The 56,164-nt window shown below is 71.5% G+C and carries 55 protein-coding genes (2 of these 55 only partly in view); 26 read left to right on the top strand and 29 right to left on the bottom strand.

Features of this window, described 5'->3' with window-relative positions; genetic code table 11:
• The 4 genes from AB0M02_RS14935 to AB0M02_RS14920 form a co-directional block, all read right to left on the bottom strand.
• A protein-coding gene (locus tag AB0M02_RS14935) for a class I adenylate-forming enzyme family protein (RefSeq protein WP_364226508.1) crosses the window boundary here: on the bottom strand, positions 1-625 show its 5' end (the start). The gene continues 809 nt to the left of window position 1, outside the view; the window shows 625 of its 1,434 coding nt (coding positions 1-625); its start codon is at positions 623-625; its stop codon lies beyond the left edge, outside the window.
• Complete coding sequence (locus AB0M02_RS14930; protein WP_364226506.1) at positions 622-1,356, bottom strand: glycosyltransferase; 735 nt, start codon at positions 1,354-1,356, stop codon at positions 622-624. Before AB0M02_RS14930 ends, AB0M02_RS14935 begins: the two co-directional genes overlap by 4 nt.
• Positions 1,353-2,348, bottom strand: coding sequence for a 3-oxoacyl-[acyl-carrier-protein] synthase III C-terminal domain-containing protein (locus AB0M02_RS14925; protein ID WP_364226503.1), 996 nt, complete (start codon positions 2,346-2,348; stop codon positions 1,353-1,355). Before AB0M02_RS14925 ends, AB0M02_RS14930 begins: the two co-directional genes overlap by 4 nt.
• 120 nt (positions 2,349-2,468) lie before the next feature.
• Positions 2,469-3,314, bottom strand: coding sequence for an alpha/beta hydrolase (locus AB0M02_RS14920; protein ID WP_364226501.1), 846 nt, complete (start codon positions 3,312-3,314; stop codon positions 2,469-2,471).
• A gap of 54 nt (positions 3,315-3,368) precedes the next feature.
• Here AB0M02_RS14920 and AB0M02_RS14915 point away from each other — a divergent pair, with 54 nt between their 5' ends.
• Positions 3,369-4,034 (top strand): TetR/AcrR family transcriptional regulator, encoded by a 666-nt coding sequence (locus AB0M02_RS14915; RefSeq protein ID WP_364226498.1) that lies wholly within the window; start codon positions 3,369-3,371, stop codon positions 4,032-4,034.
• A 6-nt stretch (positions 4,035-4,040) separates the two neighbouring features.
• Positions 4,041-5,996 (top strand): PAS domain S-box protein, encoded by a 1,956-nt coding sequence (locus tag AB0M02_RS14910; RefSeq protein ID WP_364226495.1) that lies wholly within the window; start codon positions 4,041-4,043, stop codon positions 5,994-5,996.
• Between the two features lie 21 nt (positions 5,997-6,017).
• On the opposite strand, the gene AB0M02_RS14905 is transcribed toward AB0M02_RS14910, so the two are convergent.
• Genes AB0M02_RS14905 through AB0M02_RS14890 form a run of 4 tightly spaced genes read right to left on the bottom strand, consistent with a single transcriptional unit; the run spans position 6,018 to position 9,689 of the window.
• Positions 6,018-6,776 carry an ABC transporter ATP-binding protein gene (locus AB0M02_RS14905; protein WP_364226492.1) on the bottom strand — a complete coding sequence of 253 codons (759 nt, stop codon included), beginning with the start codon at positions 6,774-6,776 and terminating at the stop codon, positions 6,018-6,020.
• Positions 6,777-6,792: 16 nt separating this feature from the next.
• Complete coding sequence (locus AB0M02_RS14900; protein WP_364226489.1) at positions 6,793-7,899, bottom strand: hypothetical protein; 1,107 nt, start codon at positions 7,897-7,899, stop codon at positions 6,793-6,795.
• The gene (locus AB0M02_RS14895) at positions 7,883-8,458 is read right to left on the bottom strand and encodes a class F sortase (protein WP_364226486.1); all 576 of its coding nucleotides are present in this window, start codon (positions 8,456-8,458) and stop codon (positions 7,883-7,885) included. Before AB0M02_RS14895 ends, AB0M02_RS14900 begins: the two co-directional genes overlap by 17 nt.
• A 10-nt stretch (positions 8,459-8,468) precedes the next feature.
• Positions 8,469-9,689 (bottom strand): hypothetical protein, encoded by a 1,221-nt coding sequence (locus AB0M02_RS14890; RefSeq protein ID WP_364226483.1) that lies wholly within the window; start codon positions 9,687-9,689, stop codon positions 8,469-8,471.
• 189 nt (positions 9,690-9,878) lie between these two features.
• Between AB0M02_RS14890 and AB0M02_RS14885 the strand changes: the two genes are divergently transcribed.
• A complete protein-coding gene (locus AB0M02_RS14885) occupies positions 9,879-11,354 on the top strand; it encodes a serine/threonine-protein kinase (RefSeq protein WP_364226480.1) in 1,476 nt (491 codons plus the stop codon).
• A gap of 664 nt (positions 11,355-12,018) precedes the next feature.
• Entirely contained in the window at positions 12,019-12,333 is a 315-nt protein-coding gene (locus tag AB0M02_RS14880; protein WP_364226477.1) for a hypothetical protein, read from the top strand.
• Between the two features lie 139 nt (positions 12,334-12,472).
• On the opposite strand, the gene mdlC is transcribed toward AB0M02_RS14880, so the two are convergent.
• The 10 genes from mdlC to AB0M02_RS14830 form a co-directional block, all read right to left on the bottom strand.
• Positions 12,473-14,056 (bottom strand): benzoylformate decarboxylase, encoded by a 1,584-nt coding sequence (gene mdlC / locus AB0M02_RS14875; protein ID WP_364226474.1) that lies wholly within the window; start codon positions 14,054-14,056, stop codon positions 12,473-12,475.
• On the bottom strand, positions 14,053-14,784 hold the full coding sequence (locus AB0M02_RS14870) for an ABC transporter permease (protein ID WP_364226471.1): 732 nt from the start codon (positions 14,782-14,784) through the stop codon (positions 14,053-14,055). Before AB0M02_RS14870 ends, mdlC begins: the two co-directional genes overlap by 4 nt.
• The gene (locus AB0M02_RS14865; RefSeq protein ID WP_364226468.1) at positions 14,781-15,545 is read right to left on the bottom strand and encodes an ABC transporter permease subunit; all 765 of its coding nucleotides are present in this window, start codon (positions 15,543-15,545) and stop codon (positions 14,781-14,783) included. The genes AB0M02_RS14870 and AB0M02_RS14865 overlap by 4 nt, the downstream gene beginning before the upstream one ends.
• Positions 15,545-16,498, bottom strand: coding sequence for an ABC transporter substrate-binding protein (locus AB0M02_RS14860; protein ID WP_364226465.1), 954 nt, complete (start codon positions 16,496-16,498; stop codon positions 15,545-15,547). The genes AB0M02_RS14865 and AB0M02_RS14860 overlap by 1 nt, the downstream gene beginning before the upstream one ends.
• A 28-nt stretch (positions 16,499-16,526) precedes the next feature.
• Positions 16,527-18,455, bottom strand: a complete 1,929-nt coding sequence (locus AB0M02_RS14855; RefSeq protein ID WP_364226462.1) for a hypothetical protein — start codon at positions 18,453-18,455, stop codon at positions 16,527-16,529.
• A 63-nt stretch (positions 18,456-18,518) separates the two neighbouring features.
• Positions 18,519-20,027 carry a hypothetical protein gene (locus AB0M02_RS14850; protein WP_364226460.1) on the bottom strand — a complete coding sequence of 503 codons (1,509 nt, stop codon included), beginning with the start codon at positions 20,025-20,027 and terminating at the stop codon, positions 18,519-18,521.
• Positions 20,017-21,396: a glycosyltransferase gene (locus AB0M02_RS14845; RefSeq protein WP_364226457.1), complete on the bottom strand. Its 1,380-nt coding sequence runs from the start codon at positions 21,394-21,396 to the stop codon at positions 20,017-20,019. Before AB0M02_RS14845 ends, AB0M02_RS14850 begins: the two co-directional genes overlap by 11 nt.
• Positions 21,393-23,411, bottom strand: a complete 2,019-nt coding sequence (locus AB0M02_RS14840) for a glycosyltransferase family 2 protein (RefSeq protein ID WP_364226454.1) — start codon at positions 23,409-23,411, stop codon at positions 21,393-21,395. The genes AB0M02_RS14845 and AB0M02_RS14840 overlap by 4 nt, the downstream gene beginning before the upstream one ends.
• Positions 23,408-26,848, bottom strand: coding sequence for a PA14 domain-containing protein (locus AB0M02_RS14835; RefSeq protein ID WP_364226451.1), 3,441 nt, complete (start codon positions 26,846-26,848; stop codon positions 23,408-23,410). The genes AB0M02_RS14840 and AB0M02_RS14835 overlap by 4 nt, the downstream gene beginning before the upstream one ends.
• A 154-nt stretch (positions 26,849-27,002) precedes the next feature.
• On the bottom strand, positions 27,003-28,556 hold the full coding sequence (locus tag AB0M02_RS14830) for a CocE/NonD family hydrolase (protein WP_364226448.1): 1,554 nt from the start codon (positions 28,554-28,556) through the stop codon (positions 27,003-27,005).
• 143 nt (positions 28,557-28,699) lie between these two features.
• On the opposite strand from AB0M02_RS14830, the gene AB0M02_RS14825 reads away from it, so the two are divergent.
• The 3 genes from AB0M02_RS14825 to AB0M02_RS14815 all read left to right on the top strand — a co-directional run bounded on the left by AB0M02_RS14825 (position 28,700) and on the right by AB0M02_RS14815 (position 32,349).
• Positions 28,700-29,263 carry a helix-turn-helix domain-containing protein gene (locus AB0M02_RS14825; RefSeq protein WP_364226445.1) on the top strand — a complete coding sequence of 188 codons (564 nt, stop codon included), beginning with the start codon at positions 28,700-28,702 and terminating at the stop codon, positions 29,261-29,263.
• Positions 29,264-29,354: 91 nt separating this feature from the next.
• A complete protein-coding gene (locus tag AB0M02_RS14820; RefSeq protein ID WP_364226442.1) occupies positions 29,355-32,165 on the top strand; it encodes a PAS domain S-box protein in 2,811 nt (936 codons plus the stop codon).
• A 52-nt stretch (positions 32,166-32,217) separates the two neighbouring features.
• Positions 32,218-32,349 carry a hypothetical protein gene (locus AB0M02_RS14815; RefSeq protein ID WP_364226439.1) on the top strand — a complete coding sequence of 44 codons (132 nt, stop codon included), beginning with the start codon at positions 32,218-32,220 and terminating at the stop codon, positions 32,347-32,349.
• Between the two features lie 20 nt (positions 32,350-32,369).
• On the opposite strand, the gene AB0M02_RS14810 is transcribed toward AB0M02_RS14815, so the two are convergent.
• Complete coding sequence (locus tag AB0M02_RS14810; RefSeq protein ID WP_364226437.1) at positions 32,370-32,957, bottom strand: TetR/AcrR family transcriptional regulator; 588 nt, start codon at positions 32,955-32,957, stop codon at positions 32,370-32,372.
• An 89-nt stretch (positions 32,958-33,046) separates the two neighbouring features.
• Between AB0M02_RS14810 and AB0M02_RS14805 the strand changes: the two genes are divergently transcribed.
• Genes AB0M02_RS14805 through AB0M02_RS14795 form a run of 3 tightly spaced genes read left to right on the top strand, consistent with a single transcriptional unit; the run spans position 33,047 to position 34,379 of the window.
• The gene (locus AB0M02_RS14805) at positions 33,047-33,424 is read left to right on the top strand and encodes a DUF4267 domain-containing protein (protein ID WP_364226434.1); all 378 of its coding nucleotides are present in this window, start codon (positions 33,047-33,049) and stop codon (positions 33,422-33,424) included.
• Positions 33,425-33,439: 15 nt separating this feature from the next.
• Complete coding sequence (locus AB0M02_RS14800; protein WP_364226431.1) at positions 33,440-33,907, top strand: SAM-dependent methyltransferase; 468 nt, start codon at positions 33,440-33,442, stop codon at positions 33,905-33,907.
• Between the two features lie 16 nt (positions 33,908-33,923).
• Positions 33,924-34,379, top strand: coding sequence for an OsmC family protein (locus AB0M02_RS14795; protein WP_364226428.1), 456 nt, complete (start codon positions 33,924-33,926; stop codon positions 34,377-34,379).
• A 17-nt stretch (positions 34,380-34,396) separates the two neighbouring features.
• Here the strand turns inward: AB0M02_RS14795 and AB0M02_RS14790 are convergent, their stop codons facing one another.
• Positions 34,397-34,771, bottom strand: a complete 375-nt coding sequence (locus AB0M02_RS14790; RefSeq protein ID WP_364226425.1) for a VOC family protein — start codon at positions 34,769-34,771, stop codon at positions 34,397-34,399.
• A 78-nt stretch (positions 34,772-34,849) separates the two neighbouring features.
• On the opposite strand from AB0M02_RS14790, the gene AB0M02_RS14785 reads away from it, so the two are divergent.
• Both AB0M02_RS14785 and AB0M02_RS14780 read left to right on the top strand, forming a co-directional pair.
• On the top strand, positions 34,850-35,389 hold the full coding sequence (locus AB0M02_RS14785; RefSeq protein ID WP_364226423.1) for a hypothetical protein: 540 nt from the start codon (positions 34,850-34,852) through the stop codon (positions 35,387-35,389).
• Positions 35,386-35,709 carry a TraR/DksA C4-type zinc finger protein gene (locus AB0M02_RS14780; protein WP_364226420.1) on the top strand — a complete coding sequence of 108 codons (324 nt, stop codon included), beginning with the start codon at positions 35,386-35,388 and terminating at the stop codon, positions 35,707-35,709. The genes AB0M02_RS14785 and AB0M02_RS14780 overlap by 4 nt, the downstream gene beginning before the upstream one ends.
• Here the strand turns inward: AB0M02_RS14780 and AB0M02_RS14775 are convergent.
• A complete protein-coding gene (locus AB0M02_RS14775) occupies positions 35,706-36,722 on the bottom strand; it encodes a DUF2278 family protein (RefSeq protein WP_364226417.1) in 1,017 nt (338 codons plus the stop codon). The two genes, AB0M02_RS14780 and AB0M02_RS14775, sit on opposite strands and share 4 nt — an antisense overlap.
• 36 nt (positions 36,723-36,758) lie before the next feature.
• The gene (locus AB0M02_RS14770) at positions 36,759-37,304 is read right to left on the bottom strand and encodes a helix-turn-helix domain-containing protein (protein ID WP_364226414.1); all 546 of its coding nucleotides are present in this window, start codon (positions 37,302-37,304) and stop codon (positions 36,759-36,761) included.
• Between the two features lie 78 nt (positions 37,305-37,382).
• Here AB0M02_RS14770 and AB0M02_RS14765 point away from each other — a divergent pair, with 78 nt between their 5' ends.
• The 3 genes from AB0M02_RS14765 (at position 37,383) to AB0M02_RS14755 (ending at position 41,644) form a co-directional block, all read left to right on the top strand.
• The gene (locus AB0M02_RS14765) at positions 37,383-38,981 is read left to right on the top strand and encodes an FAD-binding protein (protein WP_364226411.1); all 1,599 of its coding nucleotides are present in this window, start codon (positions 37,383-37,385) and stop codon (positions 38,979-38,981) included.
• A gap of 70 nt (positions 38,982-39,051) precedes the next feature.
• Entirely contained in the window at positions 39,052-40,347 is a 1,296-nt protein-coding gene (locus AB0M02_RS14760; RefSeq protein ID WP_364226408.1) for a hemolysin family protein, read from the top strand.
• 58 nt (positions 40,348-40,405) lie between these two features.
• Positions 40,406-41,644: an SLC13 family permease gene (locus AB0M02_RS14755; protein ID WP_364226405.1), complete on the top strand. Its 1,239-nt coding sequence runs from the start codon at positions 40,406-40,408 to the stop codon at positions 41,642-41,644.
• 89 nt (positions 41,645-41,733) lie between these two features.
• Here AB0M02_RS14755 and AB0M02_RS14750 read toward each other — a convergent pair whose 3' ends face one another.
• Both AB0M02_RS14750 and AB0M02_RS14745 read right to left on the bottom strand, forming a co-directional pair.
• Positions 41,734-42,279 (bottom strand): GNAT family N-acetyltransferase, encoded by a 546-nt coding sequence (locus tag AB0M02_RS14750; RefSeq protein WP_364226403.1) that lies wholly within the window; start codon positions 42,277-42,279, stop codon positions 41,734-41,736.
• Positions 42,280-42,338: 59 nt separating this feature from the next.
• Positions 42,339-42,728 carry a VOC family protein gene (locus AB0M02_RS14745; RefSeq protein ID WP_364226400.1) on the bottom strand — a complete coding sequence of 130 codons (390 nt, stop codon included), beginning with the start codon at positions 42,726-42,728 and terminating at the stop codon, positions 42,339-42,341.
• Positions 42,729-42,818: 90 nt separating this feature from the next.
• Between AB0M02_RS14745 and AB0M02_RS14740 the strand changes: the two genes are divergently transcribed.
• Positions 42,819-43,223: a YciI family protein gene (locus AB0M02_RS14740; RefSeq protein ID WP_364226397.1), complete on the top strand. Its 405-nt coding sequence runs from the start codon at positions 42,819-42,821 to the stop codon at positions 43,221-43,223.
• A complete protein-coding gene (locus tag AB0M02_RS14735; RefSeq protein ID WP_364226394.1) occupies positions 43,223-44,431 on the top strand; it encodes a sigma-70 family RNA polymerase sigma factor in 1,209 nt (402 codons plus the stop codon). Before AB0M02_RS14740 ends, AB0M02_RS14735 begins: the two co-directional genes overlap by 1 nt.
• Here AB0M02_RS14735 and AB0M02_RS14730 read toward each other — a convergent pair.
• Positions 44,396-44,989, bottom strand: coding sequence for an XRE family transcriptional regulator (locus AB0M02_RS14730; RefSeq protein WP_364226391.1), 594 nt, complete (start codon positions 44,987-44,989; stop codon positions 44,396-44,398). The two genes, AB0M02_RS14735 and AB0M02_RS14730, sit on opposite strands and share 36 nt — an antisense overlap.
• A gap of 87 nt (positions 44,990-45,076) precedes the next feature.
• Between AB0M02_RS14730 and AB0M02_RS14725 the strand changes: the two genes are divergently transcribed.
• A complete protein-coding gene (locus AB0M02_RS14725) occupies positions 45,077-45,568 on the top strand; it encodes a DinB family protein (protein ID WP_364226389.1) in 492 nt (163 codons plus the stop codon).
• 10 nt (positions 45,569-45,578) lie between these two features.
• Here the strand turns inward: AB0M02_RS14725 and AB0M02_RS14720 are convergent, their stop codons facing one another.
• The gene (locus tag AB0M02_RS14720) at positions 45,579-45,761 is read right to left on the bottom strand and encodes a hypothetical protein (protein WP_364226387.1); all 183 of its coding nucleotides are present in this window, start codon (positions 45,759-45,761) and stop codon (positions 45,579-45,581) included.
• 52 nt (positions 45,762-45,813) lie between these two features.
• Complete coding sequence (locus tag AB0M02_RS14715; RefSeq protein WP_364226385.1) at positions 45,814-46,377, bottom strand: helix-turn-helix domain-containing protein; 564 nt, start codon at positions 46,375-46,377, stop codon at positions 45,814-45,816.
• Positions 46,378-46,456: 79 nt separating this feature from the next.
• Between AB0M02_RS14715 and AB0M02_RS14710 the strand changes: the two genes are divergently transcribed.
• The 7 genes from AB0M02_RS14710 to AB0M02_RS14680 all read left to right on the top strand — a co-directional run bounded on the left by AB0M02_RS14710 (position 46,457) and on the right by AB0M02_RS14680 (position 54,314).
• Complete coding sequence (locus tag AB0M02_RS14710; protein WP_364226382.1) at positions 46,457-47,347, top strand: SDR family oxidoreductase; 891 nt, start codon at positions 46,457-46,459, stop codon at positions 47,345-47,347.
• Positions 47,348-47,402: 55 nt separating this feature from the next.
• Positions 47,403-48,143, top strand: a complete 741-nt coding sequence (locus AB0M02_RS14705; RefSeq protein WP_364226380.1) for a hypothetical protein — start codon at positions 47,403-47,405, stop codon at positions 48,141-48,143.
• Between the two features lie 9 nt (positions 48,144-48,152).
• Positions 48,153-50,567, top strand: coding sequence for a DUF4118 domain-containing protein (locus AB0M02_RS14700; RefSeq protein WP_364226377.1), 2,415 nt, complete (start codon positions 48,153-48,155; stop codon positions 50,565-50,567).
• Positions 50,564-51,232: a response regulator gene (locus AB0M02_RS14695; protein ID WP_364226375.1), complete on the top strand. Its 669-nt coding sequence runs from the start codon at positions 50,564-50,566 to the stop codon at positions 51,230-51,232. The genes AB0M02_RS14700 and AB0M02_RS14695 overlap by 4 nt, the downstream gene beginning before the upstream one ends.
• 61 nt (positions 51,233-51,293) lie before the next feature.
• Positions 51,294-52,829, top strand: a complete 1,536-nt coding sequence (locus tag AB0M02_RS14690) for a methyl-accepting chemotaxis protein (RefSeq protein ID WP_364226372.1) — start codon at positions 51,294-51,296, stop codon at positions 52,827-52,829.
• 76 nt (positions 52,830-52,905) lie between these two features.
• The gene (locus AB0M02_RS14685) at positions 52,906-54,021 is read left to right on the top strand and encodes a sialidase family protein (protein WP_364226369.1); all 1,116 of its coding nucleotides are present in this window, start codon (positions 52,906-52,908) and stop codon (positions 54,019-54,021) included.
• Positions 54,018-54,314 carry a hypothetical protein gene (locus tag AB0M02_RS14680; protein ID WP_364226367.1) on the top strand — a complete coding sequence of 99 codons (297 nt, stop codon included), beginning with the start codon at positions 54,018-54,020 and terminating at the stop codon, positions 54,312-54,314. Before AB0M02_RS14685 ends, AB0M02_RS14680 begins: the two co-directional genes overlap by 4 nt.
• Positions 54,315-54,353: 39 nt before the next feature.
• Here the strand turns inward: AB0M02_RS14680 and AB0M02_RS14675 are convergent, their stop codons facing one another.
• Positions 54,354-54,947, bottom strand: coding sequence for a hypothetical protein (locus tag AB0M02_RS14675; protein ID WP_364226364.1), 594 nt, complete (start codon positions 54,945-54,947; stop codon positions 54,354-54,356).
• Positions 54,948-55,117: 170 nt separating this feature from the next.
• Between AB0M02_RS14675 and AB0M02_RS14670 the strand changes: the two genes are divergently transcribed.
• Positions 55,118-55,660 carry a TetR family transcriptional regulator gene (locus tag AB0M02_RS14670; RefSeq protein ID WP_364226362.1) on the top strand — a complete coding sequence of 181 codons (543 nt, stop codon included), beginning with the start codon at positions 55,118-55,120 and terminating at the stop codon, positions 55,658-55,660.
• On the opposite strand, the gene AB0M02_RS14665 is transcribed toward AB0M02_RS14670, so the two are convergent.
• Positions 55,649-56,164, bottom strand: partial view of an SDR family NAD(P)-dependent oxidoreductase gene (locus AB0M02_RS14665; RefSeq protein ID WP_364226359.1) — the 3' portion only. It continues 471 nt past the right edge of the window; only the last 516 of its 987 coding nucleotides appear in the window; its start codon lies off the right edge, out of view; its stop codon occupies positions 55,649-55,651. The genes AB0M02_RS14670 and AB0M02_RS14665 overlap by 12 nt on opposite strands.

The raw sequence follows: 56,164 nt of genomic DNA, 5'->3' as shown, positions 1-56,164 counted from the left end.
CAAAGAACGTCCCGCCCAGCACCGGGACATCGGGGCGTGGCTTGACCAGTTCGGATACAGACTTGAGCCCGGCCGCGAGCCCCGATCGGGTGTGCACCACCGCGCGCGGGCTGCTGGTGGTCCCGGACGTGAAGATGATGACAGCGTCACCGTCGCCGTCGTACTCCGGGGCGCTGCCGCCGGCGAGAGGCAGCGACGGCGCGTTACCGGGCAGGCGGCGACCGACGGTCACGGTCGGTGCCAGGGAGGCCAGCGCGGGCAGTGCCAGCCCGATCCGCCGGGCCAGCGGTGCCGCCCATCCCGCGACCGCCTGGGCGGCCGCGTCGGCCACGATCAGATTCGGACGGGCCAGGGCGAGACGCGCGGTGAGGACGTCCGGTCCGGCAGAGGGGTCCAAGACCGCGACACGAACCCCGATCCTGTACGCGGAAAGCACCACCGCCAGAGCCCGTGCCCCCGGCCGCACCGCGAGCCCGAGCGTGTCCCCGGCCCGGAGCCCGCGCGCGTGGAGCGCAGCCGAATACCGGTCGCGCAGCTCGGCCAGCTCGCCCCGGGTGATCCGGGCCCGGCCGCGGAACAGCGCGACGGCCGGGTCACCGGTGCGCAGGGGAACCAGCACGCTCACCTCGGATCCGGGCTGAGCACGCCGCTGCCCTTGTCGAGGTACCACCTGGCCGTGCCGACGACCCCGTACGCCCGGATCCGCCGCGTCGAGTTCTCCACCACCATGTCCCGGCTGCGCGCGATCGACGCCGTCGTCCGCCGCACCCGGTTCAGGAACAGCCGATCCGTCGGGGACGGCCGTCGCGGCATCCCGCCGCAAGCCTCGTACAGCCCGGCCGTGATCGCCATGTTGTTGCCCGCGTGCATCCGGTAGGGCGCGAGGAAGTCCCCGCTCCGGTGCGCCGGCCGCAACCGCCCGAACAGCGCCGCGAGCCCGACGAGCCCCGCGAAGAACGCCCGCCCGGCCGGCCCGTGCTCGTCACGCCGTGCGGTGATCCGCCCGCACACCATCTCCGCGCCGCCGTCGAGCGCCGCCCGCGCCGCCGCCACCCATCCGGGCCGGGGCAGGCAGTCCGCGTCCGTCCGCGCGATGAACCGCGCCCCCGAAGCGATGGCGTACCGGAACCCGGTGTCCACCGCGCACCCGACACCCTTCTCCGGCTCGCTGAGCACCTCGACCGGGAACGGCGCCCGGGAGGCGAACTCCCGCACCACCGCGACCGTGGCGTCCGCCGAACCGTTGTCGACCACGAGCAGCGTGAAGTCGGTGTCCGTCTGCGTCGCCAGCGCGCCGAGGGTGGCACCGATCCGGTCCGCCTCGTCGAACGCCGGAACCACCACCCACAGCCTCACGAGCACTCCCACACCAGCGTCATGATGCTGACACCGCCGCCGAGTCCCAGGAACAGCACGCGGTCCCCGGTCGTCAGGCCCGGCCGGATCCGCGCGAGCTGCACACCGAGGGTCGCGCTCGCCATGTTGCCGTGCCCGGTGACGGTCACGTCGAGCCGGTCCTTGGGCACCCCGGTCACCTCCACGAACCGGTCGAGATACGGCAGAGTCACCTGGTGCACCAGGATGCGGGCGTAGTCGTCGTACTCGAGACCGGTCCGGCTCCGCACCCGGTCCAGGATGCCCGCGCCGACCTTCTCGAACACGCCGCGCAGCCGGTGGCCGTCACCGGCGAAGTAGGTGTGCTCGTCGCCGCGCGGATGCCGGGAACCGCCGCCCGCGATGCCGCCGACCGTCCAGTGCTCGGAGTGCGTCTCGGTGTCGACGTCGAGGATGCCGCCGTGCTCGACCGGCTCGACCACCACCGCCGCGCCCGCGTCGCCGAACGTGTACCCGGCGAACGAGCGGCGCGCCTCGGTCAGGTCCGCGACGCCGGGCCGCATCACGCGCGACGGGGTCTCGCCGGTGACCACCAGCGCCCGGTGTGCCCGCCCGGCCAGGATCATCGAGCGGGCCAGGTCGATGCCGTTGACGAAGCTGTTGCAGGCGTTGGTGACGTCCAGCGCGTGTGCCCGGCTGCCGAGGGCGTCCTGCAGGATGTGCGCGGTGGCCGGTTCCACCATGTCGCGGCTGGCCGACGCGAACAGCAGCAGGTCGACGTCGAGCGGGTCGAGGCCGGCGTCGTCGAGGGCGTTGCGGGCCGCGTGCAGGCCGAGTGTGGACGCGTACTCGCCGGGTGCGGCTATCCGGCGCCGTTCGATGCCGGTGAGCCGGGCCAGCAGGCCGCGCGGCAGGCGTACCGCGCCGCCGCGGGAGACGCTGTCCTGCAACTCGGCCGTGGTCACCTCGCGTTCTGGAAGATGAGCGCCTACTCCGGTGATCCCGACCCGCATCTGCTGCGCAAACCTCCCGGCTAAATGATCAAGCCCATCCATTGTCCCCTGCCCTGGAGCGGCAGAGGCACCGGCCTATCGGCCGATGGAGGGCGGATCCGAGAGATCGCCGCCGGGGTTTCAGAGCTCCGAGGTCACCGGCGCGGTGAAGAAGTCGGCGAGCGCGTCGACCAGGTTCCGCGGTGCGCGGTTGAGTGCGTCGTGACCCGCGCGCGGGACGACCATCGTGCGCGCGTGCGGCATCACCGCGGCCAGGGCCTCGTCGGTCGGCGGGTAGTAGGGCGGCCCGGCCGCGCCGCAGGCCAGCAGGACCTCGCACTCGACGCCGGCCCACTGCTCCGGCGGGCCGTCGTGGTGGTGGATCAGCGTGGTCTCGTCGAGCGTGGTGGGCAGCAACTCGCCCATGGTGCGGCCGATCGGCGTCCGGAGGAACAGCCGGCAGACGGCGATCTGCAGGCCGAGTGGCAGGCGGCTCGCGCCCGAGTGGGTGTTGATGCCGGCGCTGGTGAGAGCCATGGCGCGGGGCAGGTCGCCGGAATGTGCCGCCTCCTTGGCGGCGGGCAGCCAGGCGGCCGGGGTCAGGCCGTTGACCTGGACAGCAGCGTCGTAGAGGGCGAGCCGGCCGATCGGCAGGCGGCGCGCGGCGGCGCGCAGGGCGATGAAGCCGCCGCCGCTGTGCCCGATCACGTTGCGGGCGCCGGTGTGTGCCAGCAGCGCGGCGAGGTCGTCGATGTCCTGCTCGCCGTCGTAGGGCTCGGCGCGGGCGGCGGCGTCGGCGCGGCCGCGGCGGTTGTAGAGATGCACGGTGAACCGGTCGGCCAGCCGGGTGGCCAGCCGCCTGTACATCTCGATGGTCACGCCGCCGCCGTGCACGACGAGAATCCCCGGCCCGGCGCCGAGGGAGTGGAGCACGATCTCGGCGCCGTCGGCCGCCGGAACCCGTTGGATCGTCCAGTTCTGTTCCACGCCATCCCCCAACCTCGAAAACTGCGAACGCCGTTTGCAGTTTAGAGTGTAGCGGTGACGTCCACTCCTTGGTCCCGGCCGGCCCGGGGGGCACGCGGCCCGGCGCCCTCGCACTCCCGGGACGAGATCGTGGACGCGGCGATCGCGATGGCGGACGCCGGCGGCATCGGCGCGGTCTCGATGCGCGCGGTCGCCACCGCGCTCGGGACCGGGGCCGGATCGCTCTACCGCTATCTGTCCTCCCGCGACGACCTGCTCGATCTGATGGCCGACCGTGCGGCGGGGGAGCTCCGGCCGTACCCGGATGCCTCCGGCGACTGGCTGGACGGGATGTTGCGGGTCGCCCGCCGTCAGCTGGAGCTGTACCGCAGGCACCCGTGGCTGGTGGACGTCCTGGCCCGCCCGGCCGCGCTCGGCCCGCAGAGCCTGGGCTGGTTCGACCACTGCCTGGGCGTGCTGCGGCCGGTGCCGGCCGCCACCGCCGCCAAGTTCGAGGCGATCGCCATGATGATCGGTGTGGTGTCGCTGTTCGCGCGCAGCGAGTCCGCCGGACCGCCGGCCGGCTTCGACGGCATCGACATGACCGCGTTCCCCAACCTGATCGCCGCCCTCACCACGCCACCGGCGCGGGCGCCGGGACGTCGCGATCTCTTCGACGTGACGGTCAGCAGCGTGCTGCGCGGCGTCCTGGCTCAGAACGGCGGGACGGCGACCGATTAGACGACCGTGCCGGAACAGCTCTTCCTGGTCGGCAACCTGGGCACCATGGTCACGTACGGCGCGATCACGGTCGCCGTCGCGGTGCCGGTCGCGCGCGCCGGTCAGCTGCGCAGCAACAAGCTCGCGGTGGCCACCGCCCTGATCTTCCTGACCGCGGCGGCGGTCCACGGCGTGCACGCGTTCCTGACCGTACGGAATCTGGGCCAGGCCGAGCGCTCCGTGCCGATGTTCTGGGTCTGGGTGCTGGCCTGGTGCAACGTCGCGTGCTTCCTCAGCGGCATCTACTACTGGACGCTGCGCCGCCGGAACGGGCGGGTGGCGGTGGACGGCGCGATCTACACGGATCCGCATGCCCAGCGTAAGTTCGCCGAGGCGGACGCCCGGGTCGACGAGGCCCGCGCGACCCTGGAGGCCGTCGTCGAGCACACCGACGACGCGATCGTCGGCGTCACCCTGGACGGCCGGATCACCGCGTGGAACGGCGGCGCCGAGCGGCTCTTCGGCTGGCCCGCCGCCGAGATCATCGGGGAGTCGGTCGCGATCCTGGCCGACCCGGCCGGCAAGGCCGAGCAGCAGGACGTGATCGCCCGCATCCGGGACGGTGAGCGCAGCGTGTACTACGAGTCGCGCCGATACGCCAAGGACGGCACCCCGATCGAGGCGGCACTCTCGGTCGCGCCGATCCGGGACCGCTCGGGTGAGGTCACCGGCCTGTCGGTCACGGCGCGGGACATCACCGCGGCGCGGGAGGCGGCCGAGCGGCAGCGGGCCATCGAGGAGCGTACGAACCAGGCACTGCGACTGGAGAGCCTGGGCAAACTGGCCGGCGGCGTGGCGCACGACTTCAACAACATCCTGGCGATCATCGTGAACTACACCGACTTCGCCCTGGAGGAGGCGTCCGCGAACGAGGCGCTGGCGACGGACCTCAGGCACGTGCGCAGCGCCGCCGACCGGGCCATCAACCTGACCAGGCAGCTGCTCACGTTCACCCGTGGCGACACCATCCAGCCGCAGGACGTCGACCTGAACGCGGCGATCGCCGAGGTGCACGCGATGCTCGGGCGGACCATCGGCGAGCACATCAACCTGATGATGGTGCCGTCGAAGGAGCCGGTCGTGGTGCACGCCGACCCCGGCCAGATCCAGCAGGTGCTGCTCAACCTGGCGATCAACGCCCGGGACGCGATGCCGGACGGCGGAACCCTGGTGCTGGAGGCGAACGCGGCGGCCCTGGACGGCGACGAGCTCGACATGCAGCCGCCACTGCCGGCCGGACGGTACGCCAGGCTGCTGGTCAGCGACACCGGTGAGGGCATGTCCGCCGAGGTGGCGTCGCGGATCTTCGAGCCCTTCTACACCACCAAGCCGCGCGGCAAGGGGACCGGACTGGGGCTCTCCACCGTGTACGGCATCGTCACCGAGGCCTGCGGCAGCCTCAACGTGTACTCCGAACTCGGCGTCGGCACCACGTTCCGGATCTACCTGCCGATGGTGGCCGTGCCCGGCCGGTGCTCGGGCGCCACGCTGCGGCAGGAGCCCCCGTCCGGTGACGGGCGCACGATCCTGGTGGTCGAGGACGAGCCCGCGCTGGCCCGGGTGGTGACCCGGATCCTGGCCCGAGCCGGGTACCACGTGCTGACCGCGACCGGCGGCGCCGAGGCGCTGGCGCTGTTCCGCCAGCACGGCTGCGACGCCCTGCTCACCGACGTGATCATGCCGGAGATGTCCGGGCGGCGACTGGCCGAACTGATCCACGAGAGCCGTCCGGAGCTGCCGGTGCTGTACATGTCCGGCTACAGCAACGGGCTGCTCGGCACAACGCACGTGCTGGACGGCGACATCGCGTTCATCGAGAAGCCGTTCACCGCACACGACCTGCTGCACAAGGTCGCGGAGGTGGCCTCCGGAGGATGCCTCGTGGATCCGGCGGGCCTGCGCCGCACCGCGCGCGGCGGCTGACGACGGCTTCGAATTGCCGGCTCACCCGGCCGGGCGGCCCCGGACCAGGCGGCCCACCTCGGAGCGCAGCGTCACGAACTCCCGGGACTCGCGGGTCGTGATCTGGTCCCGTGGGGAGGGCAGCGACACCGGCAGGTCGGCGCGAACCCCGCCCGGACTGCCGCCGAGGACGACGACACGGTCACCCACGTAGACGCTCTCGTCGATGTCGTGGGTGACCAGCAGGATCGTCATGCCGTAGCCGCCGCGCAGCTCCAGGAGCAGGTCCTCCAGCTCCTCGCGGGTCTGCGCGTCGACCGAGCCGAAGGGTTCGTCCATGAGGAGGAGGCGGGGACGGTACGCCAGAGCGCGCGCGATGGACACCCGCTGCTGCATGCCTCCGGAGAGCTGCCACGGGTGACGGCGGGCGAACGACGTCAGGCCGACCGACTCGAGTGCCTCCAGAGCGGCGGCGCGTCGCAACGGGCGGGACAGGCCGCGGCGGCGCAGCGGGAGGGCGACGTTGTCACGGATCGTCAGCCACGGGTAGAGGGATCGGCTGTAGTCCTGGAAGACCACGGCCAGTCCGTCCGGTACGCCGTCGATCGGGCGGCCGTCGATCTGGATCTCGCCCTCGGAGGGGTGCTGCAGGCCGGCTATGCAGCGCAGGAGCGTGGACTTGCCGCAGCCGGACGGGCCGACGATGCTCACGAGCTCGCCCTCGTCGACGTGCAGGCTGATCTCGCGGACCGCGGAGTATCCGTCCGGGTAGGTGTGCGAGAGCGCCTTGACGTCCAGCATCCATCGATCGTATTCGCTATTCGGCGGGGTGCACCGGTGCCCGGCCGACGGCGGGCGGCGACATCGGGTTGGCCGAGCGCGGCCCGGCCCGGAAGTCACCCACCGCGGGCGGAGGCCCCAGCGGCACATCGTCGACGGCGGACGAGACCGGAGCCTCGGGCGACCCGAGGGGCCCGGACAACGGCGGCGACGGCCGCGACGCCCGCCGAGCGCGCACGAAGATCACCAGCCCGCCGAGGAGCAGGATCAGCGCCCCGGCAATGGTGATCAGCCACCCCCAGGCGAGGCCGGGCGAGCCGGTGGGCGACTCGACGACCGCCTCCCCGGTGAACGCGAGTTCCTCGGTCTCCACCCGGACCTCGACCGGCGCGGGCAGATCCGGCGGGGTCGGGAAGCGTACGAGATGACGCCCACTCAACGTCGTCTCCACCTGATCGAGCGCGGGCACCACCACCGGATCCCCGGCCGGCGCGAAGAAGCCTCCGGTGCCGCCCGCCGCCGCCGTCCAGTAGCGCGCCGCCGCCGCGGACCCCACGACGACCAGCAGCGTGCCGCGAGCCCGGTAGTCCGCGGCGAGACGCGACGCGCCGGGTCCACCCGCGTCCGCCGCCGTCGTGTAGAGCAGCACGACCCGCCGCCCCGCCGCCACCTCCGGGAACTGCCCCGATGCCAGCTCGAGGGCCGTGGCCGTGTCCCGCTCACCGCCGGCGCGGACGGTGTTGAGGGCGCGGACGACGCCGTACGCCCCTCGCTGCGGTGGGGTGACCGCCGCCGCCGGGGCCCGGTCGGCGATCACCACGGACCTGGTCCCCGACGGCACGCTGAGGATGAACCGGGCCGCCGCGCTGAGCCAGGCCGGCAGTGTCTCCCCACCGGCGGCGGAGGCGTCCACGACGAGGGTGACCGCGAGCCCGTCGGCGACAACCGGCTCCAGGCGCGCGGCCCGGCGGGAACCGTCGCTGGTCACGGTCACCGCGGCCGGCCCGACCGCCGGCCCGTCCCCGAGATCGACCACCAGCGTGGTCTCGGCACCGGCCACCATCGCCGCCGCCACCGGGAGCGGCACCGGCGCCGGCACGGCGAGCAGCAGGCAGGCGGCGACAACGCTAGACCGGTACGGCATACGCGATGACATTGTCGCGATAGCTCCCTCTGCTCCGGTCGAATCCGCCGCCGCACGTCACGAGCCGCAGCGCCGGGTCGAGTGTCGGCGCGTACACCACGTCCGTCGGGAACTCGTCCTTCGGCACCCGGGCGATCCGCTCGATCCGGAACGTCACGGTGCTGCCGTCGGCGCGGTCCACGTGCACCGCCGTCCCGGCCCGCGCTCCCGCGAGACCGGCGAACACTCCCGGCCCCGACTTCGAGTCCACGTGCCCGAGGATCACGGCGGGCCCGGCCTGCCCCGGGCGTGGCCCGCCGGCGAACCATCCCGCTGTATCCGGACTTTTCGGGACTGCCACCGCGCCGTCGGACTGGAGTCCCAGCCGATCCAGGCGGCTCGACACCTTGAGATCAGGTATCCGCAGCCGCACCGGGACGGCCACCTCGTCATAGGAGCTCTCCGACCGGAACCGGTCGGCCAGAAGCGGTGCCGACGGTTCAAAAAACGAGCCAGGAGGAGCGGGCGGCGCGGAGAACCCGAGGAGCGCGATCAGCGCACCGGCGAACACCCAGCGCACGAGACGCACCTCAGGACCCGCCGGCCGCGAGTCCGCCGTACCCCGTCTGCGCCCCTCCTCGCGGAAGCCGCGCCGCCACGGTCTCGCCGAACGCGTCCGCGAGCTCCCGTGCCAGGTCGAACTCGTGCTCATAGGTCTGGTACGCCACGTCGTGCGCCGTCGAGTAGTCGCGGGCCGCGTAAGCGTCCGCGTGCCGCAACAGGTTGTCGTCGTGCTCGGCGAACGCCGCCGTCAGCTCCGCGGCCGTCATCCGCGCACCGGTGGCCCGGCTGAGGAACGCCGCCATGTCCTGTTCGTAGTCCCTCAGCTCCGCCCGCGTCCGCTGCCGCTTCGCGTCGTCACCGGCGGCCGTCGCCGCGCTGTACGCCACCAGCAGCTCCACATGGTGGCCCCACAGCTTCTGGAAGCGCCGCGCCATCGTCGTACCGAACATGCTGTCCATCGCGGACGTCAGGTCCCGGGTGTTCGCGTTGATCATGCGGGCGGCGGCGTCGAAGTCGGGCGTGTTGGCGACCGCGGCCCGGGTCACGTCGCCGACCAGCACCACGTGCTCGGCGAGCAGCTTGCCCAGTTGCGAGCGCAGCCGCCAGACCGGTTCGCGCAGCGTGGCCCGGTCGCCGGACGACAGGAACGCACCGGCGAGGACCAGTCCGAGGTCGTACATGTGCTGGTACGCCTCCCGGTTGATCCGGTCGGCGGCCAGGTAGTCCCGCGCCGCGAACGCGTCGGCCTGCTCGGTGAGGTGCTCGACGTGCATGGCGAGCGCGTGATGGGCGTCGGAGGTCGCGAGCCGCCCGTGCGAGGAGCCGGCGAGGAAGGCGCTGAGCTCACCCTCGTACTCGATCAGCTCCTCGTGCGCGTGCTCCCGGGCGGCGTCGTCGCGGGCGGCGAGGGCACTCGCGTACGCCACCAGCTCGACGACGTGCTCGGCCCACATCGGGCTGAACGTGCTGACCATGTCCTCACCGAAGAGCTGCACCATGAGCTCGGTCATGGCGTCGGTGTTCTTGCCGAGAGCGGCCTCGGCGGCCTGCACGAAGTCGTCGTCACCACGGATGCGGCTGCGCATCACGTCGGCGGCCAGGACGGAGTGCTGCCCAAACAGAGCTTGTAGCCGTACCGCCAAATCAGCGGGATCAGAGGGAGCCGCCGCTCGGAGGGTGACCACGACGGGCCGCGCGTCCACCGGTGGTGGCAAGGCCACCGCCGTCAGGAGGAGAGCACCCGTCACAAGAAGAGCACAGAGGACCCGCATATCGCCTCATCGCCCAGCGTCCATCAGGGTCGAACGGTCCCCGACGAGATTACGCCGACCGTCCGAAGGGTGGGAGCCCCGCGCGCGACCGGAAGCCGACAGTTACCGTTTGCTTGCTTCCAGTAATGTCTGTGGGGCTGCTGGCCGGACATTCGAGGTGACGGCATGACGCCACCCGGCGAGATCATTTCCGGGCGTTATCGGATCATCCGCCCGCTCGCCACCGGCGGCATGAGCCGGATCTGGCTCGCCGCCGACGAGTCCTCCACTGTGCCCGGCGCGCCGCCCGTCGTGATCAAACAGTGCACGGTTCCCGAGGGACTCGCGTCCGCGCAGCGCGACCTCGTGCGGGAGTGGGCGCTGCCGGAGGCGCAGGCCGCGGCCCGGGTGCGCCACCCCAATCTGATCCGCACGCTGGAGGTTCTGCCGGACGAGGACGGCCCGTGGATCGTGATGGAGTTCCTCCCGTCGCGGTCGCTGCAGGAGATCGTCGAGGTGTCCGGCGCCCTGCCGGCGCACCAGGTCGCCACGATCGGCCTGGCGATCCTGGCCGCTCTCGGTGCCGCGCGGCGGGCCGGCCTGCTGCACCTCGACGTCAAGCCGGGCAACGTGCTGATCACCGGCGACGGCCGCGTCGTGCTGACCGATTTCGGTCCCGCGGTGACACCGGCCGCCGTCGACGCGCTCACCCGGGCGGGGGTCGTGCTGGGCTCGCCGAAGTACATCGCACCGGAGCGCCTCTTCGACCGTCTCTCCGCCGAGCAGGCCGATCTCTGGTCGCTCGGTGCCACGCTGTATCACGCGGTGGAGGGGCGCCCGCCGTACCTGCGCGAGTCCACCTCGGCGATCCTGCGCGCCCTCGCCGACAGCCCGCCCGATCCGCCGCGCCGCGCCGGTCCGCTCACCCCGGTGCTGACCGGCCTGCTGCGCCGCGATCCCGCAGAGCGTCTCACCGCCGCCCAGGTGCGGCTCCATCTGCAGCGCATCGCCCGATCCTCCGGACCGGTTCCGCGCCGCGCGCGCCCGGTGCTTCGCCGCCGGCTCACTGCGGCTGCGGCGGTGGTCACCCTTCTCACCACACTCACGGCGGTCGGTGCAAGCGCTTCCTCATCGCGTACGCCGGACGCAGCCGCACCTCTCACCTCGGCATCCGCCGCCCCGGCTCCGCTGCCCGCCGACTTCGCCTGGTGGAACGACCCCAGCGGGTTCCGCGTGGCCCTGCCGCGCGACTGGCGGCCGGTGCTCGGCCCCAGCGACGTGGTGGCGTTCGAGGGCCCCCGCGGCGAGCCGAGCCTGCGGGTGAGCCGCTGGGCGGGCGCCTCGCCGGACTCGGGAGCCGCGGTCCCGTCAGCCGCGTCCGTCTCCGCCGACTCGGTCGCCGCGCTGCTGGCCGAGGAGCAGGAGGTGGAGCTCTCGGAATACCGCCGGGTACGCATCGAGGCGCTGTCCACCCCACCGGGCGCGATCTGGGAATACACCTTCCAGGGCACCGGCGACGTCGCCATGCGCGGCCTGCGCCGGGTGATCGGCGTGGGCGACCGTGCCTACGTCCTGGAGTGGCGCGTCGACCGAGCCGGCTGGGTGGCCGGTCTCCCCCAACTCTCCGTCATCCTCAACACCTTCACCCGCCCGTCCCCCTGACCGCGCCACCCCGGGTTCCGGGCCGCCCTCCACACGGCCGCCCCGGCTGTGGGCCGCCCTCCACACGGCCGCCCGCGCACCCGGCCTGTCACCGCCGGCCGGCATCACGACAGGTTCGCGGCGGCGATCGCCGCCCTCACCACCAGCCGCAGCGCCGACCTGCCAGTCATGCCGCACCCCACCGGACCAGAGCACGACGCGCGAGTTCGTGACGTCGGCTTCGAGGTGGGCCGCCTGATTCGGAGAAGCGGCACCACCGCCGAGTGGGCCGGGCGATTCCCTTGTTGAACGGTTCTGGGGTTGAGTAATATTGGCGGCACTTTCTCTTAGCCACCGGCATTTTTGATCGTTTGCGCGGGTGGGCGGTGGACTCCGCCGATTCGTGAGGGCGATCAAGAATGCGCTGAGTCGCCCGGCATGCGAACGGTCAGGTGGTTGATCAATCCCGGATAGCATCTCCAGATCCGGGAGTTGCCACTCGAACTCAACGTTGATTGGAAAAGGCCACGAAGGGTTGGCAGCCCACCCCCGACAACTTAAGTCACTGAGATCCCGTCCGGGTGCCGGACGGCAGGACCTCAGCTTCATTGGTCATGTTGACCGATTGAGCTGAGTCCTGCGCGCCTCAAGCTCTCTCGGCAGAGGTGATAAGGACTCAGGGGCTATGGGGTTCGATCCGCAATTCTGGATCACGATTGGCGCTGCGACCACGGCGACCGGGACGGCGCTGGGGCTCTATTTCAAGTACAAGGTCGAGAAACTGCGCGCACAGAATCGCGTCGAGCTGATCAGAGAGACGCTGAGAGAGGCCGCGCCCCAGGAACGACCGCCCATCATCGAAGCCCTGGCCAGGCTGGAACATGCCACTGCTCCCGTCGAGTCCGCACCGGCGGCGAAAGCCCTCGGGGCCGCTGCGCGATCAGTGACGAGACGGGGCCGCCCGGCGAAGGCGCCACCAGACGACGGTGACGCCAGTTGACCACTGCCCGAAACGCCTGCGCGGAAACCCGATGCCGTCCTGGCCGCAGCGGGTTTCCGCATCCGCGGTGGGGGGCGCCAAGCCGCCTCGCGGTGAGGCGCGAGAGGTGGGCGCGCGAGGAGCGGGCTGGGAGGGAGGGTTACGGGTAGAGGGGGGAGGTGCCGGGAGTGACGGCGACGTCGAGCAGGAACGGGCCGTCGGTGGTGAGGGCTCGGGTGAGTGCCGGCACCAGCTCGGCGGCGTGGGTCACCCGGGTGGCGGGGCAGCCGAAGCCTCGGGCGATCGACGGCAGGTCGAGGCCGGGGAGGTCGGTGCCGGGGATCTTCGGGATGCCCAGGCGGCGGCCGAGGGCGGACACCGCCTCGTAGCGGCTGTTGTTCAGGACGATCACGGTGAGTGGGGCGCGGTGCTGGGCCGCCGTCCACAGGGACTGGATGGAATAGAGGCTGGAGCCGTCGCCGAGCACGCAGATCACCTGTTCGCCGCAGAGGGCGCGGCCCACGGCTACCGGCAGGCCCCAGCCGAGAGCGCCGCTGCCGGTGGTGACATAGCCGAGCGGCCGGGTGATCGGGATCTGTTCGTGCAGCGTGTCCTTGTGTGACGGCGCCTCCTCCACCAGCACGGAGCCGGGTGGGCGTGCGGCGGCCAGCGCGCCGAGGACGGCCGCGGCGGTGAGTGGATCGGTGACCGGGGGAGCGGGCGGCCGAGCCCGGACCGGCGGTGGTGCCGCAGGGCGGGAAGAGGGTTCCAGGTGGCGGATCAACTCGGTGAGGCCGGCGCGGACCGTGGTCAGGATCGAGGTGCCGGTGGCGGCCCACGCCGCCGCGGCCGGATCACAGTCGAGGTGGAACAGGACAGTGCCCGAGGACAGGAACGGCCCCTCGGTGTGCACGTGGTAGGTGAAGACCGGCGCCCCGACGACCAGGACCACGTCGTTGGCGGAGAGCAGTGAGGCGAGCGACGACCGTACCGGCGGCAGGTGGCCCTGGAAGAGCGGGTGGTCCTCCGGGAACGCGGCGCGGCTCGGCATCGGGGGCGCCCAGACCGCGGCGCCGAGGGTCTCGGCGAGGGTGACGGCTTCTGCCCAGGCGCCGTCCTCGTCGATGCCGGGGCCGGCGACGATCGCAGGGGCGCGGGCGGTGCGCAGGGACGAGGCCACCTCGCGCAGGGCGTCCGGCGCGGCGACGAAGGCGGTGCGGACGGCGCGGGCCGGGACCGGGTCGGCAGGGGTGTCCCAGTCGTCCTCGGGGACGGAGAGGAAGACCGGGCCGCGCGGTGGTGTGAGCGCGACGCGGAAGGCCTCGGCCAGGGCGGTGGGCACGGCCGCCGCGTGCGACGGCTGGTGACTCCATCTGACGTACGGGCGGGGAAACACAGCCGGCTCGTCCGCGGAGAGGAAGGGGCGCGTGGGGAGCATCGCCCGGGTCTGCTGTCCCGCCACGACGACCAGCGGCACCCGGTCCCGGTACGCGTTGAAGATCGCACCGAGCGCGTGCCCCACCCCGCCCGCCGAGTGCAGGGTGACCAGCGCGGGACGGCCGGTGGCGATCGCCTGGCCGGCCGCGATGCCGACCGCCGAAGCCTCCTGCAGGGCGAGCACGTAGGAGAAGTCGTCCGGCCAGTCCCGCAGCATCCGCAGTTCCGTGGAACCGGGGTTGCCGAACCAGCGCGTCATCCCGGCGTCGCGGCAGAACGCGAGGAACGCCTCCCGGACCGTGCTCATGTCGGAGCCTTCCATCCGAGGACGCGCCGTTCGACCGCCAGCAGCGCCGCGTTGAGCAGATAGCCGAGGAGCCCGAGCAGCACGATCGCCGCCCAGACGGTCTCGTAGTCGAAGCGGGTGGTGGCCTCCTGCAGGCGGAAACCGATGCCGTCGGCGGCGCCCGGCTGCAGCTCGGAGAAGACCATCAGGATCAGTGCGAGGGACAGTGCGAGCCGCAGCCCGGCGAAGAGTTTCGGCAGCGTGGCGGGGAGGATCACGTACCCGAGGCGTTCGGCTGCGGTGAGCCGGAAGACGCGCGCGGTCTCGATCTGCAGGGGCTCCACGGTACGGGCACCGTCCGCCGTGTTCAGCAGCACCGGCCACAGGACGCTGAACACGATCGACGCGATCTGCATCCTCGGCCCGATCGAGAACAGCACCAGGAACACCGGCACGAGTGTCGGCGGCGGCACCGCCCGGAAGAACTGGAGCACCGGGTCGAGGAAGTCGTACGCCCACGCCGACCGCCCGATCGCCACCCCGAGCACCACACCCACCAGCGCACCGCACACGAAGCCGGCCGCCAGCCGTACGAGACTCGGCACGATGTCCCCGCTGAACGCGTCCATCCGGCCCAGGAACGCCGACGGCGGCGGGAAGAACGGGTCGTCCGCCGCGCCCGCCGCCACCTGCCAGACGAGCACCGCGGCCAGCAGGATCAGCCAGCGTTCCAGGAGGCGGCGCGTCATCGGTACGCCCAGTGGAACACCCGCCGCTCGCCACGCCACAGCAGCGCGTTGATCGCGAGCCCGAGGATGCCCGCCCAGAACGTGGCCGCCAGGGTGTCGTCGACGCCGCCCGGATAGTTCGACGCCTGCGCGATGAAGATGCCGATCCCGGCGCCGAAGCCGCCGAACATCTCCGCGGTCACGGCCAGGATCAGCGCGACCGCGGCGGCGATCCGGATCCCGGTGGCGACGAACGGCGCCGTCGCGGGAAGGGAGACCATCATGAGTACGGCGAACCGGCCGAACCCGAACGCCCGCAGGGTCTGTTTGGCGAGCGGGTCCACCTCGCGCAGCCCGTAGACGGTGTTGAACAGGATCGGCCAGACCGACGCGTACACGATCACGGTGAGCCGCATCTCCAGGCCGGTGCCGAGCAGCATCGCCACCAGGGGGATGAGGGCGACCGACGGGATCGGCCGGAGGAACTCGACGATCGTGGTGACCGCGCGGGCGACCGGCGGGACAGTGCCGAGGACGAGGCCGAGCGGCACCGCCACCAGGGTCGCGAGCAGAAGACCCAGCGCCCAGGCGGTGAGCGTCGCGCGTACGTCTTCAAGAAAAAACGGATCAAGCGCGAGTGCCCCCGCTCGCGTGAGAATCACCGAGGCCGGCGGGAGGAAGTCCCGGTGCACGACGCCCGCCCGGCCCAGCACCTCGCTCGCCGCGACGACCAGGGCGATCCCGGCCGCACCGCGCGCCAGGCGAGCGGGACGGCCGGGCATCAGGACGGCTGGAAGACGATCGTGCCGGCGTCGATCCGGTTGGTCAGCCGCTTCTGCTCCACCATCAGGTCGATCAGCTTCTGCATCCGCTCGGCGCTGGTGGACGTGCCGAACGTCGGCATGGTCATCTCCTTCGCGATGGCCGGGTCGATGCCGCGCGCGTAGGTGGGCAGGACCGCCTCGACCCGCGTGCGGTCGGCGGCGATCTCGGACGCCTTCTGGATGGCCCGCTGGAAGGCGGCGGCGGTCCTCGGATACTGCTTCGTCCACGTCTCCAGCGAGAAGTACCCGTCGAGGGGCAGGTCGGTGACCGGCGCGGCGCCGCCGTCCGCGACCATCCGCGCACCGAGTTTGCGCACGGCGTCGGTGAGGAACGGCTCCTGGCTGTGTATCGCGTCCAGGTCGCCCTTCTGCATGGTGGCGGCCATCTGCGGGAAGACCACCTGCCGGTAGTCGAACGTGGTGGGATCGACCCCGTTGGCGCCGGCGATCGCGTCGAACGTGATCGCCTGGATGTTGTTGAGCACGTGCACGGAGAGGCTGTGCCCCTCCAGGCCCTTGATGTCGGTGATCGGCGAGTCCGGCATCACCAGCACGCCCATGAACTTCGGCGTGAGCCGGGTGCCCTCGGCGACCAGGTTGATCCGCAGGTCGCCCTTGTCGTGCCCGAGCAGCATCGACGCGTTGTTGGCGAAGACCACGTCGACGTCGCCGGCCTTGAGCGCGGGGTAGGCCTGGGTGCTCTGCTGGACCGGCTGCGTGCGCACGGTGAGGCCTTCGGCCTCGAAGAGCTTTTCCTGTACGGCGATGTAGTACGGCGCGTTGACGACGAGCGCCAGCATCGCCACGTTGATGGTGGTCTTCTCTTTGTCCTCCGGGGCGGCGTCGTCTCCGCAGGCGGACAGGAGCGCCGCCAGCAGGGCGAGCACGAGCGGGATCCGTAGCCTGCTCATGCTCGCCACTATATCGGAGTTTATCGATCTACTGATGGAGGTTGCGGCCGATCGCGAAGATCGCGTGCTCCTGCGCCTGGAAGATCACGTCGTCGATGATCTCCGGCGGGATCCCCGCGTGGTGCATCGCCTCGGCGTTGCGCGCCAGCACCTCGACGTAGTCCCAGCGCGCCAGGTTGGCGTGTTCGTAGAGCCCGAGCGCGCGCTGGTAACGCCCGACGATCACGTGTACGTCATGCGACAGCGCCAGAGCCGGGTTGTCTCGTGAGATGCGGCCGGCCAGTCGCTTGGTGACATGCCCGCGCACCTGGAGCCAGGCGTTCGACAGAACCTCGTGCCGCTGGAGGCCCGGTGCCGGATCGCCGTAGCGGATGACGTCACCCTCCCGTGGGTTCCCGCCGCGCGACCGGAACTGCCGCCGGGGCCGGGCGGGGCGGCGGGGCGCCGTGATCCGGCCGGTACGCCGGGTCCGCGGCATCTTGATCCCCTTCAGCGCCTTGAGCGAGAGGGCGACATCGACGGCGGCGAGGATGGTCGCCAGCACCGCCTCGAGTGTCTCCTCCGACACGTCCTCGGCCGACATCAAGCCGGCGCCCGCCGCCGCCCGGACCTCGGCGACGTCCATCCACGCTGCTACAGCGGAGCCGCCGCTGAGCGTGATCGAAAGGTAGCCACCGATGCCGGGGACCAGCATGAGCAGGAGTCCCGCGGTCATCCGCAGGGCCGCCTCCTCCCGCTGATCCGCGCCGCGTCGCCGCAGCATGTCGTCCACGGCCGCACGCTTGCGCGGATCCTGGTCGACGCCGAGTTCGGTGCGGAGCCGCTGGGTCGTCGACGGCGAGTCCAGCGGGTCGAGGCGGCCGGAGGCCAGCGCCTCGCGTGCGGCACGGCAGTCGGCCTGGACCTGGCGCAACCGGCTCAGGACTCCCGCCCGGCGCTGGTCTCGTGTCCCGGTGCGGGCGCCCTGCCCCTCCTCCAGGCGGTGCAGGCCGAGCGCGGGTACGGCCTCCACCAGAGCGCCGCGGGCCTCGGTGAGGTCCTCGGCGTCGGCCGCCGCCGTCGCCGCCCGGTCCGCCGCGAGATCGGCCGCGATCTCCCGTTCCGGGTCGACGCCGTGCTCGGGGATCAGGATCTCCGCGCGGCGCGCCTCCTGCCGGGCGGTGGCCATCTCCAGGATCGCGGCCGTCTCCCGCCGTGCGAGCTGCTGATCGACGAGGACAGCCTCCTCGAACTCGGCCTGTGCCGTCTCGCTGGTCAGCCGGCCGGTGAACCGTTCCTCCAGCGCCTCCGCCTCGGCCAGGTTGGTGTTGACGGTCTTGATCGCGCTTCGCACCGCGAGCCGGCGGAACGCCTCGCCGGTCGCCTGCGGAGACGCCTCGGGATCCGCCAGGCGGTCGCGTTCGCGCGCCTCGGTAGCCCGGTCGGACGCCATGGCCTCGGCGGTGGGCGCTCCGACCACGCCGATCTGGGTGCTCAGCCGCAGCGGCGGTTCCGGATACCGCAGCCCACCGCCGGAGCCGGGCAGCCCCTCGACGACGATGTCCACGGTTCCGGACTCGCGGAGCTTGAGGAACCCGACCCATCCGTTGTCGCTCAGAAGCGGATTGTCGGCGGGCGGCCCCTGCAGCCGCAGCTCGACGACCTCCGAACGGCTGGTGACGCGGGCTACCGGCGAGCGGAGAAACGCGCCACGGCGACCGACGTCGTTGCGCAGGCGGATGGTCAGCACGGTCCCGGCCAGGACGACGCCGCCCGGGTCCAGCTGGAGGTACCAGCGGAGCCCGCCGGTCACGTCCTGGTCCCGGCCGGCCGAGGCTCTCAGGTCGGCGTTCGCGCGAGCGTTCCCGCCCGGCTCGGCGGAGGAGTCCCGCACCGAGACGGCCGGCGCGGTGTCGCTCGGCCTCGTCTCGGCGACGGCCGGTGCCTGTTCCGCGGACTGCTTCGTCTTCGAAGCCATGTCCGCAGTGTGCGCGGCGCCTGGCACCGGCCGCCATGGGTCAACGGATCCACGTCGGCAGCCCTATCGAATCGGGACGAGGGTCCATTGGAGGTTGCCGGCTGTGTCGTGCCAGGCGCGTTCGCCGGTTCCCGGGCCGAAGCGCTTGCGGACCGCGTCGGCTGAGCCGCGGGCGGAGAGCAGCAGGTAGCGGACGCCGTGCCCGGCCGGGTCGGCGAGGGCGGCCGGGAAGTCTCGGTCCGGTGTGATCACGAACTGGTCGGGATTGTCGCTGGCCAGGACGACGCCGAAGGCGTACGCGGCGTCGGTGAGTACGGCTCCCTCGCCGAGCCCGAGGCGGTCCAGGTCGGCGGCGACGCGGCGGTTGACCTGGGCCAGGCCGCGCGTCCGCGCGGCGCCGGCGGTGGTGAACCACTCCGACTCCTCGCGGGCGAGTTGCGGGCGGCTCAGCGTGACGAGGCTGCTCGGCACCGCGACCAGGACGGCCGCCAGCACGGCGACCAGCACCGGGGTGCGCGGGCGGGCTCCGGCCAGCAGGTGACCGGCGAGCAGGACCGCCAGCGGGACGACGGCGATGTGGAACCGCAGCCAGCCGAACGAGGTGCCGGAGAGGAACGCCAGAACGTCGAAGGCGAGCACCGAGCCGAAGACCGCGACCGGGGCGAGCACCATCGGGTCGCGGCGGCGCCGGGCCACCACCAGTGCCGCGACGAGCAGGAGCAGCAGGAACGGTGCGAGGCCGAACATCTGCTGGAATCCGTACGCCAGCCGCGCGCTCAGGTCGGCGCCGGTCACCGAGGCGATCCCGCCGGCGTTCGCGGAGACCTGGGCGGAGTTGCCGTACTGGGAGGAGAACGTGGCGAACCACTGGCCGACGATGAGCTTGCTGGCCAGGGCCCAGAGCACGACCGCCAGCACACCGGGCAGCGCCGCGATGACCGCGTCGGTGCGGGCGGTGGCCCGGTCCCGGGTGCGCCACCAGGACACCAGGAAGACCAGCACGGGTACCGCCGCGACCGGGGCGAGCGCCTCGTAGCGCGCGCCGTACGCGAGACCGAGCGCGAGCCCCAGCGGCACGAGTGACTCGGGACGGCCCTCGGCGAGCCAGATGGTCAGGGCTCGGACGGCCAGCATGAGGCAGAGCAGGAAGCACGCCTCGCTCATGCCGTTGCCGGCGTAGATGACGATCATCGGGTGGAGGGCGAGCGCCGCGGTCAGGAGCAGCCGGGGCGTCCTTTCCACGCCGGAGCGCCGGAGGATGTCGTGCCCGACGGCGACCACTGCCGTCATCAGCGCCGCGGAGACCAGCACCACCAGCAGGCCCTGCTGGGTGAGTGCGGGGAACAGCAGGCTCAGCGGCAGGAACGGCAGCAGGATCAGCGACGGCAGCGGGTTCCAGACGAAGCCGATGGCGGCCAGGTGCGGGTCGCGGCTGAAGATCGTGTAGTACGCGTTGGCGATCCGGCTGGCCGAGTCACCGGGCACCAGGTCGTTGCTCCAGAACCAGAGCGCGGCGAGCAGGTAGAGCGTGGCGACCGCGGCCAGCGTGATCTTCCGCGATTCAGTCGGCATTCGCGGCCGCCTTCGGCAGGTGCAGCCCGTGCGTGGTCTTCTCCCAGTACGACGGCTTGAAGATCAGCTGCCAGGCCGCCTTCGCGCCGGCCAGGCTCATCATCGCCCAGTAGACCGGGGAGAGCAGCGCCGTGCCGAGCAGGTCCGGGCGGTCCATGGTGCGTGCCGAGAGCACGTTCAGATAGATCACCGTGGCGTTGCCGAAGACCAGGCAGAGCACGCCGAGGTAGTAGTACGGCGGAATGAAGATCTCCTCCAGGATCGGTGGCCGGCCCAGGAACCAGAGGATCGTGGTGGCCCAGAGCACCGCGTTGAGCAGCGCGGCCAGGGGTGTGCCGCCGACGAAGAGGTTGAGGCAGAGCAGGCCCCGCCAGCCGAGCTGACGGACCGTGGCCCGGGGTGCGCGCAGGTGCACCAGCCACGTCATCAGGTAGCCCTTGTACCAGCGACTGCGCTGCTTGATCCAGTTGATGAAGTCGGAGTTCGCCTCCTCCAGCGTCACCGAGTGCAGCACGCCCACGCGGTATCCGGCGCGGGCCAGGCGGATGCCCAGATCCGCGTCCTCGGTCACGTTGTACGGGTCCCACGCCCCCAGTTCCCGCAGTTCACGGGCCCGGAAGTGGTTGCTGGTGCCGCCCAGCGGGATCGGCATCCGCAGCGCCACCAGTCCCGGCAGCAGTGACCGGAACCAGGTCGCGTACTCCAGCGCGAACCATCGCGTGATCCGGTTCTGGTCCACGTTGAAGTAGCCGAGTTCGGCCTGCAGGCACACGTACGACGAGCCGAGCCGGCGCAGCGCCACCACCGCCCGGCGCAGCTGCAGCGGGTCCGGGACGTCCTCGGCGTCGTAGATCGTGACGAACTCGCCGGTGGCCACCTCCAGCCCGACGTTGCAGGCCTTCGGTTTCGTCTTGGGCTGCGACTCCGGCACCACCAGGATCCGTACGTGCTCGCCGGAGACGGCCGCTTCGGCGGCCGCGATGGTCTCCCGGTCGTCCTCTTCGAGGAGCAGGATCACCTCGAGCCGGTCGCGCGGGTACTCCAGGGCGCCGAGGTGCGTCATGAGCAGGCCGATCACGCTCGGCTCCCGGTACGCCGGCACCAGCACGGTGTAGACGGGCAGGTCGGCGTCCGGCACCGCCCGGGCCTCCTCGTCGCTGACGCTCACCCGGTGGTGCCCGCGCCCGGCGGCGTACACGAGCACGACCCGGAAGACGATCGCGGCGGTGTAGGCGAGGGTCACCAGCGCGACGATCGTCTGCAGGACGGTCATCGGGCGCAGGACGGCGATCACGGTGAGCAGGACGAGCGCCACGATCAGGCCGGTGCGCTGTGCCCGGGAGAGGACCACGTGTGCGGAGTGCCTCATCGGGCGAGTCCCGTCGCAACGGCCGCCGCCAGCAGGGCGACCAGGGCGTACCGGGCACGGGGCAGGTACTGGGCCGGCGACGTGCTGGGCCGGGGAGCCCAGCCGCGGATGAAGAACACGGCGACGGCGGCGAGGGCCGCGTCCGTGAGGATCGGCAGCTGCGCGACCCGGAACGCCTCCGGCCCGAACAACCGGCCGGTCAGCAGCACGGCCAGCACGAGGCCGACGGTCGCGGCGGCCAGGACGGCGGAGGCGACGGCCGCCTTGCGCAGCGCGCGCAGGCTCGGACCGAAGATCACGACGGCGCTGACGACCAGGCAGACCACACCGCCGGCCAGCGCCAGACCGGGAAGTTGCGAGGTGGGCAGCAGCAGGCCGGCGGTCTCCAGCCCGCCGTCGGTCGCGGTCGGCCCGCCCGGTCGTCCGAGCAGCTCCACGGCCCGCCGCAGCCCGGCGTCGACCGTCTCCCGGACCTCGCCGACGCCGCCGATCGTCACCAGCGGCAGCAGCAGCGCCCACCGCATCCGCGCCACGGCCCGCGTGCCGACCAGCAGGATCGCGGCACCGGCCAGGAACGCCAGGGCGGCCGGCACGAGCCAGGCGGTCCGGCCCGGCATCAGCACCAGCAGGGTGCCGGCGGTCGCCAGGAAGGCCACCGCGAGCAGCCCGTCGACCTGCCGGTCGTGCACGTCCGGCTCACCGCGCGGCGGGCGGACGCGGCCGGCCACCAGAGCCGCGCCGGCGGCCACCGGGATGATCAGCGGCACCGCGGGGCCGCGCGTGGTGACGCTGTCCCAGGCCATCGTGGCGAGCGCGGGGAAGGCCGCCGCGGTCAGCAGGGCCGCCAGCCCCAGACGTACGCGTGCCGCCCGGCGCAGGCGCTCCAGCCCGAGCGGCGCGCCGTAGACCCAGCGGGTGGTGACCGCGTACCGGATCAGGAAGACGGCCACGATGGCGAGCACGTTGGCCGGCAGGTAGTGCATGCCGGCGTACTGGACCAGGGCGAACAGCAGGCCCAGGTGCACCGGCGTGAGGGTGTTGTTGAGCAGCAGGAACCGCCCGAACCGCCGCCCGCGGGCGTGGTCGCCGGGTGGCATCACCAGGTTGTCGACGACCGCGAAGTTCCACACGATCGCGACCTGCACGGCGAGCAGGGCGGCCAGGAGGTAGGGCAGTCCGGCGACCTCGCCGAGGAGCCAGAGGGCCGCCGAGTTGACCGCGGTGCCGAGCGCGCCGGCGACCGCGAAACCGGTCATCCGGCCGGGTGCCGACCGGGGATGGCGCATCGTGGCCAGCCGCAGCAGCGTCAGGTGCCGCAGGTAGCGCAGGCCCTCGCGGAAGGAGGCCTTGCTCTCGCCGGCGGCGCGGGGCTGGAACGTGTACGGGACCTCGGTGACCTGCCGGATCCGGGAGCGGACCAGCACCTCCAGCAGGATCTTGTAACCCTTGGGGCGCAGATCGGCGATGTCGACGGCGGTTCGGCGTACCGCGAAGAAGCCGCTCATCGGGTCGGTGACCGTTCGCAGCCGGACCGGGAAGAAGACCTTCGCGAGCGTGCCGGAGGCGCGCGAGACGATCCGGCGGAACCGGCCGCTCAGCCCGTCCACCCGCCCGGCGACGCGGTACCGGCTGGCCACCACCGCGTCGGCCTGGTCGACCTGCGCGGCGGCGAGCAGCTCCGGCACCGTCTCCGGCGGGTGCTGCAGGTCGCCGTCCATCACCACGATCCACGGCGCCCGCGCCGTCTCCAGCCCGGCCGTGACCGCGCCGCCGAGCCCGCCTTCGCGCAGGCCGGCCGGGCGGTGCACCAGCCGTACGCCGTCCGGGTCGCGATCGGCGCACGCGGCGATGACCCGCGGTGTGTCGTCGTCGCTGTCGTCCACGAACACGATCTCGCCGGGTGTCGCGCCGAGCGCGCCCCGCAGCCGTTCCACCAGCGGTTCCACATTGTCCGCCTCGTTGCGGGTGGGAACCACCACGGTGACGGCTGGTGGTGCTTTCAGCCGAAGCGTCACGACGTCTCCCCCTGGGTGAATCGGGCGACGGCTCCGCCGCCTGCCTCGTAGTACTCGACGACGACGGTGTGCTCGCCCGCGCCGACCTCGACGTCGGCGGAGAACGTGGTGGGGCCGTGGTCCGACCAGCCGTCCACGACCGTGACCCCGTCGAGCAGCACCCGGATCCCGTCGTCGCCGGTCGCGGCGAAGCGGTAGGTGCCGGCCGGATAGGTCGCGGTGCGGGTCCAGCGGGCCGAGAAGCCGTCGGCCGGTATCGCGGGATCGGGTGAGCCGTCGCCCCAGTCGAAGGCCACGGCGTCGTCCTGCCTGGTCACCGCGGGCTCGCCGGTGAGCGTGCGGTTCGGGAAGTACTCGGCGGTCCAGGTGTCGACCGGTCCGACGTCGCCGATCCGCTCGTAGCCGAACCGGGCGAGGGCGCCGCCGCCGTTCTCGAAGTACTCCACCCGGATCTGGTGCGGTCCGGACAGCAGCAGCCGGTCGGTGCTGAACGTGTCGTTCTGGTTGACCCACTTGTCGACGATCGGAGCGCCGTCCAGATAGACGCGGATGCCGTCGTCGCTGGCGCCGCTGAACCGGTAGACGCCGGCGGGCAGCACGTCGGTGCGGGTCCACCGGGCGGAGAACCCGTCGGCCGGCAGCGCCGGGTCGGGTGAGCCGCCACCCCAGTCGAAGGAAATGGTCGAATTGTCGGCTTCGAGGACCGGTTGGCCGCTCAACCCGGGGTTGTCGAAGTACTCGGCCGTCCAGTCCGGAGGATCGGGTGCCTCGCCGGTCTGCCGGTATGCCAGCTTCGCGACAGCGTCCCCGCCGTTCTCGTAGTACTCCATGATCACGGTGTGCGGGCCGCCGCCGAGCAGGGTGCTCGCGGTGTGCGCGGTGGCACCGGAGTCCGCCCAGGCGTCGATGATCCGCAGGCCGTCGACGGTCACCCGCACGCCGTCGTCGGCGGTGGCGGTGAACTCGTACTCGCCGGGCGCGAGCGCGAGCGTCCGGGAGTACCGGGCCGCGAAGTGGTCGGCAGTGATCGCCGGGTCCGGGGAGCCGAGCGCCCAGTCGTGGTCCACGGCCGGCTCCTCGCGGGTCAGCGTGGGCGTGCCGGCCGGGAGGGTGGGCGCGGACCCGGCGCCGGGAGTGTTCCAGTACTGCGCGGTCCACGTGTCGGCCGGCTGGTCGATCGCGGCGGCCCAGTCCAGCTTCGCCATCGCGTCGCCGCCCTCGTCGAAGTACTCGAGGGTGATCGTGTGCGTGCCGGCGCCCAGATCGCCGATCCAGTCGTACGCCGTACCGGACTGGCCCTGCCACCTGTCCAGGACCAGCCGGCGGTCGATGTAGAGGCGCACCCCGTCGTCGGAGACCGTGGTGAACCGGTACCGCCCGGCCGGGAAGTGCTGCTTCTTGGTCCAGCGCGCCGAGAAGTCGTTCGCCGGCACGGCCGGGTCCGGTGCGGCCTCGCCCCAGACGAAGTCAACCGCCGGGTCGGTACGGGTCAGCACCGGTGTGCCGGACAGGTTCTTCCCGGCGTAGAAGGTGGCGGCGAACGGCGGCGACGGCACGTACGTCGCGGTGTACGTGCTGTCGTCCTCCGGCGTTTTGATCGTGTGCCGGATTCCCTTCCCGTCCGACCATCCCTGGAACTGGTAAACGGTGCCGTCCTCGGCGACGGCTGTCGGCGGCGCGTACAGCTCGCGCTGGAAGCCCTCGACGCCGAGCACCTCGTGCGGTGGCTCCACCGGGACCCCGTCGAGGTACGCGGTGAGGCCGGGCGGGCTGGTGGCGACCGTGAACGTCGTGGTGACCGGCCGGATCTCGATCGACTTCGAGGTGCTCAGGCCGTTGGCGTCGGTGGCCGTCACCCTGATCTCGTACCAGGTGTCAGCCGAGGACTCGCCGGTGTCCGGGATCGTGAACTGCCCGGCGCGGCCGGTCAGCGGGCCGGCGAACGGGTGGATGTGGGTGTGGTGGTGCAGGATCACGGTGGTCCGGATGCCGCTGTCGTCCAGGTCGAACCCGGCGGCGTCCTGAGCGAACGCGTTGTACGTGATCACGTCCCCGGCGCGGTACGACGACTCGTCGGCGGGCACCGCGACGGTCACCGTAGGCGCGATGCCGACCTGGATGATCAGCGGGATCGAGGTGCCGTCGTTGCCCTCGCTGTCGGTCACCGTGAGCGTGGCGGTGTAGACGCCCACGTCCGGGTAGACGTGGACCGGGTTCGCGTCGGCGCTGGTCGTCCCGTCGCCGAAGTCCCAGGCGTACGTGAGCGGATCGCCGTCCGGGTCGGAGCTGCCGGCGCTGGAGAAGTGCACGGTCAGCGGGTCGAGACCCTTGTCGACGTCGGACGTCGCGTTGGCGGTGGGGGAGTGGTTGCCCAGGCTGTAGCTGACCCGGTAGAGCCGCCCGGGGATGTAGGTCAGGTAGTAGAGGTCGCCGTCCGGCCCGACCTTCAGATCGACCACCGCGCCGGCGGTCGCGTCGAAGTCCTCGACGGCCGTCGCGTTGCCGTCCTCGTCGAGGATCGCGCGCCGGATGAAACCCTTGGCGTAGTCGGCGAAGAACAGGTTCCCCTGGTACTCGGGCGGGAACGTCTCACCTCGGTAGACCGGTCCTCCGGTGGCGGCGGCGCTCTCGCCGTCGTGCGCGTACACATGAATGGGGTTGATGAATCCGGCGCAGTTGGCCGTGCACATGCCCTCCTTGAGCGGCCACCCGTAGTTGCCGCCCCTGACGATGTGGTTGACCTCCTCCCAGGTGTAATCGCCCACGTCGCCGCCGTAGAGCTTCCCGGTGAGGCTGTCGAACTGGAAGCGCCACGGATTGCGGAATCCGTACGCCCAGATCGCCTGCTCCCTGCCCGCCTGCCCGGCGAAGGGGTTGTCGGCGGGGATCGAGCCGTCCTTGTTGATCCGCAGGATCTTGCCGTGCGGGTTGGAGAGGATCTGCGCGTTGCTGGAGTAACCGTTGTCGCCGACCGCGAAGTACAGCTTGCCGTCCGGGCCGAATCGGATGCTCCCGCCCACGTGCAGGTGCTGGGAGAGCGATTCGGTGCGGAAGATGGTGTACGGGCCGTCGGTGCCGACGTCGCCCGAAGCGTCGAAGCGGACCAGGCGGTTGTGCAGGTCGAGACCGGTGTAATAGAAGTACACGTAATGGTTCGCGACGCCGAATTCCGGGTCGAACGCGATGCCGATCAAACCGCGGTCGCCGGTCGGCTCGGAGGGCAGCACGGCGAATGGCGTGGCCAGCAGATGTCCGTCTTTGAAGACCTTGATGGTGCCGGCGCGCTCGAGGATGAAGATCCGGCCGTCCGGGGCGATCTCGAACCCGCTGGGCTCGTCCAGATCGCCGCCGACGACCAGTGATGTCTGGAAATCCGCTGGTGGTGCCGCATATGCCGGTGGCGCCGCCGCGAGGATCAGCGCAGCGACGATGAGCATGATCAATCTTGATTTCATGACGCCCCCCGGGATTCGAACCTAGGAGAGCGTTATTTCCGGGCCGGGGCCGGACGTGCAAAGCGCAGTGACACCGGCGAGTCCACTGTGTTTCGACAATGGGCCGCCGACATTTCGGCGGCCCATTTACCGGCTTTTACCGCAAAGGAACGTCCACGTAGGATCCGCCACCGATGGTGACCGAATCTCCCGAAGTGTTCTCGTCGTAGTAGAGCGGGTCGACGGTGTCCACGACGAGGGTCAGCGAGTTGCCCGCCGGCAGGTCGTACGCCGTCGCCGGCAGCGTCACGTCGACGTCACGGGAGCCGCCGGACCAGGAGGCCGGCGCGTGGCTGATCAGCTTGGCGTTGCCGAGGGCGTCCAGGTCGTAGAGGTAGGCGACAACGGTTCCGGACGCCTCGCCGGACAGTTCCAGGTGCACCCTGGCGGAACCGCGGATCTTCTGGGTGGTGGACGGGCGCTCGGCAGCCCAGACGCCGGCCCGCCCGCGGTCGACGAACGGGAGCCAGATCTTCGGCTGCTCGCCGGTGATCGCGGCGGCGCCGTTGGTGATCAGGACGATGCCGCCGTTCGCGACGGTGTCCCGGTCGGTGGGGATGGTCTTGGTCCAGCCCGAGGACGGGTCGCCGCCGAGCAGGCCGGTGCCGTCGAGGACGCGGATCCGGCCGAGGCCGTACCTCCTGGTCTGGTTGTTGATCTCCGACCACTGCGGGTAGGCCTCGCCGGAGGCGTTCAGCGGCTTGACGTAGACCGGGTTCGCGGACGTGGTGCCGGTGCCGGCCAGGTGCTGGTCGAGCCAGGAGTACAGGCTGGTCCAGACGTCGTTGGGCAGGCCGAGTACGCCGGTCAGCTCCGCGATGGCGTGGTCGCCGGGCCGCAGCTCGAGGCGCTTGGGGCCGGTCAGCCGGCCGTAGAAGTCGACGAGCTGGTTCGGCGGGAAGAACGTGTCGCCCCAGCCGTTGGCGATCAGGACGGCCGGCTGGTTGGCGTTGATCCGGTCGAGGTAGGTGGCGGCGGAGCGTACCTTCGCCCAGGCCATCACGTCGGCGACGTTGCGGTTGGCGTTGAAGTCGGCCATCTTCGCGGTCAGCTCGGCGCTCGGCTTGCCGACGATCTGCGCGGCCAGTTCGAGCAGGCCGGCCGACTGGCGGTGACGGGTGCTGTCGGAGTACAGCGAGTAGACCAGGTCGGTCCAGCCGCTGAGCACGCCGACGACGCGGATCCGCGGGTCGAACGCGGCGCCGAGCAGGCTGATCCCGGCGCCGTACGAGATGCCGGCCGCCCCGATCCGGGCCGGGTCCGCAGCGGTGTTCGCGATCGTCCAGTCCACGACCCGGGTCAGATCGGCCATGTCCCTGGGACCGGCCGTGTCGATCTCGCCGCCGGAGAGCCACCAGCCGCGCGGCGTGTACGAGACGACCACGTAGCCGCGCCCGGCGAGGACCTTGGCCTGCGCGAGGTACTCCAGGTCGTTGAGGCCCCAGCTGGACGGCAGCACGACCGCCGGATATCGCCCGGCGGCGGCCGGGGCGATCACATTGGCCTTCAATATCACGCCGCCGTCGCCGGTTATGTCGACGGCCTTGAATCCGGTGGTGGCCGCCGCGTGCGCGGGGCCGGTCACGCCGACGAGCGTTGCGGCCGTGATCAACAGGGTCGCGAGCAGGGGGAACCAACGACGAGGCGCCATGCGCACTCCTCAGGACGGGGATTTTCACGGGTATGGCGACGCGTCGTAGCGGCAGCGTAGGAACCGGTTCCGAGAATTTGAAGATGGTGACATTCTCGTTACCGGCTAGTAACGTGACTCGTCGGTAGCAAAGGGGGTGGCAGGTGCTGTACGGGACCCCGACCGCACGACGCCGGGACGCCCAGCGCAACCGTGCGGCGATCCTGGAGGCCGCCAGCGAGGTGCTCACCGCGGGCGAGGCCGTCGCGCTCATGCCCGAGATCGCCCGCCGCGCCGGGGTCGGCCAGGCCACGCTCTACCGTCACTTCGCGGATCGGCACGCCCTCGTCGGCGCTGTGATCACCTACCAGCTGGACCGGCTCGACGCGCTCATCGCGGAGCACGCCGGCCAGCCGGCCGAGTTCCGCCGGTTGCTCTGCGAGGTGCTGCACACCCAGATCGCCATGCGCGGTCTGGTGAGCCTCGTACGCCGCCTCGACCAGGTCACCCAGGACCGCTACCGGCAGCGCGCCGTCGCCGCCGTCGCCGCGCCGATGAAGGTCGCCCGCGAGCAGGGCTTCGTCCGTGCCGACCTGGTCCCCGACGACCTGGCGCTGCTCTTCGCGATGGTGCAGGGCGTCGCGGAGGGCACCGACGACGTCGGTGCGGCACGGGCCGCCGCCGACCGGGCCGTCGACCTGATGCTGGACGGCGTGTTCCGCGGCTGACGTGTTCGGGGGCTGATGGCACTCAGATCGATCTCCGCGCTGCCGATTCCCCATTTCAGTGGCTCTCAGGCTCTGAACAGCGGCGGTGACGGTGCACGGTTCGGATATCTGCGCGATCAACGCGCAGGAACGCGCGGAGCTCGAGCGGCTCCGCCAAGCGGTGTCCACCGCACCGAGCGGCTTCATCTCGATCGACGAGGCCGGCGCGATCACCGCATGGAACGACGCGGCCACCGGACTGCTCGGCTGGACCGCGGCCGAGGTGGCCGGCCGGCCCATCGCCGAGACCCTGATCCCCGAGGAGATGCGCGCCGCGCACGCCGCCGGGATGGCCCGGTACCTGGCCACCGGCGAACCGGTCGTGGTGGGCCGGCCGGTGGTGCTGCCGGCGCTGCACCGTGACGGCCACCGGGTCGAGGTGGAGCTGACCATCTGGCCGTCCTGGGTGCAGGGGGAGCGGCAGTTCTACGCGTTCCTGCGGGACACCTCCGCGCAGCGGGCGGCGGCTGAGCGTACGGCGCGGCAGACCAGTGCGCTGCTGTCGACGATCGAGGCGCAGCGGGCGGTCACGGCGGTGGCGTACGACCGGGAGCTGGCCCTGCGCGTCGTCGCCGAACAGGCGATCTCCGGATTTCCGGCGGCGTCCGGCGCGGTGGTCGAACTCCTCGACGGCGATGACCTCGTCTACACGGCCGTGGCCGGCACGCTCGCCCGGCAGAAGGGGCTGCGCCTGGTCGTCAGCGGTTCGCTCAGCGGCGTCGCCATCGCCGGCCGCACCGTCGTCCGCTCCGCCGACACCGAGACCGACCCGCGGGTGAACCGGGACGCCTGCCGCGAGGCCGGGATCCGGTCCATGTGCATCGCGCCGCTGTACCAGGCCGACGAGCCGATCGGCGTGCTCAAGGTGTCCAGCGACAGCCCGGACGCGTTCGACGCGGCCGACGCGCACCAGCTCGAGCTGCTCTCGGCGAGCCTCACGTCGGCGCTGCGGCACGCCGAGGACTACGCGCGCAACGCGGCCCTGCTCGCGCAGCGCGAGGTCAGCGACAACCGGTTCCGGCTGACCTTCGAGAACTCACCGCTCGGGCTCGTGCTGGCCAGCGTCCACCCCGCGTCGTTCGGCAAGTACCTGCAGGTCAACTCCGCGATGTCGGCAATCACCGGGTACAGCACCGAGGAACTGACCCGGATGAGCTTCGCCGACCTGCAGCACCCGGACGACGCGGCGGTCACGGCCGACACCCTGAACCGGATGCTCGCGGAGGGCCAGGACTCGATCCGCGCGGAGAAGCGGTACATGCACAAGGACGGCCACGTCATCTGGGTCGCGGTCCGGGTCGCGGTGGTGCGCGACGCCGAGGGCGCTCCCGCGTACGTCGTGGTCCAGGTGGAGGACGTCACCGCGCAGCGCGCGACCAACTTCCGCATGCACCAGCAGGCGAAACTCCTCGAGCTGATCCCGGCGGCGGTCATCATCCGTACGCTCGACGGCCGCATCCGCTGGTGGAACGCCGGCGCCCAGGCGTTGTACGGCTGGTCGCTGGAGGCGGCCCGCGGCATGGTGACGCACCGGCTGCTCGGCACCGCGTTCGTCGACTCCGGCTCGCTCGCCGAGCAGAACCGTGCCCTCGAGGTGGACGGCCACTGGGAGGGCCAGCTCCAGCGGCTCACCGCCACCGGCCGCAAGGTCACCGTGCTCTGCCGGCAGGTCGTCTACCAACCCGAGCCCGGCGGCGACGGTCCCGGCGAGATCCAGGTCCTGGAAGTGAACACGGACGTCACGGCGGCACGCGCGGCCGAACAGGCCCTGGCTCTCAAGGAGCAGCGGTTCCGGGCCCAGTTCACCCACTCGGCGGCGGGCCAGATCATCGGCGCGCTCGACGGCACCATGATCGCGGTGAACCGGGCGTTCGCGTCGATGGCCGGGCGCCGCACCGACGAGATCGTCGGCCGCAACGTCAACGAGCTGTTCCACCCGGACGATCTCGCGTACGCCCACAACCTGGTCGCCAAGCTCTTCGCCGGCGAGGCCGACAAGTACATCCAGGAGTGCCAGGTCCGCCACGTCGACGGCCACTGGGTCGACATGGAGGCCACGGTCTCGCTGGTCCGCGACGCCGACAACAGCCCCAAGAACCTGATCATCGTGATCACCGACATCTCCGCACGCCGCGCGGCCGAACGCGCCCGTGACCTGAACGCCGATGCCCTGTCCGAGCGCAACGCCGAACTGGAAGCCGCCAACCAGCTGAAACTCGACGTCATCGGCATGCTCGGCCACGAGATCAGCAACCCGCTGGCGGCGATCCTCGGATACAGCGACCTCCTCGCCGAGGAGATGCCGGAGGAGACACCGAACGGCCGCGCGGTCGCGGTGATCGGCCGTCAGGCCCAGCGCCTCGACGGCATCGTCCGCGAGGTCCTGGCCATGGTCAGCATCGACGCCGGCAACATCAACGCGGTCCGCCAAGAGGTGGCCCTGCGCGCCGAGATCCGACAGGCCCTCGAGTCCACCGGCCACGGCCACGTACCGGTGATCGGCGGCGACGCCCGGATCCTCTTCCACCCCGGCCACCTGCAGCAGATCCTGGTCAACCTCCTCTCCAACGCGGCGAAGTACGCCGGAGGCGCCACGTCGGTCCGCATCGAGCCCACCCCGGCGGGCGTCGCGGTGCACATCGAGGACAACGGCCCCGGCGTCCCCGACGAGTTCCGCCCCCGCCTCTTCGACCGCCTCACGCGAGCAGAACGCGACGCCGGCACCGTCCGCGGAACCGGCCTGGGCCTGTACATCGTCCGCAGCCTCGCCCGCGCCAACCACGGCGAGGTCCGCCACGAGCCCCACCCCGCCGGCGGCTCGATCTTCGTGCTGGAGACCGAGCCAGCTCGCCCGACACCCTGACCGCAACCCTTCGGCACCGCCCACGGCAACCGCCCCCGCCGACAGGACCGGTATGCAGACGCTGATCGCAGACTTCGCGCCCACTGTCGTCGCCGGCCTCGCCGGGATTCTCGGCGTGTACGCGGCGGAGGGCATCCTGGAGCGCCTGCGCCAGTCGGGCCGCTGCCCGCGCCGGTGGCGCTGACCGTCCACACCCGAAAGGCGTCAGCGCGCTGAAGGGTTCCGGGGATCGTCGGAGAACTGAGCGACCAGGAAGTCGAGTCGTTCCTCCCGCCACTCCGAGGGGATGCGCCCGCTGTCCGACAGGACGGCGATGCCGTGCAGCGTGCTCCAGACCACCTCGGCGAAGAGCCCTCGTCGCTCGTTGTCCGGCCGGAAGCAGCTGACGAACTCGTCGAAGCAGGACCGCAGCGGCGCCGGTGTCTCGGTGCTCGCGAACTTCAGGTCGGTTGGCAGGACGAACATGGCCTGATACAGCGCGGGCCGCTCGGTCGCGAACGCGAGATAGGCGCCGGCGACCGCCCGCAGCGCCTGCTCCGGGGCGGCCTGCCGGGCCCGGCGCAGTTGAGTGGCGAGCTCACCGAAGCCGTCCAGCGCGACGGCGCTGACGATCGCGTCCTTGCCGTTGAAGTGGCTGTAGAGCACCGGCTGGCTGTACTCGACCCGCTCCGCCAGCCGCCTGGTCGTGACCGCCTCCCAGCCCTCCGTCTCGGCGAGCTCGCGCGCGGCCGTGATGATCAGCTGATGGCGGTGGGCGCGCTCGCGTTCGCGGCGCTCGCTGATGGCGGACATGCCCTCATGCTAGCAACGCTAGACATTCTGTCGTGGGCAATCTATCGTCGCTAATACATCTAGCGGCGCTAGGAATCTCGGGGGACCTCATGCTCACGACCATCGCCAACGTGCTCACCGGACTGATCGGCGCGGGCTGTGTCCTGATGGGAGCGCGCGTCTTCTGGGCGCCGCGGGGCGCAACCGGCTTCGGCATACCCGGCACGCCGACCGGGGACCCCACCTTCCAGGCCTGGCTGAAGGTCAAGGGCGTACGCGACATCGCCGCCGGTGTGTTCCTCTTCATCCTGCTGGCCGGGGCGACACCCCACCTGCTGGGCTGGTTCATGCTGGCGGCCACCGGCATCCCCGTCGGCGACGCGCTGATCGTCCTGCGGAGCAACGGCCCCCGGGCGATCGCTTACGGCGTCCACGGAGCCACGGCCGCGGTCATGCTGGTGATCAGCGTGGTCCTGCTCATCTCCTGACCCGAGGAGTCCTTCATGCTCAGTTTCAAGATCACTCCCATCGGTACGGTGAAGAACGACCGCACCGATGTTCAGCACACCGACAACTGGGGCGCGGTCCGCAGCACCATCACCGTCGACGAGCGCTTCGGGGACGCGTGCCTGCAAGGGCTGGAGGGCTTCTCCCACGTGGAGGTCCTCTTCGTCTTCGACCAGTTCCCGGCGGACGGCGACTTCCGCGAACCCCGTCCCTACCGGGGCCGCGCGGACCTCCCACCGGTGGGCATCTTCGCGGGCCGCGGCCCCCGCAGACCGAACCGCATCGGCGTGACGAGCTGCGCCATCGAGTCGGTCCGCGGTCGTGAGCTGACGGTTGTGGGCCTGGACGCCGTCTCCGGCACCCCGGTGATCGACCTGAAGCCGGCGATGCGGGAGTTCCTCCCCACGAACGTCGAACAGCCGGACTGGGTCAGCGACCTGATGTCGGAGTACTTCCAGCCGTGACGATAGGTTCGGCGGTATGAGTGACGACACCCTGCGTTCCGTGTCCCTGCAGCGTACGGACCTCGGCCGCTACGAGGTTCGCAACGCCCGCGGCGGCACGATGACCATCGGTGTCGGGGAGGGCACCGACTTCACCCCGGTGGAGCTGCTGCTCGTGGCGCTCGGCGGCTGCACCGGTGCGGACGTGGACCACATCGTCAGCAAGCGGGCGGAACCGGAGAGCTTCTCCGTCCACGTCACCGCCGACAAGGTACGGGACGAGACCGGCGGCAACCGGATGGTCAACCTGGCGGTGGAACTGCGCGTCACGTTCCCGGAGGGCGCCGGCGGCGACGCGGCCCGCGCGATGCTGCCACGCGCGGCGAAAATGTCCCACGACCGGCTGTGCACCGTCTCGCGAACGATCGAACTCGGCACCCCCGTCGAAACCCGCACCGAGCCGTCACCCGCGGACGCCCCTGAGCCGAGCTGAGCGTCAACGTCCCCCGGTCACGGGTGGTGCGGGTCGCAGACGAGTTCGAAGACCTTGCCGTCCGGCGCGCGGAAGTGCTGCCAGAAGTAGCCGTCGCCACCGGACGACTTGTGGCCGATCAGTTCGGCACCGGCCTGGCGCAGTTCCTCGATCGCGGCGTCGATGTCGTCCACCAACAGGCTCGCCACCACCTTCTCCACAGCGAACTGCTCGGGTGGATCCGTGGCGCCGGGGCCGAAGATCTCCAGCTTGTCGCCGCTGGGGAACTGGAAAACCGCGAAGTCGGGCCTCTCGTAGGCCACCGGTACGCCGACCACGCCGGTGAAGAAGGCTCTCATCTGCTGGTAGGAGTCGGTCTTCACGCCGACCCAGGAGATTCCTCGAACTCGCACGGGTGCCAGGGTGCAACTTCAAGTTGTCTTGAGGTCAATGGCCGGGAAATCTGGTTACGCTGCGCAGACCTGAACCCAGTGACCGAACCGGAGGCACCGGCGATGCGCCACGACGCTGATCCGATCTCGGCCGCCTTCCCGGACGTCGAGGTGCCGGTGGGCGGCACCGCAATCGATCCGCTGGGGCCGAACCTGTGGTCCACGGCCGGAGAGGTCAAGCTGACCGGTGCGAAGGTCACCTATGAGCTGAGCGGGGCGGCCGGCGTGCGGATCACGCCGAGCGAGCAGGGCGGCGGGGAGTGCGAAAACCCTTCAACGGTACGGGTGGTCTGCACCGATCCGCGGGTGCTCTCGTTCGAGGGCGAGACCATCGAGGCGTATCTGCCCGTGGTGGTGAAGGCCAACCGGACCGCCGAGGTCGGCGACACCGGGACGGTGGCCGTCACGTTCTCCGCCGACGGCATCGCACCGATCAGCGGCGTCAGTGAGGTCCGCGTGATCGACGGCCGGGAGAGCCTTCCGATCACCGGCCCCGGGCCGGGACTGACCGGCGCGGCAGTGCTCAGCCTCGGAGTCCTGTGTGTGCTGGTGGCACGCCGCCGAGCACCGCTGAGATGAGGGACGAGTTGCTCCGGCTCCGGGCGAGCACCGAAGCCGAAGCCGCCACACTCGCCGCGAGTCTAGAGGCGCTGTTCGCGGCCTCGCGGGACTCGAACGCGGACGACGAGCACGACCCCGAGGGCGCCACGATCGGCTTCGAGCGGGCCCAGCTGACCGCGCTGCTGGCCGCCGCCAGGGAGCGCATCGCCGAGGTCGACGAAGCGCTCCGGCGGGTGGACGACGACACCTACGGCGTCTGCGAGCGGTGCGGCCTGCCGATCGCCTCGGACCGGCTAGCCGCACGACCATTCACGAGATTCTGTATTAAATGCGCTTAAAAGACGATCGTCCATCCCTCTCGCCGAGACTGGTCGGAGGTGTAGGCGACACCGTGAACCTTCAGCCCCTGCTTGTTGAGCAGCGTGATCGCCCCACCCCGATTGCTCAGCGCGGCCGGCGCGGTGACCCGGATCTGCCGGACCGCCCCCGCCGCGAGTGACCCTTCGAGCGGCTGCCGCCCCAGAGCCGTGTGCAGCGACCAGCCCGTCAGATCGATCTCCAGCGGGGTGGTGTTGAGGAGAGTGACCGTCTCCGGTTCGGGTGCCGGGCCGGTCGGGTTGACCAGCGCGGCCAGGATCCGCACCAGGTGGTCGGGTTCGCCCGGTCCGGGTACCGGCGCGGGTCCCGGGTTCGGGATCTCGGTCAGCGGGTGGCCGGTGATGTCGTCGGTGTGCCAGACCTGGGACTGGAAGGCCAGGAAGATCGCCACCCACTCGTCGGCCGCGGGGAAGTGCAGCAGGAGCGCGCCGTCCTGATGGACGCCGTTGTCGCCGGCGAAGCGCCCCGCGTTGCCCTGGTTCATGTGGATGTCGTGGACGCCGTTGCCCGGCTGGAAGCGGAAAATCTTGTCCGGGGTGGTGGGTTCGGGTCCCCAGGCCTCGCCGAAGACGTAGGCGCGGGCCGTGTCGTCGCCCAGCGCGCGGCGTACGTAGTGGTCGAGGAAGTCGCCGAGGTCGTTCTCGGGGCCGGGCGCGGTGGTCGGGACCGGGCGCATCTGGTCGCGCTGGAACAGGTTGCCCCGGATGAAGTCGAGGGCGGCGCCGCCGGCCCGGCTCTCCAACTCGGTGAAACCGTCGGCCAGGTCGCGGAGCTTGTCGGTGACGGGGTGCTGGAACCGGTCCACCCCGAGGTACAGCAGGTCCGGTGGGGACTGCTGGGATCGCACATTGACGGCCGCTCGGTAGTCCACACCGGACGCCCGTAGGTGGATCTGGTAGTGCGGGGTGTCGGTGGTCTCGATCCGGCGGTCGATCACGGCGGCGCGGAGCACGCCGTATCTCTTCAGCGGCATACCGCACAGTCAACGCCGACCGGCGGCGGCTGTCCGTCAGCCGCCCGACAGCCTCACCCGTAAGGTTCGCGCGGCCGTCTCGAGCAGGTGCCGGCGCAGGGTCTCGTCGTCGAGGTCGACGAGCGCGTCCTCGGTGCCGGCCAGGACGAGGCCGCCGGCGACCATCGCCACGTCGACCCGGGTGGCGCCGTCCGGGTCGGGCCCGGTCAGCAGGGTGACGACGCGCTGGACGGTGGCCATGGCCGGGTGTTTGCGGACCAGCCGGGCGACCACCGGGTCGAAGCTGAGCACCCGGGACAGGCGGCGGTACTCGACGACCAGGTCGACGACCCCCTCGAGGACCACGCGGCGGCGGGCGGCCGGACCGCGGCGGCGCTCGGCGGCCTCGGCGATGGGTTCGAGGCGGGCCAGGGCCGGGTCGATCACCGCGAGGACGATCTCCTCCTTGGTGGGGAACTGGTGGTACACGGCCGCCTTGGTGACACCGAGAAGGTCCGCGATCATCTGCAGCGACGTGCCGCTGACGCCGTGGTCGGCGAAGAGCTCCAGTGCCGCGGCGAGTACCCGGTCCCGTGCGTTCACCGCCAGATCGTAGCGAGATCTTGTCGCCGCCTAGCCGATCGGCTACCTTCCCGCATAGCCGAGCGGCTAGGAGGCGTCGTGAGTGAGTCCTGGGATCGTGAAGTAGATGTGCTGGTGGTGGGCACGGGAGCGGCGGGCATGACCGCCGCGATCGCCGCCGCCGACGCCGGTGCGAGCGTGTTGATCGTGGAAAGTACCGGCAAATGGGGCGGCACCACGGCGCTCAGCGGCGGCGGCCTGTGGATGCCCACCAACCCGCTGGTCCGGGGTGACTCGGTGGAGAAGGCGCTCACCTACATGGAGGCGGCGATCGGCGAGGCGGGCCCGGCCAGCTCGCCCGGGCGCCGGCGGGCGTTCGTGGAGACCGTCCCTGAGGTGTACGCGTTCCTCGAGCGCCTGGGCGTCCGATGGACCGCCTCCAAGGACTATCCCGACTACTACCCGGACCGGCCGGGCGGGATGGTCGGGCGTGGCATCGAGGTCGAGCCGTTCGACACGAAGAAGCTCGGCGAGTGGTACGAGACGTTCCGCGGCCGGGACAGCCTGCCCGCACCGCTGAAGACCGACGACGTCTGGCTGCTCTCCCGCGCATGGTCCACGCCGAGCGGCTTCGTCCGGGGCGCGCGCTTCGTCTTCCGTACGATATGGGGTCTTGTCCGCGGCAAGCGGCTCTTCGGTCTCGGCTCCGCGCTGACCGCGAGCCTCTTCACGATCCTGCGTGAGCAGGGTGTCGAGGTCCTCCTGAACTCACCGCTGACAGATCTGGTCAAATCGGACGGAAAAGTAGTGGGCGCAATCATAGGGCAGAATGTCCGAATTAAAGCCGCGAAAGGCGTCATCCTCGGCGGCGGCGGCTTCGCGCACAACACCGAGTGGCGCGAGAAGCACCACGGCGTCCAGGGCTACAGCTCGGCCGCCGAGGGCGACCTGGGCGAGCCGATCCGCATCGCGACCGAGGTGGGCGCGACAACGGATCTGATGGACGACGCCTGGTGGGGCGCGTCGGTGCCGCTTCCCGGCGGGGAGCACCACCAGTTCATCCTCTCCGAGCGGTCGATGCCGTTCAGCATCGTGGTCGACGAGACCGGTGAGCGGTTCACCAACGAGTCGGCCAGCTACATCGACTTCGGGCACGCCATCCTGGAACGCAAGGCCATCCCGAGCTGGCTGATCGTCGACGTCCGGCACCGCCGCCGCTACCTGTTCAACGCTTTCCTGCAAGGCACGAAGAAGCTGCGGGAGGCGGGCATCGTCCGGTCGGCGGACACGATCGAGGAGCTCGCGGTCGCGCTCGACATGGAACCGGCCCGGCTGCGCGCCACCGTGGACCGGTTCAACGGGTTCGCCCGCACCGGCGTCGACGAGGACTTCGGGCGGGGCCGCACGGTCTACGACAACTACTACGGCGACCCCGGAGTCAAGCCGAACCCGAACCTCGGCCCGCTGGAGAAGGGCCCGTTCACCGCGGTCCAGCTGGTCCCCGGCGACCTCGGCACCAAGGGCGGCCTGCTCACCGACGAGAACGGTGCCGTCATCGGGGTGCCCGGCCTGTACGCGGCCGGCAACACCACCGCCTCGGTGATGGGCCGCACCTATCCCGGACCCGGTTCGACGATCGGGCCCGCCGTCGTCTTCGGCTACCGGGCCGGCCGGGACGCCGCGAGCCGATCTTCCTGAGAGTGGCTCTCAGCTTCGCTGGGTAATGTAGGAACTTCGCATCACATCAGCGAAGGAGTTGATTTCCGCCGTGGGCGGATACGGGTGGCAAGTTGTCCTCGTCGTAGTGCTTGTGCTGCTCAACGCGGCTTTCTCCGGCAGCGAGATGGCTCTCATCTCGCTCCGGGAGAGCCAGCTGCAGCGGCTGGAGCGGCAGTCCCGCACCGGCCGGACACTCGCCAGACTGGCCCGGGACCCGAACAGGTTCCTGGCAACCATTCAGATCGGCATCACGCTCGCCGGGTTCCTGGCCTCGGCCGCCGCGGCGACCACGCTGGCCCAGCCGCTGATCGAGCCGCTCAGCGGCGTTGTCGGCACGGCCGCCGAGCCGGTCGCGATCGTCCTGATCACCATCGTCCTGACGTTCTTCACGCTGGTCGTGGGTGAGCTGGCACCGAAGCGGATCGCCATGCAGCGCGCCGAGGGCTGGGCCATGCTGATGGCCCGCCCGCTCGACGTGCTCTCCACGCTGTCGCGCCCGGTGATCTGGCTGCTCGGCAAGTCCACCGACCTGGTGGTCCGGCTCGCCGGCGGCGACCCGGACGCGGGCCGCGAGGAGGTCAGCACCGAGGAGATCCGCGACATGGTCGCGCAGCAGCAGGACATCACCGCCGAGCAGCGCACGATCATCTCCGGCGCGTTCGAGATCGCCGACCGGATCCTGCGCGAGATCCTGGTCCCGCGCCGCGACGTGCTGGTCCTCCCGGCCGGCACACCCGCGCCGGAGGCGCTGGACCGGCTCGTCAAGGACGGCCACTCGCGCGCTCCGGTGACCGGCCCGATGGGCCTCGACGACGTGCTCGGTGTGGTGCACCTGCGCGACCTGATCGGTGCGCAGGGCCCGGTGCAGGACTACATGTTCACGCCGCTGTTCCTGCCCGAGACGCTGAAGGTGTCGGACGCGATGCGCCAGCTGCGGGTCCAGCGCCAGCAGTTCGCCATGGTGGTCGACGAGCGCGGTGCGATCGACGGCATCGTCACGATGGAGGACCTGGTCGAGGAGGTCGTCGGTGAGATCTACGACGAGACCGACCGCGACGTGCAGTCGGTGATCCGGGAGGAGGACGGCGCGATGCTGCTGCCGGGCACCTTCCCGATCCACGACCTGCCGGACATCGGGGTGGACATCGAGGAGACCGACGCCGGGGACTACACGACGGTGGCCGGGCTGGTTCTCGCCCGGCTCGGTCACATCCCGACCACGCCGGGCGAGATCGTGCGGATCGACGGGCACTCGGCCGAGGTCGTGGAGATCACCGGCCGGGCCATCACGCGCCTGCGGCTGCGCCCGCTGGCCGAGCGCGAGGCTGAGGACGTCCCCGCCTGATCTGTGTTTCCCGGCACTGACCGGGTTGGCCGGGCGCCGCGGCGGGCATCAGCGTCCGGTGATCATCGCGCTCGGCCTTCTCGGTGCGGTGCTCGCGTTCGCGGTGGCGCGGCCCCGGGGGTTGCCCGAGGCCGCGGCCGCGGTGCCCGCGGCGTTGCTGGCGGTGTCGGTCGGGCTGGTCAGTCCGGCGGCGGCTCTTTCAGAGGTACGCGCACTCGCGCCGACAATCGCGTTCCTGGCGGCGGTGCTCGTGCTCGCGTACACCGCCGAGCGCCACGGGGTGTTCGGCTACGCCGGTGCGCTCGTGGCGCGTACCGGGCGGGGCCGGCCGCGCCGCCTGCTCGGAGCGGTCTTCGGCGCGGCCGCGATCACGACCGCCGTGCTCAGCCTGGACGCCACTGTCGTCCTGCTCACGCCGGTCGTCTTCGCGGTGGCGGCGCGTGCGGGGGTGCGGGCGCGGCCACACGCGTACGCCTGCAACCACCTGGCCAACTCGGCGTCCCTGCTGCTGCCGGTCTCCAACCTGACCAACCTGCTCGCGTACGCCGCCAGCGGCCTCACCTTCGCCGGGTTCGCCGCGCTGATGGCCGCACCCTGGCTGGCCGTGATCGTCGTCGAGTACCTGATCTTCCAGCTCTTCTTCGCCGCCGACCTGTCACAACCCGCCGACCCGGCACCCGCCGATCCCGGCCCACCGCCCCGGTACGCGCTCACCGTCCTGGCCCTCACCCTCGCCGGGTTCGCCGCACTCCAGCCGCTCGGCGTCGAACCCGCCTGGGTGGCGGCGGCCGGCGCGGCCCTGCTCGCCGTCCCGCTGCTGCGCCGCCGCGAGATGCGCCCCGCCGAGTTGCTGACCGAGGCGAACCCGGCGTTCTGCGCGTTCGTCCTGGCCCTCGGCGTGGTGGTGCTGGCCGTCCGCGACGCCGGGCTCGGCGACTGGGTCGACGGCCTCGTGCCCCGGCACGCCGACCTGCTGGGACTGCTCGGCGCCGCGGTGCTGGCCGCGATCCTGGCCAATCTGCTGAACAACCTGCCCGCCACACTCGTCCTGCTCCCGGCCGTCTCCTCCTCACCGGGTCTGCTGCTGGCCGTCCTGATAGGCGTCAACATCGGGCCGAACCTGACGTACGTGGGCTCCCTCGCGACACTCCTGTGGCGGCGCATCCTGCACGCTCGCGAGCTTGCCCCGCGTACCCCCGAATTTGTGCTCCTGGGAGCCGCAACCGTCCCCCTGGGTCTGGTCGCCGCAGTGACAGCCCTCTGGATCGGCTTGCGGCTGATGCCCGGTCCGGCCTAGCTGTTGTGCCGGCGCCCCTCGGTCTCTCCTGCTACCTACGACATTGCCGTGACGCGCGGTTGCCAACGGGGTGTGCCGCGCCGGATCACTCAGCGGACGAGATGGCGCATCATGTCGATGCAGTCGCCGTCGGTGTTGCTGAACGCTCCCACCTCGGTGAAGCCGTGCCGCTGATAGAAGCGGCGCGCCCGGTGGTTGTCCGCATGCACGCCTCCGAAGAGGACGACGCAGTCGCGGCCGAAGAGGCGTGCCGCGTCCCAGGCGGGCGGCAGCAGGTGGGCCGCGAGGCCGCGGCCCTGCCAGGCGTCCGCGACGCACGGGCCGAAGCGGACGGTTCGGTTCTCGTCCAGGGTGATGCCGTAGCCGGCGTACCGGGAGAGTTCGGCCTCCACCGGCAGGGAGAAGCTCAGGTCGACCACGCCGGCGAACTCGGCAGGCCGGTCCGGGTGGTGGGCGACCAGGCGCAGCTTGTCGTAGCGGCCGATGGCCTCGATCCAGTCCGCGGCGGCGTCGGCGGCGCTGGTCGCGCCGTGCCAGAAGCGGGTGCTGGTGGGGGAGAGGCCGGACAGGAACGAGGTCAGCGCCACGCCGTCGTCGTCACGCAGCGCCCGGACGGCGAGCGGGGTCCCGGACACGGTCACCAGCCGGGTGAGCGGGGTCGGGTCGGCGGCGAGCGAGGCGATCAGGGAGCTGTTCAGCCGGGGATCACCTCGTGCAGGCAGAGGATGTTGCCGTCCGGGTCGGAGAACCAGGCGGCCTTCTCGGCGCCCAGCACGCAGACGTGGTCCACGGTCTTGAGGCCGGGCAGGTCGTAGTCGGCGAACACGGCGCCCCGGCTGGTCAAGTCCTTGATCGAGGCGCCGATGTCGGCCACCTCGAAGCTCATCGCCGTGTGTTCGGCCTGAGCGCCGGCCGGTTTCTCCATCAGGGCCAGCGTGGCGCCGGAGCCGATGTCGAACAGGAGTTTGCCGTCGTCGGCCGTGCCGCGGAACGGCAGGCCCAGGACGTCGCTGTAGAAGGTCCGCGCCTCGTCGGGCCGGGCGACGGGAAGGATCATGGTGACAGCGACCGCGGTCAGAGCCATGGCAGTCAGCTTTCTCGCAACGGAAACACCAACGATAACGTTGTTTTCCGGGGGCCGTGTCGATCCTGGAGTCGCTCGTTCGACGTAAATGTGCGCGAGCCGGAAGGCGGCCCGCCGGACGAGGAGAACGCGATGTCGAAGTACATGCTGATCATGCGAGGCACCGACGAGTCGCACGCGGCCATGATGGCGAACATCGACGAGATGATGGAGACGACCCGCCAGTTCATCGAGGACCTGTTCAAGGCCGGTGTCTACGTCGCGGCCGAGGGGCTCGACGACCCCGGCAAGGGCGCCGTGGTCGACTTCAGCGGACCGGCCCCGGTGGTCACCGACGGGCCGTACGGGGAGACCAAGGAACTGTTCGGCGGCTTCTTCCTGATCGACGTCGCCTCGAAGGAGGAGGCGGTCGAGTGGGCCAAGCGGGTCCCGGCCGCCCCCGGCTCCAAGATCGAGGTGCGGCGGGTTCCCGCGGAGGACGAGGTTCCGGCCTGATGGCCGGTGCCGACGTCGAGGCTGTCTGGCGGATCGAGTCGGCGCGGATCGTCGCCGCGCTGACCCGGTTCACCGGTGACTTCGCCCTGGCCGAGGACGCGGCGCAGGAGGCGGTGGCCGAGGCGCTGGTGTCGTGGCCGCTCGGCGCTCCGGCGAACCCGGCGGGCTGGCTGATGGCCACGGCTCGGCGGCGGGCGATCGACGCCATCCGCCGCCGGGCCGCCCTTCAGGATCGATATGCCCTGATAGCAGCTGAGTTATCGGAAGAGCCCGAAGAGACGGACGAGATCGACGACATCCTGGCGCTGATGTTCATCAGCTGTCACCCGGTGCTGTCTCCCGAGGCCCGGGTCGCGCTGACCCTGCGCGTGGTCGGCGGCCTGTCCAGCGAGGAGATCGCCCGCGCGTTCCTGGTGCCCGTGCCGACCGTGCAGGCCCGCATCACCCGGGCCAAGAAGACGATCGCGGCGGCCGGGGTGCCGTTCGAGCTGCCCGCTCCCGGCGAGCGCCGGGAGCGGCTGGGCGGGGTGCTCAGCGTCCTCTACGTGATCTTCACGGAGGGTTCGACGGCCACGACGGGCGACCGGTTGCTGCGCCCCGATGTCGCGTACGAGGCGATCCGGCTGGCGCGCACGCTGGCCGCGCTGCTGCCGGGCGAGCCGGAGGTGCACGGGCTGCTCGCGCTCTTCGAGCTGACGGCCGCACGGTTCCCGGCGCGTACCGATCCGGACGGTTCGCCGGTCCTGCTCGAGGATCAGGACCGGCGGCGGTGGGACTTCTCGGCGATCCACCGCGGGCTCGCGTCGCTGGCCAGGGCGTCGGCGCGCGGTCTCGGCCCCTACGGTCTGCAGGCCGCGATCGCCGCCACCCACGCCTCGGCGGCCTCGGTCGAGGAGACCGACTGGGATCGGATCGTGGTGCTTTACGAGGCGCTCGGCCGCATCGCACCCTCACCGGTGGTCGAGCTGAATCGCGCGGTCGCGGTGGCCATGGCCACCGGGCCCGCGCAAGCGCTGGCCGTCGTGGACGAGCTGATCGCGACGGACCGGCTTCCCGGTTCCCATTTACTTCCAACGGTACGAGCGGAGCTGCTCACCCGGCTCGGACGGCATCCCGAGGCCCGCGCCGAACTGGAGCTGGCCGCCCGCCTCTGCACCAACCAGCGTGAACGCTCAGTCCTGCTCCGCAAGGCCGCCGCGCTCGGCTGACAGGTGCGCCCGCTCGCCCTGCGCGCTGAAGAGGGTGAGCAACTCCGCGGCCCGCCCACCGGCCGCGGCGATCCGGTGCGGTGTGCGGGTGTCGAACTCCGCGGCCTCACCGGGACCGAACTCGTACCGCTGCTCGCCGAGAACGAGGCTGACCCGCCCGCTGAGCACGTAGAACCACTCGTACCCGTCGTGGGCCCGCAGTGCCGTTCCCGGTGCCGGGCGGGCCGGGTAGACAACCTTGTACGCCTGGATGCCGCCGGGCCGCCGGGTCAGCGGCACGACCGTGAAACCGCCCCGCCGCACGGGACGCAGGTGGATGCGCGGGTCGCCGGTGGGTGGCGCCGCGACGAGTTCGTCGAGCGGCACGCCGTGCGCCCGCGCCAGCGGCAGCAGCTGTTCCAGAGTCGGCCGCAGCTTTCCGTTCTCCAGGCGCGACAGTGTGCTGGTGGTCAGGCCGGTCTCGGCGGCCAGCGCGGCCAGCGACATGCTCCGCGCCTGCCGTAGCGCGCGAAGGCGCGGCCCGACACCGGCGAGGACGTCCTGCTCGGTGGTGCTCATGCGCCCATGTTGCGGATCCGCAATTTTTCTGGCAACTCGGCAACGGCGCTGGTCATGCTCGTCCGATCACCACGTTGGGAGACAGTGATGCCACGAGCCGGCAAGCGGGCGGACACCGGGCCCGCCTGGACCGCCCCCGACGAGAAGTCCACGCTCGCCGGATTCCTCGACTATCTGCGTGACGCGATCGCGGAGAAGGTGGACGGCGTGCCGGAACCCCAGGTCCGCACCCCGGGCGTGGCCTCGGGCACCTCTCTTCTCGGACTGATCAAGCACCTGACCGCGGTCGAACGGTTCTACTTCCTCGCGGAGCCGATCACCGGGATGCGCCGTACCTTCCGCCCCGCCCGCGGCGAGACCGCCGACGGCCTGATCGCCGAGTACCGCGCGACCGTCGCGCGGGCGAACCGGGTCATCGGCGCCTGGACCGATCTGTCGGAGCCCGCGCCCCGCCCACCGGGCCGCGGTCTCGCGCCGTCCCGCCGCTGGGTCCTGGTGCACATGATCGAGGAGACCGGCCGGCACACGGGCCACGCCGACATCCTCCGCGAGCAGATCGACGGCTCCACCGGCCGCTGACGAGCACGGGTCACGACGTTGCCAGGTCGGCCTCCAGGGCGCGCATGACGTGGGAGCGCCAGCCGCCGCCCATGATGCGCGGAGCCTGCCGCTGGAACGCGTCGGTGGGCATCAGCCACGTCGCGAGGCGTCGCTGGTCGGTGAGCGCCCGCCGTCCAGCACGGCGACACCCCCTGCCGACCAGGGTTTCCACCTCGGCGTCCAGTCGTCGGTGTGCAGGACCAGGCCCTGTGGCGACCAAAATCCTACCGGTCGAGGATCGCGGTCAGGTCGGTCAGGGTCTCGCGCATCAGGGGGGTCAGGTCGGTGGGGTGTGGTGTGCTGACCCAGCGTTCGAAGGCGACGCGGAGCACGACGATGCCGGCCTCGGCGGCCAGGGTGGCGGCGGGGCCGGGGACGTCCCGGTCGCGGAGGGCGCCGGCCATGGCCGCGGCGAGGGTGTCCATCTTGATGAGCTCGCGTTCGCGAAGTTCCGGGTTGGCGTCGATGATGCCCTGGCGGCGGCGGGAGAACGCGTGGCGCCGGCCGAGGACCGCGGCTGCGGCGTCGAGCGCGAGGGCGACGGCCCGCATCGGCGAGGCGGTCGCCGGTGCGCCGGCGATCGCCTGGGTCAGGGCGTTCCGCAGGTCGGCCGATCCGGCGAAGAGGACCTCGCGCTTGTCGGCGTAGTGCCGGAAGAACGTGCGAGCGGTGACGCCGGCCCGCTGCGCTATCTCGGCGACGGTCGTCTGTTCGAAGCCGCGTTCCACGTACAGATCCATGGCCGCCTCCCGGAGACGGCCTGCCGCGTCCGGTTCCCAGCGTGCCACGCCGGTGATTCTAGTCATGTCACTCGGTGACATCAGTTGGGCTATCGTGATGTCATCAAGTGACATCAGGAGGTTCGCCATGCACGTCTTCGTCACCGGTGCCAGCGGCTGGATCGGCTCGGCCACCGTCACCGAACTCCTCGCCGCCGGGCACCAGGTCACCGGCCTGGCCCGGTCGGATCGGTCGGCCGCCACCGTCGCCGCCCTCGGCGCCGCCGTCCGCCGCGGCGACCTGCGCGATCTCGACGTCCTGCGGGACGCGGCCGGCAGCGCCGACGCGGTGGTCCACCTCGGTTACCACCACGATTTCTCCCAGATGGAGGAGGCCGCCCGCCTGGACCTGGCCGCTATCGAGACGTTCGGTGCGGCCCTGGCGGGCACCGGCCGGTCCCTGCTGATCGCCTCGGGCGTGGTGGGCCTGGCCGTCGGCCGGGCCGCCACCGAGCGGGACAACTTCGACGTCGGCATCCATCCGCGGTCCGCCAACGCGGTGGCGGCGCTGGCGCTCGCGGAGAAGGGCGTCCGGCCGCTGGTGGTCCGGTTCGCGCCGACCGTGCACGGTGCCGGCGACCACGGCTTCATCGCGACGCTCGTCGCGATCGCCCGGGAGCGGGGTGTCTCCGCCTATGTCGGCGACGGCGCCAACCGCTGGCCGGCCGTGCACCGCGACGACGCCGCGGCGCTGGTCCGGCTCGCGGTCGAGGGCGCTCCGGCCGGGTCGTCCCTGCACGCCGTGGCCGACGAGGGCGTGCCCGCCCGCGCGATCGCCGAGGCGATCGGCCGTGGCCTTGATCTCCCGGTGGCGTCCGTCACGGGCGAGCAGGCCATGGGTCACTTCGGCTGGATCGGCCGGTTCTTCGCGGCCGACCTGCCCACTTCGAGTCTGGTCACGCGGGAGTCGCTCGGATGGAAGCCCACCCACCCGAGCCTTCTCGACGACCTGGAGGCGGGGGTCTACTTCAACGGATGATCCGTCCACGGCACGACGTCGGGTAACGTTTCGGGGCGTCGATACTGCCGGGGAGATGATGAGGGCTTCATCCAGCACGTGGGGGCTCTGGCACCCCTTCGACCCGGCCGGCGAGGCCGAGCGGGTGGAGCTCAAGGTCATGGTGCCCGACCGGGCCAGCCGTTTCCTGCGCGCCGGCTCCGGTGACGTGCGGGTCCGCCAGGTCTACTTCCTGGAGACCGCCGACCTGGCGCTCTCCCGGCACGGACTGGTCGTGCGGATCCGGAGCACCGCGTCCCGCTCCGACGACGCCGTGGTGAAGCTGCGGCCGATGGGGGAGCGCTCGGTCCCCGGCTGGCTGCGCCGCGCCGACCTGGACGTCGAGATCGACGCGCTGCCCGGCCACCGCGTCTGCTCGGCCGCGCTGAAGGTGAGCCTGGGCCGGCGAGCCGTCTCCCGCGCCATCGGGTCCGGCCACCGGCTCACCGGCCTGCTCTCCGCCCGCCAGCGGCGGATGATCGAGGTGTACGGTCCGGACGGCCTCGACCTGGACGACCTGCTCGCGTTCGGCCCGGTGGAGGTGCGCCGTCACCGGGTCCGCCCGCGCGGCCTGGGCCGCCCGATGACCGCCGAGCGCTGGACCTATCCGGACGGCTCCACGCTCGTCGAGCTCTCCACGCGCTGCGCCGCCGACCGGGCGCCGGAGGTCGCCGCGCGGATGTCCGCGGTGCTGCACGCCCACGGCGTGGTCCCGTCGCGCCGCCAGCGGACCAAGACCGAGATGACGCTGCGCTACTTCAGCGCGCCGGCCGCCTAGCCTCCTCCCATGGCACGCGGCGAACTGCGGATCTACCTCGGTGCGGCGCCGGGGGTCGGCAAGACGTACGCCATGCTCGAGGAGGCACAGCGGCGGGCCGGCCGCGGCACCGACGTGGTGATCGGCCTGGTCGAGACGCACGGCCGGGCGCACACCGCCGCGATGATCGGTGACCTGGAGGTGGTGCCCCGCCGCTCCGCCGAGATGGACCTGGACGCGCTGCTGGCCCGGCGCCCCGAGGTGGCCGTCGTCGACGAGCTGGCGCACACCAACCTGCCGGGGAGCCGCAACGAGAAGCGCTGGCAGGACATCGGCTCGCTGCTGGACGCCGGGATCAGCGTGCTGACCACGGTGAACGTGCAGCACCTCGAGTCGCTGAACGACGTGGTCGCGCGGATCACCGGCGTGCCGCAGCGGGAGACCGTGCCGGACGAGGTGGTACGCGCCGCCGAGCAGGTGGAACTGGTCGACATGACCCCGGAGGCGCTGCGGCGGCGGCTGGCGCACGGCAACGTCTACGGCCCGGAGCAGGTCGACGCGGCGCTGGGCAACTGGTTCCGGGCCGGCAACCTCACGGCGCTGCGGGAGCTCGCGCTGCTCTGGATGGCCGGCCGGGTCGACGCCCAGCTCGACCGGTACCGGGCCGACCACGGGATCGACGCCGGCTGGGAGACCCGGGAGCGTGTCGTGGTGGCGCTCAACGGCGGGCCGGAGGGCGACACCCTGATCCGCCGGGCGGCCCGGATCGCGGCGCGGTCCAGGGGCGCCGCGCTGATGGCCGTCCACATCACCCGAAACGACGGCCCGGCCGGGGCGAACCCGGCCGACCTGGCCCGCCAGCGGGTGCTCACCGAGAGCCTGGGCGGCAGCTTCCACCAGGTCTCCGGCACGGACGTACGGCGGGCGCTGCTGGAGTTCGCCCAGGGTGTGAACGCGACCCAGATCGTGCTCGGCGGCGCCTCCCGCTGGGTCCGGCTCGCCGAGCTGATCAGCGCCGAGAGCACGATCGACGTACACCTGGTCAGCGCCGGGCCCGGGGCCGGGCGGCGCGAGGCCCGGCTGCCACCGGCGCTGTCCCGGGGCCGCCGGGCCGCCGGTTTCGCCGCCGCGCTGGCCGGCCTTCCGCTGCTCACCGCGGTCCTCGCCGCCGTGGAGCCGCCGCTGGTCAACGACATCCTGCTGATGCTCGCCGCAGTCGTCGGTGTCGCGCTGGCCGGTGGCCTCTGGCCCGCCCTGCTCGCCGCGGTCGCCGGGTTCCTGCTGCTCAACTGGTTCTTCATCCCGCCCTACGGCCGGCTGACCATCGCCGAGGGGCAGAACCTGCTCGCGCTTGCGATCTTCGTGGTGGTCGCGGTGGCGGTCAGCTGGGTGGTGGACATCGCCGCGCGGCGGACCCGGCAGGCCGCGCGGGCGTCCGCCGAGGCGCAGACCCTGGCAACGGTGGCCGGCGGCGTGCTGCGCGGTCAGCGGCCCCTGCTCGCGTTGCTGGACCGGCTCCGCGAGACGTTCGCGCTGGACGCGGTGCTCCTGCTGGAGAGGGGCACGGTGGTCGCCGAGGTGGGCACGCCCGGCTCGGCCGCCGGCGACCAGGTCACCATCGACGATGATCTGGTCATGCGGCTGCGGGGGCACACGCTGGAGGCGTCGGACCGGCGGATCGTGGAGGCGTTCGCGGCCCAGGCGGCGGTCGCGCTGCGGCAGGAGCGGCTCGCGGCCGAGGCCGCATCCGCGAAACCCCTGGCCGAGGCGGACCGGTTACGCACGGCGTTGCTCGCTGCGGTGAGCCATGACTTGCGTACGCCACTCGCGTCCGCGAAAGCGTCGGTGGCCAGCCTGCGCAGCGCCGACGTGGAGTTCGGCGACGACGACCGTGCCGAGCTGCTCGCGACCGCTGACGAGTCGCTGGACCGCCTGGCCCGCCTGGTGTCGAACCTTCTCGACATGAGCCGCCTCCAGGCCGGCGTGCTCGGCATGACCGCTGTCGAGGTGGGCGCCGAGGACGTCGTACCCCGTGCTCTCGAGGATCTCGGCCACCAGGGCCGTCATGTCGCCGTGCGGGTGCCCGACGACCTGCCCCTGCTGCACGCCGATCCCGGCCTTCTCGAACGTGTCCTGGTCAACCTGGTCGCCAACGCGCTGCGTCACAGCCCGGCCGGCCGGCCCCCGATGATCACCGGAAGCGGGCACGGCGACGTGGTCGAACTGCGCGTCGTCGACCACGGCCCCGGCATACCGGCGGACCGCTGGGACGACGTCTTCCTGCCCTTCCAGCGGCTCGGCGACCGCGACAACGACACCGGTGTCGGCCTCGGGCTCGCGCTGTCGCGAGGGCTCACCGAGGCGATGGGCGGCACCCTCACCCCCGAAGAGACCCCCGGAGGCGGCCTCACCATGGTCCTGACCCTGCCGGCGAGCACGTCATGACCCGGATTCTCGTGGTCGACGACGAGCCGCAGATCGTCCGCGCGCTGCGTATCAACCTGAAGGCCCGCGGCTATGACGTGGACACCGCGCAGAACGGCGCGGCGGCCCTGCACCTGGCCGCGCACCACCACCCGGACCTGGTCGTGCTCGACCTGGGCCTGCCGGACATGGAGGGCACCGAGGTGATCGGCGGCCTGCGCGGCTGGACGGACGTGCCGATCATCGTGCTCTCCGGCCGGGCGGACAGCACGGACAAGGTGGCCGCGCTCGACGCGGGCGCCGACGACTACGTGACCAAGCCGTTCGGCGTCGACGAGCTGCTCGCCCGGATCCGCGCGGTGACCCGCCGCGGCCGGCCGTCCGACGAGGCCCGCCCGGTCGTCACGATCGGCACGCACACCGTCGACCTGGCGGAGCGGTCGATCTCGGGCGACGTCCGGCTCACGCCGACCGAGTGGCAGCTCCTCGAGCACCTGCTGCGGCACCCGGGCAAGCTGATCACCCAGCGGGAGCTGTTGCAGGAGGTGTGGGGCCCGCAGTACCGCACCGAGACGAACTACCTCAGGCAGTACATGGCGCGTCTGCGCCGGAAACTCGAGGAAGATCCGGCCCGTCCGCGCCATCTTCTGACGGAACCGGGTATGGGATACCGCTTCCGTCCTTAATACTCGCTCATCGCCGCCGATCAGTCTGATAACTGCTGATCGGTGGTAAGGGAGAAACACGGTGCGGTTGTTCGGATCCCGTCCGGCGAGCCCGGAGGCCGCCCGTCCCGTACCGCGCGACGTCGAGGCCCTCGAAGAGCTGGTGCTGGCCCTCGACTCGGCAGTCGACGAGGCCAGCGCCTGGCGCATCACCGTGTCCAGCACCGTCGAGTCGTACGGGTTCGGATACGGCGCCATCTGGATCCCGGAGGGCAACCAGCTGCGCCTGTCCCACGAGACCGGGCCGATCACGTCACAGCTCAGGGGCGTCAACGCGCCCGTGCTGTCGCCGGACACCGGACACGTCGGCAAGGCTTTCCGGACCCGCCAGCCGATCTACACCGAGCAGCCCGCCGACTGCGGCGACTGCCGGCGCTGCCAGGCCGCGTACAAGGCGGGCATGGCCGCCACGATCGTGGTGCCGGTGACCAGGGGCAACGAGGTCCACGCGGTGCTGGAGTACTACTCCGGCCAGACGCTCTACCTGGACGGGCCGCGGCGGGAGAAGTTCACCGCCATCGCGCGGATCGCCGAGCGGGCCCGCGAGAGCGCGGTCGCGGCGGCCGAGCTGCGCCAGGTGGCCGACGACCGGTCGGCGGTCACCGAGGTGGTCACCAAGCTCGGGTCGGCCGCGGACAGCGTCACCGCGATCAAGATGGCCCTGGACAGCGTGCGCAGCGCGTTCGGCTGGGCCTACGGGTCGTACTGGGAGATCGACGGCGACGAGAACGTGCTGAAGTTCGAGCTGGAGTCGGGCTCGGCCGGTGACGAGTTCCGCCGGGTCACCCTCGCCGCCACGTTCGCCGAGGGTGTCGGCCTCTCCGGCCGGGCCTGGCGGGCGAAGGACCTGGTCTTCGTCAAGGACCTGGCCGAGGTGACCGACTGCGTACGCGCACCCGCGGCGCAGCGGGCCGGCGTCCGGTCCGGGGTCTGCTTCCCGATCATGAACGAGGACCGGATCGTCGGCACCATGGACTTCTTCACCACCGAGTACATCGACCTCTCCGAGTCGCGGGCCGCCGCGCTGCGCAACGTGCAGCAGCTGGTCTCCCAGCGCCTCGCCGTCATGCGCGGCTCCGAGCGGGCCTCGGCCAACGCGCGGGCGCTGCTGGACACCGTCGAGCGGTTGCGCAACGCGAGCGGCGACGCCACCGCTGTCGCCGAGCAGGCGGTCGACCGGGCCTCCGCGATGACCGCCGAGGTGGCCGCCCTGGGCCAGGCCTCGTCCGCGATCGGCGACGTCATCAAGATCATTGAGTCGATCGCCGAGCAGACCAACCTGCTCGCGCTCAACGCCACCATCGAGGCGGCCCGCGCCGGTGAGAGCGGCAAGGGTTTCGCGGTGGTCGCCGGCGAGGTGAAGGAACTCGCCCGGGAGACCGCCGAGGCCACCAAGAAGGTCGCCGAGCAGATCGCCGGCATCCAGGCCAGCGCCGAGACGGTGGCCAGCGGCATCCACACCACCAGCGAGACGATCGGCAAGATGGACAGCGTGCAGGCCCGGATGAACGACGTGCTGGCCGAGCAGGCCGAGATGGCGCGGGCCCTGCAGGGCTGAACTCTTCGCCTGGTTCTCCCCACCGCCCGCCGCGAAGGACGATGATGCGTTCTGACACGGCACGGAGGGAGTTGACATGAGTGGTGTTCGATTGCTGGTCGGCACCCGCAAGGGCGCCTTCATCCTCACCTCGGACGGCAGGCGTCAGGACTGGACCGTCGAGGGACCACACTTCGGCGGCTGGGAGATCTACCACCTGAACGGTTCACCGGCCGACCCGGACCGTCTCTGGGCATCGCAGTCCGGCGGCTGGTTCGGCCAGCTCATCCAGCGCTCGGACGACGGCGGGAAGAACTGGGAGGCGGTCAGCAACGACTTCACCTACGAAGGTGAGGTCGGTGACCACCTCTGGTACGACGGGACACCGCGCCCCTGGGAGTTCAAGCGCGTCTGGCACCTGGAGCCGTCCCGGACCGACCCGGACACGGTCTACGCCGGTGTCGAGGACGCGGCGCTCTACCGGTCCACCGACGGCGGCCAGAAGTGGGTGGAGCTGACCGGCCTGCGCCAGCACGCCTCGGCCCCGAAGTGGCAGCCCGGCGCCGGTGGCATGTGCCTGCACACGATCCTGCTCGACCCGGTGCACTCGGACCGGATCTACGTGGCGATCTCGGCGGCCGGCGCGTTCCGCACCGACGACGGCGGCGTCACCTGGCAGCCGATCAACCGGGGCCTGCGGTCGGAGGGGATCCCGGACCAGGACGCCGAGGTGGGGCACTGCGTGCACCGGCTGACGATGCACCCGTCGCGCCCGGACACGCTGTTCATGCAGAAGCACTGGGACGTCATGCGTACGGACGACGCGGGCGAGAACTGGCGGGAGATCAGCGGCGACCTGCCGACCGACTTCGGCTTCCCGATCGCGGTGCACGCGCACGAGCCGGAGACGCTGTACGTCGTACCGATCACCAGCGACTCGCTGCACTACGTGATGGACGGCAGATTGCGGGTCTACCGCAGCCGGACCGGCGGCGAGCAGTGGGAGGCGCTGACCGCGGGACTGCCGCAGGAGCACTGCTACGTCAACGTGCTGCGCGACGCGATGGCCGTGGACACGCTCGACGAGTGCGGGATCTACTTCGGCACCAGCGCGGGGCAGGTCTACGCCTCGGCGGACAGCGGTGACACCTGGACGGTGGCGGTCAGCGACCTGCCGCCGGTGCTGTCGGTGGAAGTCCAGGTGCTCCCGTGATCCGGGTGGTGCTGCCGCCGCACCTGCGGACGCTGGCCAGGGTGAGCGGGGAGGTCGAGGTCGAGGTCGGCGGCGAGGTGACACAGCGGCTGGTGCTCGACGCGATCGAGGAGCGGTTCCCGATGCTGCGCGGCACGATGCGCGACCGGCAGACCGGGAAGCGGCGGCCGCTGGTGCGGTTCTTCGCCTGCGAGGAGGACCTGTCGAACGAGGCGCCGGACGCGCCGCTGCCGGACCGGGTGGCCAAGGGCGAGGAGCCGTTCCTGATCGTCGGCGCGATGGCCGGAGGATGACGGCGGCCGGGTGAGCCCGGCCGCCGCTCCGGGTGCGGGTCAGGGCGATGGGATCTCCGTCGGGAAGAGCTCGGCCGGCGCGGTCTCGGCCGGTGCGGGTTCGGTCTCCGCCGGAGCCGGTGCGGTCTCGGCGGGTGCCGGTGCGGTCTCTGCCGGGGCCGGTGCGGTCTCGGCGGGTGCCGGTGCGGTTTCTGCCGGGGCCGGTGCGGTCTCGGCGGGTGCCGGTGCGGTCTCCGCCGGGGCCGGGACGCTGGTGTCGGCGGGTGCCGGGACGCTGGTGTCGGCAGGTGCGGGTGCGCTGGTGTCGGCAGGCGCGGGTGCGCCGGTGTCAGCGGGTTCCGGGCTGGTGGGCGCGGTGCCGGGACCCGTGGGGCCACCCGGCATACCGGGGCCACCCGGCATACCAGGAACACTCGGCATACCGGGACCACTCGGCATGCCTGGCCAGGACGGGAATCCGCCCATGTGCCCGGTCAGCTTCCCGCCGTCGAACTCGGCGTAGATGACCAGGAGGATGCTGTTCCCGCTGTTCGGTGGTGGATCGGCCGGTGCTGCCTGAGCGGGGCTCGCGCTGAGGGCAGCCGCGAGCAGCCCGGCGCCGGCGATGGTCAGACCCCGTGTGGCCTTGCGCATGTCATACCTTTCTCGTGCTGGTCGACTGACCCGGCTAGCTGAGCACGAGACGTGCCGGCACCTTCCGCGTTCGGGAGAAACGGGCCCCGACGGGATAGACGTATGCGCGGTTACCGCCACACCCGGCCCTACTGAGGCGAGCGGTCGTTTGCGCGTACGCTGAAAAAAGAATGACCAGGCGCAGTGGGGAAGCGACGCGGCAGGAGATCCGCTCCGCGGCCATGCGTCTTTTCCGGGAGCGCGGCTTCGCGCGCACCTCCGTCCGCGACATCGCGGCGCTGGCCCGCAGCAACCCGGCGCTGGTGATCCGGCACTTCGGGACAAAGGAACTGCTGTTCCTGGAGACGATGCACCTCACGATCGACGACGAGCCGCTGCTGGACGTGCCGCTGGAGCAGTTCGGTGAGCGGTTCGTCGAGCGCCTGCTGGCCGACGACGACATCCGCGGCGTCTATCTGGCGCTGGTGCGGGGCAGCAACGAGGCGCAGATCAAGGCCCGGCTGCAGAACATCCACGAGACCACGTTCGTGCTGCCGCTGCGGTCCCGGCTGACCGGGCCGGACGCGGATCTGCGGGCCCGGCTCGCGGCGGCCGTGGTGGGCGGCCTGCTCTACGCGCTCTGGGTGGTCGGTGACGAACAGCTCGTCGCCACCGACCACGCTGAGCTGGTCACGCGATACGGCGCCCTGCTGCGGAGTGTCCTACTGGACTGACCAGCCGCCGTCGGAGGGCAGCACGACGCCGTTGAGGTTCACGCCGTCGTCGCTGAGCAGGAACGTGATCGACGCGGCGAGGTGCTCGGGGAGCGCGACCGGCGGGATGAGCCGCAGGAAGGGCCCGGTGCGCTCCTGACCGAAGGCGGACGCGTTCGGCGGCTGGGCCATGCCGGTGGCGACGCCGCCCGGTGCGACCGCGTTGGTGCGGATGCCCCGCGGGCCGTACATGAACGCGGTGTTGCGGGTGATGCCGATGACCGCGTGCTTGGAGGCGGTGTAGGCGACACCGGCGGCGTTGCCCCGCAGCGCCGCCTCGGAGGCGACGTTCACGATCGCGCCGCGGTTGGCCCTGAGCATCGCCGGGACGACCGCCCGGGTCAGCTTGAAGACGCCGTTCACGTTCACCGCGAAGACCCGTTCCCAGATCGCGTCGGACGCCTCGTGGATCGGGGTGAAGTCGTCGACCACGCCGGCCACGTTGGCCAGGCCGTCGATCCGCTC

Origin of the sequence: Actinoplanes sp. NPDC051861, from assembly GCF_040681145.1 — a bacterium.
GTDB lineage: Bacteria > Actinomycetota > Actinomycetes > Mycobacteriales > Micromonosporaceae > Actinoplanes.
This window is presented reverse-complemented; position numbering and strand designations above follow the sequence as displayed.

Excerpts from the sequence above, each read along its gene's own strand:
- AB0M02_RS14925 (WP_364226503.1), bottom strand. The coding sequence starts at position 2,348 with ATGCGGGTCGGGATCACCGGAGTAGGCGCTCATCTTCCAGAACGCGAG.
- AB0M02_RS14905 (WP_364226492.1), bottom strand. The coding sequence starts at position 6,776 with ATGCTGGACGTCAAGGCGCTCTCGCACACCTACCCGGACGGATACTCC.
- AB0M02_RS14900 (WP_364226489.1), bottom strand. The coding sequence starts at position 7,899 with ATGCCGTACCGGTCTAGCGTTGTCGCCGCCTGCCTGCTGCTCGCCGTG.
- AB0M02_RS14885 (WP_364226480.1), top strand. The coding sequence starts at position 9,879 with ATGACGCCACCCGGCGAGATCATTTCCGGGCGTTATCGGATCATCCGC.
- AB0M02_RS14880 (WP_364226477.1), top strand. The coding sequence starts at position 12,019 with ATGGGGTTCGATCCGCAATTCTGGATCACGATTGGCGCTGCGACCACG.
- mdlC (WP_364226474.1), bottom strand. The coding sequence starts at position 14,056 with ATGAGCACGGTCCGGGAGGCGTTCCTCGCGTTCTGCCGCGACGCCGGG.
- AB0M02_RS14870 (WP_364226471.1), bottom strand. The coding sequence starts at position 14,784 with ATGACGCGCCGCCTCCTGGAACGCTGGCTGATCCTGCTGGCCGCGGTG.
- AB0M02_RS14865 (WP_364226468.1), bottom strand. The coding sequence starts at position 15,545 with ATGCCCGGCCGTCCCGCTCGCCTGGCGCGCGGTGCGGCCGGGATCGCC.
- AB0M02_RS14860 (WP_364226465.1), bottom strand. The coding sequence starts at position 16,498 with ATGAGCAGGCTACGGATCCCGCTCGTGCTCGCCCTGCTGGCGGCGCTC.
- AB0M02_RS14855 (WP_364226462.1), bottom strand. The coding sequence starts at position 18,455 with ATGGCTTCGAAGACGAAGCAGTCCGCGGAACAGGCACCGGCCGTCGCC.
- AB0M02_RS14850 (WP_364226460.1), bottom strand. The coding sequence starts at position 20,027 with ATGCCGACTGAATCGCGGAAGATCACGCTGGCCGCGGTCGCCACGCTC.
- AB0M02_RS14845 (WP_364226457.1), bottom strand. The coding sequence starts at position 21,396 with ATGAGGCACTCCGCACACGTGGTCCTCTCCCGGGCACAGCGCACCGGC.
- AB0M02_RS14835 (WP_364226451.1), bottom strand. The coding sequence starts at position 26,848 with ATGCTCATCGTCGCTGCGCTGATCCTCGCGGCGGCGCCACCGGCATAT.
- AB0M02_RS14830 (WP_364226448.1), bottom strand. The coding sequence starts at position 28,556 with ATGGCGCCTCGTCGTTGGTTCCCCCTGCTCGCGACCCTGTTGATCACG.
- AB0M02_RS14815 (WP_364226439.1), top strand. The coding sequence starts at position 32,218 with ATGCAGACGCTGATCGCAGACTTCGCGCCCACTGTCGTCGCCGGCCTC.
- AB0M02_RS14810 (WP_364226437.1), bottom strand. The coding sequence starts at position 32,957 with ATGTCCGCCATCAGCGAGCGCCGCGAACGCGAGCGCGCCCACCGCCAT.
- AB0M02_RS14805 (WP_364226434.1), top strand. The coding sequence starts at position 33,047 with ATGCTCACGACCATCGCCAACGTGCTCACCGGACTGATCGGCGCGGGC.
- AB0M02_RS14800 (WP_364226431.1), top strand. The coding sequence starts at position 33,440 with ATGCTCAGTTTCAAGATCACTCCCATCGGTACGGTGAAGAACGACCGC.
- AB0M02_RS14795 (WP_364226428.1), top strand. The coding sequence starts at position 33,924 with ATGAGTGACGACACCCTGCGTTCCGTGTCCCTGCAGCGTACGGACCTC.
- AB0M02_RS14780 (WP_364226420.1), top strand. The coding sequence starts at position 35,386 with ATGAGGGACGAGTTGCTCCGGCTCCGGGCGAGCACCGAAGCCGAAGCC.
- AB0M02_RS14775 (WP_364226417.1), bottom strand. The coding sequence starts at position 36,722 with ATGCCGCTGAAGAGATACGGCGTGCTCCGCGCCGCCGTGATCGACCGC.
- AB0M02_RS14745 (WP_364226400.1), bottom strand. The coding sequence starts at position 42,728 with ATGGCTCTGACCGCGGTCGCTGTCACCATGATCCTTCCCGTCGCCCGG.
- AB0M02_RS14735 (WP_364226394.1), top strand. The coding sequence starts at position 43,223 with ATGGCCGGTGCCGACGTCGAGGCTGTCTGGCGGATCGAGTCGGCGCGG.
- AB0M02_RS14730 (WP_364226391.1), bottom strand. The coding sequence starts at position 44,989 with ATGAGCACCACCGAGCAGGACGTCCTCGCCGGTGTCGGGCCGCGCCTT.
- AB0M02_RS14725 (WP_364226389.1), top strand. The coding sequence starts at position 45,077 with ATGCCACGAGCCGGCAAGCGGGCGGACACCGGGCCCGCCTGGACCGCC.
- AB0M02_RS14710 (WP_364226382.1), top strand. The coding sequence starts at position 46,457 with ATGCACGTCTTCGTCACCGGTGCCAGCGGCTGGATCGGCTCGGCCACC.
- AB0M02_RS14705 (WP_364226380.1), top strand. The coding sequence starts at position 47,403 with ATGATGAGGGCTTCATCCAGCACGTGGGGGCTCTGGCACCCCTTCGAC.
- AB0M02_RS14700 (WP_364226377.1), top strand. The coding sequence starts at position 48,153 with ATGGCACGCGGCGAACTGCGGATCTACCTCGGTGCGGCGCCGGGGGTC.
- AB0M02_RS14695 (WP_364226375.1), top strand. The coding sequence starts at position 50,564 with ATGACCCGGATTCTCGTGGTCGACGACGAGCCGCAGATCGTCCGCGCG.
- AB0M02_RS14685 (WP_364226369.1), top strand. The coding sequence starts at position 52,906 with ATGAGTGGTGTTCGATTGCTGGTCGGCACCCGCAAGGGCGCCTTCATC.
- AB0M02_RS14675 (WP_364226364.1), bottom strand. The coding sequence starts at position 54,947 with ATGCGCAAGGCCACACGGGGTCTGACCATCGCCGGCGCCGGGCTGCTC.
- AB0M02_RS14670 (WP_364226362.1), top strand. The coding sequence starts at position 55,118 with ATGACCAGGCGCAGTGGGGAAGCGACGCGGCAGGAGATCCGCTCCGCG.